This window comes from Microbacterium sp. Kw_RZR3, from assembly GCF_029222405.1.
In the GTDB taxonomy this organism is placed as follows: domain Bacteria; phylum Actinomycetota; class Actinomycetes; order Actinomycetales; family Microbacteriaceae; genus Microbacterium.
In genome coordinates, this window is sequence record NZ_JARHXC010000063.1 from 1 (window position 1) to 55,630 (window position 55,630).

A 55,630-nucleotide genomic window follows, 5' to 3' on the forward strand; every position below is an offset into this window, starting at 1 on the left:
CAGGCACCCTGCCGCTAAAGAGGTCGCACCCCGTTCAATGCCGGGGAGAGCGCCAATTCCGAGGTGGGGCGGCGACAAGACGGCTGTCCGGCCCTCTTCTGCCGTTGAGTGGGCAGATAGCCGCCCCGCGCTCGCGAGCGACGACGGACTCGATATGCGAACCATGCTCACGATCGCCGGCATCGCGACCGGGGTGGCACTCACCGTGACGGTGCAGCGTCACACCCCGCACGTCCTGTGGTGGCTGTTCTCGCGAGGGGATGACTGATGTACCTCGTACCGTGCCCCATCTGCGGCGAGCCCACGCTCGGGGTGTGTTGTGACGTTCTCATGGACGCTCTCGAGGATGACGGGGACACCATCGTCCGCGGAGGTGACTGATGGGAGATTTTCGACCTATGGGGGATGGGAAGACTTTCGCCGTATCGGGCATGCGACGCAGCGCCGTGACGGGCAGATATATCAGCGCGCGGGGTGACAGGACGCCCGATGAGTCGCCTGCCCCAGGACAGGTCGAGACGCGCGACTGGCACCCGGACGAGCAGCCCAATGACGAGGGTGAGCGGATCACACACTTCACCCCCGATGAGGGGGACGCAATCCAGCTCTACATCGACCAAATCAAAGACCTGCTCGGTCTCGGACAGTGGGACGCGTTCCTCTCGCTCGCCGCCGCAGAAGAGACAACGAACGCCAGCGTTCATCCGGTGTATGGCCGCCGCGTCGTGCCGATCTCGGTGAACAAAGACTGGTGGTCGTACACGCCTGACAAGCAGCGCAACACGATCGTTCACGAGTTGCTGCACGTGGTGCACAACTCGCAGACCGAAGTGATCCGTACCGCACCGACGTCGGTGTGGATGTGGCGCACATTCGAGCGCGAGACCGAACTCATGGTTGATCACCTCGCCGGGGTGCTCGACCAGTACATGCCTATGCCCATAACACCGGCCGAGGTAGCACAGATGCGTGCAGCCAAGACCGGACCATTCGCCGGTGAGTGACGACGTCCATGTCTCCCCGATAGGAGACCTGATAGAGCACGACACGAACGGTGGCGAATGCCCCTGCGGACCGACCGCCAAACCGGTTGAGCGCGCCGACGGGTCAATGGGCTGGATCATCCTGCATCATTCCCTCGATGGACGCGAGTACACCGAGCGCGACTACACCGGACCGGCGATGTTGCGGGAACGGTAATCACATGGTAGGGGCGTCAACGCGGCACGCTTCGCCATGGCGGGCCTCCACGCGAAGGACGCTCATGACGCCGATGTTTCCCGGCAAGGCGTACCTGCGCCCCTTCCCCTAACTCTCGGGAGGTCACCCGATGGACTGGTCTGGCTTTACTCCTGCTGAACGCAGGGGAGCCCTGCGCATGTTGCGCCGGCACCGAAGCATTCGGCGCCGTGCATGGTGGCGACAGCTGTGGCGAGACCTTCTCGGGGTGAAGGCGCGATGACCGGCAAGAACCCGGACACAACGTTCACCGTGACCGCGGACACGCTGGAAGAGGCGGCACAGTTCGCCATCGATCGACTCAAAGCCCTCGCCGTCACAGGCGGGCACCGTGGCTTCGAGATGCCCGAGCTCGTCTCAGAGTTCTACCTCGCCGGCCCGTGGCGCCGATGCTTCGAGTTCCGTGGGGTCTTCATCCCCGCCACCACCTGACAGGAGACCCGATGGATGACGTAACCGTCGACCGGGCACGGAAGCGCAGCCGAGCCGGGACTATCTTTGGCGGCATCATCGCCGCCATACTCGTGACCGCCGTCACTGCCCTCGTCGTCAGCGGCATCGTGTGGGCCATCGTGACCATGTGGCGTAGCATCCTCGGCTAAGCGTCGTACTGGTGTGACGGCTGGCCGCTGGGAACGCGGCGTAAGGCATGGCCGTCGAAGCATCAGCTTCATCCCCAGAGGGGGAGCAGGTTCGAATCCTGCGTGACGACGTAACCCCAGGGTCGGTTCCTCCAATCGGCAGAGTCCCCTCGCGGCCGCAGGGGAGGTTCCAGGTCCGAATCCTGGCCGGTCCACAAACACCCCCAGGGGTGCAACCAAACCCCAGGGGGTGCATCCGAACATGCCCAGGGCCCCCCGTCAATGCCCCACCCCAGGATGCCCCAACAGGATCACCAACACCCGCTACTGCGCAGACCACACGGTGCACCACTGGGAAGGCCGGTCACACTCCACCGGACCCGGCTACTCCCAATGGCGACGCACTGTCATGGCCCGAGCCAAGGGAATCTGCCAGATACGCGGACCCCACTGCACACGCAGGGCCACAGACGCCGACCACATCATCAACGTCAAAGCTGGCGGCGCACGGTACGACCCCGACAACGGTCAAGCCGCCTGCACCGCATGCCACAAGGCCAAGACCCAAGCCGAAGCCGCGAGGGCGCGGAACCCCCAGATAAGAGATCTACTAAACCGAAAGATCGTCAGGTCGTAACTGAAAAATTTTGCCGCCGGGGGCCGCCCACCCCCTCCCCGCCCCTCTCGTTCGTGCCGGGAAGATGCTGCGGATTTTCTTCTGTACGAGTCTGGGAGATTTGGGGCTGGGTGGCGCGAGGATGCGCCGAGGTGGTCGTGCTCGTCGCCGGGCAGTCCCGAGCGGGTCGTGCTGACGCAGGCCGCGTGTGTGGCGTGTGCGGGATTATCCGTTACAGGCCGATCGGTCGGCCGGTGACGGTGATGTATCGGCCGGCGCTGTAGCGTTCGACGCTGAGCCCGTTCTCGGTGCGTCGCGTGCCGGGTTGTTCGTCGGCGTCGTGCCAGATGTGGATGCCTTCCCCGGAGGGGGAGTATTCGACGTAGAAAGCGTTTGGGGTCCGGGCGAGTTCGAGCGCGCGGGGGTCGATGACTCCGTCCGAGACGCAGTGGTCCACGTCGATGCATCCGATGCCGTCGCCGAGTGTGAAACCGAGTCCCTCGCCGAGTGTGGATGCGGAGGCTGCGGCGAAGGTGGTCCAGGTGTCGGGGTTTGTGCTTGTTGCGCGGCGACCGTCTGCGGTGATCGGCGCTTTCGTGGGCTTGCCGTTGCGGAGTTCGTAGCGCCAACGCACCCACCGGTCGCGTGAGGTGAGGCGCTGGGGGATGGGTGAGCGTTTCGCGGCGCGGTGTGCGTAGATGCGATGCTTGCTCGAGCAGAAGCGAGCGTCTGCACGGGTCGTGACGATACCGATTCCGCACCAGTCGCAGACGCGTTTCATACGCCCCAGTGTAACGGATAAACCGCGTGATTACGCCCGACATGGGCGCAGATTCTTTCCCGACATGGGGGTTCATGATGCCTGGTAGGGGCCCGATTCCGAAAGATGCCGCCACGCGTGTGCGGCGGAACAAGAGTGGCGCTGCGCTGCGGGTCATCGAGGTTCGGCCGACGAAGCAGCCTGAGCTGCCGACGCGGTACAAGAGCGTCAGCAGCGAGGAGGGCACGTTCTCAGACATCGTGGATTGGCCGACCGCCACCGTCGAATGGTGGCGAATGTGGGCGTCGTCGCCGCTGTCGGCGGAGTTCACGGACTCGGACTGGGAAGAGCTCAAGATCGCGGCGTTGCTGCATGCTCAGTTCGTCGAGGGTGAGTACAAGCTCGCCGGTGAGTTGCGGTTGCGCACGGCGAAGTTCGGTGCGACTCCCGAGGACCGCGCTCGGCTCAAGATTCAGTTCGCTCTGGCGGATGAGGCGGAGGATCGCGGCGTGCGTCGTCGCGCAGCCGCGGCGCCGAAGGCGGTCGGCCCGGATCCCCGCTTGAAGATGGCGGAGTAGCCCCACCATGGCGGTTCTGAATGTTCCGCCTCTCGATCTGAGCTTCCCCACTCTCGGCCCCGGCATCGTCGAGTTCATCCAGGAACGCGCCGTTTTCGGCCCCGGGTCGCTGGCTGGGCAGCCGGCCAAGCTGGATGACGAGACGATCGCGTTCATCTACCGTCTGTACGAGGTGATGCCGAAAGGTCACCGCCTTGCCGGGCGCCGCCGGTTCTCCCGCGGGGCTCTGGAGCTTCGGAAGGGGCTCGCAAAGACCGAGAAGGCAGCGTGGATCGCCTACTGCGAACTGCACCCGGAAGCGCCAGTGCGGTGCGATGGATTCGACGCGAACGGTAACCCGGTGGGTCGGCCTGTCGCTTTCCCGTACATCCCGATGATGGCGGTGACGGAGGAGCAGGTCAGCGAGCTCGCGTACGGCGTGCTCAAGTACGTGGTGGAGGAGGGCCCCGACGCGGACCTGTTCGATTCGTCGCTCGAGCGCATCATGCGACTGAACGATCGTGGGCGCGGTGACGGTCAAGCGGTGCCGGTGTCGAACGCGCCGGGGTCTCGAGACGGTGCTCTCACGACGTTTCAGCACTTCGATGAGCCTCACCGGTTGTATCTGCCGTCTGCGAAGCACGCGCACGAAACGATGTCGGCGAACCTGACGAAGCGTGCTCTTGAGGATCCGTGGGCGTTGTACACGTCCACGGCGGGAGCGCCGGGGCAGAACTCCATCCAGGAGGACGTGCGAGCTGAGGCCGAAGCGATCGCCCGGAAGGAGATCGAAGAGCCGGCGCTGATGTTCTTTGCCCGATGGGCGGGGGATGAGCACAAGGATCTCTCGACGATCGAGCAGAGGGTCGCGGCGATCGCGGACGCGACGGGTCCGGCCGGTGAGTACGGGCCGGGGCAGTTCGAGTCGATCGCGAAGCAATGGGATCGCCCGAAAGCAGACAAGGCGTACCTCGAGCGAGTGTGGCTGAACCGGTGGCGCAAGTCGGATTCGACGTTCTTCGACAGGGTCAAGATCGGCGGCCTCGCGAGCCCGGGGGAGACGATCCCGGCGGGCGCGTTCGTGACGCTGGGGTTCGATGGTGCACGGTTCCGGGATGCGACGGCGATGGTCGCGACCGAGGTCGCGACCGGTCTGCAGGAGCTCATCGGGTTGTGGGAACGACCTGATGATGCCGATGAGTGGGAAGTGCCTGAGGATGAGGTCACGGCGACGTTCAAGGACGCGATGCGCCGCTACCGGGTGTGGAAGCTGTACGCGGATCCCCCGCACTGGACCGAGACGATCGGGTCTTGGTATGCGGACTACCCGGGGCATGTCGAGGAGTGGTACACGAAGCGGCACGGTCAGATGGCGTATGTGCTCCGGGAGTACCAGGAGGCGATCGACGCGGGCACGATCCGCTTCGGTGGGAGATCCAACCCTGACGCAGTGATCGGCAAGACGGTGTCGCCCCACGACGACCTGGTCCGTCATCTCGGCAATGCCGGGAAGAAGGAACTGCGGCTGCGGGATGACGCGGGTGAACCGTTGTACGTCATGCAGAAGCAGGACGGGCAGATGGGGTTGAAGTTCGATGCGGCGATGGCCGCGGTGTTGTCGTGGAAAGCGCGACTCGACGCCCTCAAGGGCAACGCGAAACCCGTGCTGAAGCGTCGGGCCGTGATCCGCCGTATCGGCGGGTGAGGGAGGGGTGTCGATGGCGATCGCAACCAGCGTCCCCCGGAGTGCCGGATGGTGGCTCGAGCGTGCATTCGAGAAACGCGCGGCACGTCTTCCTCGCCTGGTCGAATTGGCGGCGTGGCATGCGGGGGAGCCCCCGGCGCCGGCGGCTGTTCGCAACGCGCGCGACACGTTCCGCGAGTTCGAGGAAGAGTCGACGACGAACTTCGCTGAGCTGATCACCGGTTCACTGCGGGAGCGGATGTCTGTTCGCGATATCCGCACCGCCGTGTCCGAGGATGAGCTCGACGAGAAAGCCTGGGAGCACTGGCGAGATAACAATCTCGACGTGGAGCTCGCGTCCATCATCGAGACGATGCTGTGGGCTGGCGACTCGTACGCCATGGTCGGGAAAGACCAGGACACGGGAGCCATCACCGTCACTGCGGAGGATCCGCGTGACCTGGTCACGTTCCACGACCCGGCTCGACAGTCGCGCATCATCTGCGCGGTCAAGTTCCTTCGGGACGAGTTCGACGGGTACGACTACGCCGTCATCATGCTCCCGGGCGCCATGACCGGGGGAGAACCGGCGCGGACGTTCGTCGCTCGCCGCCCCACATCCGGGAACGCGGGGTTCGATAAGACCGAGTGGTCGTGGGATACCGACCAGGGTGGCAAGGATGGGCTCCCTCTTGAGCATCACCTCGTCCCCGTCGTGCGGTTCCGAAACCGTGCGGGCAAGGGTGAGTACGAACCGCACCTGCGGTTGCTGCGCCGGATCGACCGGCTCGTGTTCCAGATGACCGTCATCGTCATGTACCAGGCGTTCAAGCAACGCGCGGTCATGCTCGACGCGGACGCCGAAGAGCCGGACATTCAGGACGACTTCAAGCGCACGATCGGAGTTGACGAGCTCGATGACGTGCTGACGTCCGACCCGGGTCAGTGGTTCCTGTTGCCGTCTGGGGCGAAGGTGTGGGAGTCCACGCAGGCGGACGTGCAGGGCATCCTCTCGGCCATCAAGGACGAGGTCATGCGACTTGCGGCGGTCACTCGCCGGCCGATGTCGATCTTCGCGCCGGACAATCAGGCGGCCGAGGGGGCGAAGTTCACGCGCGAGGGTCTCACCTTCGCCGTCGAGGACAAGATCACCCGCGTCACGCAGGGAATCGTCGACATGTACCACCTCATCTTCCTCGCCGAGGGGGATCAGGAGCGGGCGAAGAAGTCGAAGATGACAGTCGGGTGGAAGCCCACGGAGCGGTACTCGCTCGCCGACATGGGGTCGGCTACCGCGCAGGTGGCGCAGACGCTGCCGCTCAAGACGATCCTGCGTCGCATCTGGCAGATGACGCCGGACGAGATCGCACAGGTCATGGCGGAGCAGGCCGACCAGGCGCTCATCCTCGCGTCAGTGATGGATACCGCCGGGACGGCGAACGCGTAACCGACGGGGAGGGTGGCATGGTCACTCGTCTCGACCGAGCATACGAGGTTGAAGTTCACCAGCTTCGGCTGCGGGTGACGAACTTCGCTCTGCGGTTCTGGAACAGCATGAACTCGTGGCGCGACTCCGACATTGAGCGTTTGCTCGCGGAGGTCGCGCCACGGGTACAGCAGGGCCAGCAGCGGGTCGCTGACCTCACGGACGCGTACCTTGCCCGGATCGTCACCGAACAAGGCCTGACCCCAAGGAGCAGCCCCTTGGCGGCGACCACGACCGAACTGCGTGGCGTGTCGGACGAGACACTGTACGCGCGGCCGATAGCGACGATGCACGACACTCTCGCGAAGGGTGGAACGGTGACCTCTGCGGTCGCTGCGGGCGGTCGACGTCTGGCGTCCATCGTCGAGACGAACATGCAGCTCGCGAAGACACACTCCGCGCGCCGGTCCATGTCTCGAGCCGGGGTGAACGCGTACGAGCGTGTGCTGACCGGGCGCGAGAACTGCGCCCTGTGTGTCATTGCATCGACACAGCGGTACTGGGTGGCGGACCTGAGCCCGATGCACCCTGCCTGCGACTGCGGCGTACGGCCGCTCAAAGGTGACCCGTCCGAGCAGGTCATTCACCCCGACCGGTTGGAAGCCATACATAACGCTGTCGAGGCGCAGTTCGGCGGTTCCGACCGCGGCGCACGTTACATCGACGGCAGCAACTCGGTAAGTGACTACCTGGACCTCATCTCCGTGCGGACGAACTCCGAACTCGGCCCCGTCCTGACCTGGCGAGACCAGCACTTCACCGGCGCGGACGACCTCCCGTCCTGACCCACCGCCACCCGGCGGCCCCCCAGACCACCGTGCACCAGCGCGGTCCACCCCCGGCATGGGGACCATTCACACGCCCGACATGGGAGATAGATCATGCTCACACGCACCCCGTACTATGCCCGCCGCGACCGCGACGGCCTTGCGCTCATCGGCCCTTCACGCTTCGACATCGCCGGCATCCGGTTCATGGCGGACAACGAAGGCGCCGACGGTGCAGGAGACGGTGGTTTCCCCGCGGACACGCCCGTCAAGGACATGACCGCGGAACAGCAGGCGGCGTACTGGAAGCACCAGTCCCGCAAGCACGAGAACCGGGCCACCGCCTACGGCGGTCTCACCCCGGATCAGGTGCAAGCCATCAAGGACGAGAACGAGCAGCTTCGGCAGGCCGGCCTCTCCGATCAGCAGCGCGCCATCGACGAAGCCAAGGCATCCGGACGCAACGAGGTCATCGGACTCCTCGCGACCGAACGTGTCACCACGGCCATCGAGCGCGCGTTGCAGGGCCGCGATGTCGACCCGGCGAAGCTGCTGACCCTCGACCGTTCCTCGTTCATCGATGGCGACAAGGCCGACACGGCAAAGATCACCGCCTGGGTGAACGAGAACACCACCGAGAAGAAGGCGGCACCGGGGGCGCACCTCCCGCGCTTCCAGGGGCAGCACGAGCAGATCGAAACCACAGGCCGGGCCACCGGCGAAGCCGAGGCGGAACGCCGCTTCGGAAAGAAGACCAAGTAGAGAGAAGAACCAGATGTCTGACATCACCGTTCGTCGCTCCACGTTCCAGTCGGAGAACCGTTCGTGGCTTCGTGGCCCCGACGGCACCATGCCGGGCGACAACCCGAGCATCGTCCTGGACGTGAGCGCATTCACCGCCGGCACGCACTACCCGAACGGTTTCATCCCGTCCGGCACCGTGCTCGGCAAGATCACCGCCTCGGGCCTGTACGGCCCCTACGACGGCGCCGCAACCAACGGCACCGAGACCGCGGCCGAGATCCTCTTCTCGTCCGTCACCGTCCGCCCGGGTTCCACCCGCGTCGGCGGCGCCGGTCTTCACAAGGGCGAGGTCATCCCCTCCAAGCTTCCGTTCCAGACCGGCAAGGGCGCCCTCGACGCCGACGCCCGCACGGACCTGAAGCTCGTCAACTTCTCCGAAGGAGCGTGAGCTAGATGGCCATCGTCTTCGACGCCCCCGTCAGCCCCGACGCGCTGTCCGCGTTCGTCCGCAACGTCCCGGTCCCCAGCAACCTGGGCCTGCTGAACGCGTTCCCCACGCGCAACAACCTGACCAACACGGTCAACTTCGCGGAGATCGTGAAGCGCAACCGAACGGCCCGTTACCGCACGTACGACGGACGCATCCACGTGTCCGACCGTGACACCGGATCCACCGGTTCCGTCGGCATGATCCCCCTGTCCGACTCGCGCAACAAGGGCGAGTACGAGCGCCTGCAGCTCGAGTTCGCGCGGGTCAACGGCACCAACACCGCCGCCCTCGCCGACGCGATCTACAACGACGCCGAGGACCTCACCGGAAACATCTACCGGCGCCTCGAGCTCGCCTGGGGTGACGTGCTCACCGACGGCAAGCTCACTGTGTCCGAGATCAACGGCGGCTTCGAGGCCGACTTCGGTGTGCCCGCCGGTCATCTCGTCACCGCCGGCACACTCTGGTCGAACGTCGCCACCGCGACCGTTCTCACCAACCTGATCACCTGGCACGACGTGTACGTCGCGACCAACGGTGCTCCGGCCGGCGCGATCCGCACGTCTTCGGCGGTTCTCCGTCTCGTGCAGCGCAACAAGGAGATCATCGACGCGGTCTACGGCGCCAATACCGGAAAGACCGTCGTGACGCTGGACGAGGTCAACGGTCTCCTGGCAGGGCACGGTCTTCCGCCGTTCGTTGCCCCGTACGACACCCAGGTTGAGTCGGTCGCACCCGATGCGAACAACGCGCTCGCACGCGTCATCCCCGCCAACCGCGTCCTCTTCACCCCCGCGGAGCTCGGCGACCTCGGCCGCACCGAGTGGGGCGTCACGGCGACCGCGCTCGAGCTGGTGAACAGCAACCTCGCGGAGATGTCGTTCCAGGAGGCACCCGGCATCGCCGGTGTCGTCGAGAAGGTCGGGCCGCCCTACCGCGAGTTCACGTTCGTCGACGCCGTCGCGTTCCCCGTCCTCTCGGACGCGAAGCGCCTGTTCGTCGCGACGGTGACCGCCTAATCATGGCCCGGATGGCGTGCAACGTGTACGTCCTCACCGAGGAGGGGGAGGCTCAGCTACTCATGGCTGGGTCGACCCCTCCGGAGTGGGCACTTCCGCAGCTCGGTGAACACACCTTGCAGCGCGAAGAGTCGGAGCCGGAAGGCGACGACGAGTCCGACGACGAGTCCGACGACGACGGCAAGGAGACCGTGACGATCCCGCCCGCGAAGGGTCCCGGATCGTCCGCCAAGGCGTGGGCCGACTACGCCAAGAGCCAGGGCTTCGATGTCCTGGAAGACGCGAAGGCCGCCGAGATCCGCGAGGCACTCGCGGAAGCCGGCATCCCCGTCGAGTGAGCAGGAAGGGTTGCCCCACATGGCTGATTACGCCACTGTTGAAGACGTAGCAGCCGCGTGGGGCGACCTGACCCTCACTGAAGAGAAGCTCGTCGCCGAGTGGATCAAGACCGCATCGAACAACCTCCGCATCATCGGACGGCAACGCGGCGTCAACGTCGATGAAGTCACGATGATGGATGAGTTCCTCGAGCGTGCCGCGAAAGACGCTGTCGTCGGTGCTGTTCGACGGCGGCTCATGAACCCTGACGGTGTACGGCAGCGTTCCCGAACCGTCACCGACGGACCCTTCAGTGACACGACGAACGACACGATCGATTCGTCCATCTCGTCCGGTTCCCTCAGCTTCACCGATGTGGAGCTCGCGTGGCTTCCGTTCCGTCGGCAGCGCACGTTCCGATCGTTCTCGGTCCGGTCGGGATTCCGGCCGTGAGCGCACGATACGAGCCGATCATCGTCCGGCGAGCCACGGAAGAGGTAAACGGGGACGGGGATCCGGTCCCGGGGGCATGGTCTGACCACGTCGTATTGAGCGGCAAATTCGCCCCCTCAAACCCGTCTGAGGCGCTCGATCCCGGAAGGAAAACCGTCATCACAGGTGGGACGGTGTACGTCCGCGACCTCGCAAACCGCCCCGACATCGAAGCAACCGACCGCGCCACGATTCGCGGCGTCGAGTACGCGATCGATGGTGAGATCGGCGCTTGGCTGCGGGCTGGCTCGTGGGCGGTGCAGTTCGCGGTGAAAGCGGTCAACTGATGCGCGTCCAAGTCGCTTTCCCGATGCTGGGTAACCCCTCCGGGCACCCGACCGAGGCGCGCCGCAACCACAAGACCATCCGCGAGACCCTGCTGCTGGACACCGAGAACAGCGGGGTTGAGAAGGCGCTCGTGACAGCGGCGCAACGCGCCGCGCGACCCGGGCAAGAAGTCTTCGTCACACGCACCTACTCCCGTGCCGGACGCCTCTCTGTGTGGATCGTTGATCGGTCCACCACGGGCAGCCTCCGCAACAGGAAACAAGAGCTGAGGGCGGCTCTCGCCAGCGTGCAGATCTAGGAGGTCGTCGTGGCCGAGTTCGCGAGTCGATGGCCCAACGTCCGACGCTGGGCCATCGGCCGCGTGCGCAACGTCACGACCGCGCGGGTCTCGGCGGAACGAGACGAGAAGCTCACGGAGCAGGTAGTTGTCAGCGTCGCCCCCGGGCGGCTTGAGACGCCCGTGTCGCGGCAGTTCCTTGTGACCGTCGAGTGCTGGAAACACACCGACCCCGTCGATGCGAAGGAGGACGCCTTCGACCTCTGCACGGATGCCGCATACGAGATCGAATCTTCGCCACGCGACGCCGCGCCGGTCATCCGCGCCGAACTCAACGTCGGCCCCACCGAGGCCCGCGACGAAGCGGGCAACTACTACTACACGGCGACCGTGCTAGTCGTCGCACACCGACTCCCGTAACCAGCGGGTGACCGAACGCCAGTTGCCGGGCGTGCCCCAATTCAAACGAAAGGCAGGGCTATGCCCGCTGCACTCATTGAGAACGGCCGCACCATCAACGCGGCCGACGTGCGCCTGGTGCAGGATGGTCGAATCCTGCTCGGCGCGTACGGCATCACCGCCCCCACCGGCCCCGACTGGAACCCCACCGCCGACCTCGCCGCCGGAATCCGCCACGACCTCGGCTACTACGGCGAGGACGGCTTCTCCCTCACCCCCGAGCCGGGCGACAACAAGCGCTTCGTCGCACACAACGAGGACGTCGTCATCGACCAGGACGGCCCCGGCACCTGGGCGGTCGCGTTCTCCGGCATCCAGCGATCCAAGACCCTCACCGAAGCGTACTTCGACACCACCGTTGACCCCGCGACGGGTTCGTTCGTGCTGACCAAGGCGTCCGTGAACACGTTCCGCGACCTCGTCACCGTTGGCATCTCCGGCGACGACGTGATCGTCACCCACTACCCGCGCGTGAAGGTCGCCGACCGCGAGGCGGTGCAGTTCGGCGCCAACGCGATCAACGCGCTCGGGATGACGCTCCGCGCCTTCCGTGACCCGATCCTCGGATACCAGGTGAAGCAGTGGGACACCACGCTCATCCAGACCGTGACCCCGGCCCCGACGATCACCTCCACCGTGCCCGACTCGGCGCAGGCGCCCGCCGGCAACGTCATCATCACCGGCACGGGATTCAGCGGCGTCACCTCCGTGAAGTTCGGGTCCGCTCAGGCGTCGTTCCAAATCAAGTCGCCCACGGAGATCCTCGCGATCATGCCCGGCGGAACCGCGGGAACGGCGAACCTCACCGTCACCAACTCGGGCGGCACGTCCACCGCGAAGACGTTCGCACGCTCATAACAAGACCCCGGGGGTGGGGTGAGGCGGCAACCTCCCCACCCCCGGCCCCCTCTCCTCGTTGCCGCACCCACGAAAGGTTGCCGCCGACATGGTCAACATCAAGCCCTCATCCGCCGCCGAAGCCCCCCTGATCGAGTTCAACATCGAAGGGTTCGGGAAGTTCAACCTGCCCGTACTCGGCCAGCCGGGCGTCCCGTTCGGCATCACGAACGCGTTCGGTGTGTTCCAGTCCGCGCAGGATGGCGGAAACGATCAGCAGAAGCTCGCCGCGTGGTCGCTCATGACGCAGACCCTCGCCGACACCTACCCCTCGGCGGTCCGGATTCTGTCCCGCCTCGACGGGGATGACGTCGCGGCGGTGTTCACCGCGTGGGGCAACGAGTCGAAAAAATACGTTCCGGGCGCGTCCTCTGAGTAGCCGTGAAGACGTGCAACGCGTGTGGCGAGAGTAAGAGCACATCAGCGTTCGGTCGTGACTCCAAGCGCAAGGACGGACTGCAGTCGCGCTGCCGACAGTGTCGACGCCGGGACTACAAAGCGAACCGAGCACAGGCGCGCCTCTACTACCAGCAGAACAAGGAGTCGATACTCACGCAGCAGCGGGACAGTCGCAGACCTGGATACGTCGCCCGGAGGGTGCCTGGCTCGTACGAGGAGCATCTCGAACGCACACGTAACCACGTTGCGAGACGGAGAGCGCTCAAAACATGCGGGGAAGCGGATCACATCGAGTCTGCTGCCGTCTTCGAGCGCGACGGATTCATATGCCAGCTGTGCGGCGTGGCAGTTGACTCATCAAAGCCGTATCCGGCGCCGCTGTACCCCACCATCGACCACATCATCCCGTTAGCGCGTGGAGGAAAGCACACATACGACAACGTGCAGACCGCTCACGCCCGCTGCAACAGCCGAAAGGGTGCCAGGTGAGAGTAGCTCTACCTGCACTTGGATCCGCAGAATGCCCCCGTGTAGCGACATCGGCGGTAGCCATCCTTGAGGGTGACTACGAATGGTCTGAAGATCGTCAGGATAGATGGTCGAACTTGTGGTTCGCGCTAACGACGGCCCCACCCACAGCATCCGTTGTTCGAATGATGGACGCCGAGCAGCTTGGACAGTTCGTGCTCGGTTGGGTAGAAGAATCGCCCGACTTTGATCCAGCATCGGCATGTATGCCAGCACTGATCCGCTGGCATCGGCGGCAACTGCGGCATGACCTCGCCCGCGTCGGCGTGAACCTCGCCGACATCGAGTCCGAGGAGATTTGCTGGAACGTGGCGTGGGACTTCGTCGCCGAGATCCTGCGAGACCCCTCGAGCCACACCGTGGCCGCAGTGCAGGGACACAAGTACGTCCCTTCGCCCGCGGAGATCGCGGCGTGGGACATCCACGAGCGGGAGATGAACGCTCAGCGCCAGAAGGGCGCGCTCTACCAGAGGTTCCCTCGCCCGTGGGCGGGGAAACCGCCGACGTACTCGCAGCCTGACCAGCAAATGACGCCGGAGCGTGAAGCGCGCCGCGCGAAGCTCGACCAGATGTTCTAGTGCCCCTGTTGCCGCGGGGACATTCCGAAAGGAGTAGTCCCCGTGGCCGAGGCTGTCCTCTTCGTCGAACTCGTCCCCACCACAACCGGGATCAAGCGGAACGTTGAGAAAGAACTCAACGGCACCTTCGACACCGTCGAGAAGCGCGGATCCTCTGTCTTCAGCAAGATCGGCGGCTTCGCCAAGGGCGCCGCCCTCGCCGCCGCGGGTGCTGCCGCCACCTTGACCGGTATCGCGGTCAAAGGCGGGTTCGACCGCATGCTCAAGATCGAGGACGCCACCGCAAAACTCGACGGCCTCGGGCACTCGGCGGAGTCCGTCGACCAGATCATGGGCTCCGCCCTCGCCGCTGTGCGAGGGACAGCCTTCGGGCTGGATGCCGCGGCCACCGTCGCAGCATCCGCCGTGGCCGCGGGTATCAAGCCGGGCGCGGAGCTCGAGAAGTACCTCCGCCTCACCGCGGACGCTGCGACCATCGCCGGCACATCTCTGGATGAGATGGGCGCGATCATCAACAAGGCCACCGCCGGGCAAACGGTGTACACCGACACCCTGAACCAACTGCAGGACCGGGGTATCCCCATTCTGCAGTGGCTGGCTGACGAGTACGGCGTGACCGCCGCCGCGATGTCGAAGATGGTCTCCGACGGCAAGGTCGACGCCGCCACGTTCCGCAACGTCATCGAAAAGAACATCGGCGGCGCCGCTCTCCGATCGGGTGAGACGACCCGCGGCGCGTGGGCGAACATGCTCGCCGCGCTCTCGCGCGTCGGTGTCGCGCTGCTCGAGAACGTGTTCCCGTACTTCAAGACCACGTTCCAGGGCATCACGCGACTCCTGGATGAGATGACGACCCGGATCGGGCCGTTCGCTGACAAGTTCTCCGCGCTCATCTCGCTTATGAGGTCGGGTGACTTCACGGCCCAGATGCGTGAGCTGACCGGTTGGGAAGAGGACGCGCCCGTCGTCCGCGCGGTCATGAACATCCGTGACGCACTCACGGGACTCTTCAACCTGCTGATCAAGGGTGACTACACCTCCGCCCTACGGAACGTATTCGCGATGGAGGAGGACTCTCCACTCACGGTCGCACTGCTCGCCGCCCGGGATGCGGCCGTGCAACTCGGTCCGACCGTCCTGGGGCTGGTGCAGCAGTTCTCCCCCCTCGTGGTGATCCTGGGGATCCTCGGCCCCTTGCTCCCCACCCTTCTTCCGCCCTTGGTGGATCTCGCGACGGTGGCGTTGAACCTGGCAAACGTGGTCCTCCCGGTGCTGGTGGAGTTCCTCACGCAGGTGGCGACCGTGGTCGCGGGGGTGGCGGTGTCGGCCGTTCCCCTCCTGGTGGGTGCGCTCAACGGGCTCGGTGTCATTCTCGGCGGCGTCGTCGGGTTCCTGGGGCAGTTCTCTGGTCTGTTGGGCCCGATCACGGTGGCGGTTCTTGCCGGTGTGGTCGCGTTTAAGACGTACGCGGCGGTGATGGCTGCATGGAAAGTTGTTGCGGCGGCGTACGCGGGGCTGCAATCCGTCATCATCGCCGCAACGTACGGGCAGATCGGTGCGACCTACGCGCAGGCCGGGGCGAGCCAGGCTGCTGCGATCGCGCAGCGACTTCTGAACGCGGCCATGACCGCGAACCCGATCGGGCTGATCATCACCGCGATCGCCGCGCTCGTCGCGGGGCTGGTGTGGTTCTTCACGCAGACCGAGCTCGGTCAGCAGATCTGGGCGAACGTCACGGCAGCGATCGCCGCGGCGGCGACATGGCTGTGGGAGAACGTCTTGCAACCCGTGTTCACGGCGATCGGTGAGATCTTCACCTGGGTCTACGAGAACATCATCATGCCGGTCGTCATCGGCATCATGCTGTACATCGGCCTGTGGGCCGCGGCGATACAAGCGCTGTGGGAGGGCGTGCTCTCACCGGTCTTCGGGCTCATCGGCGAGGTCTTCACGTGGATCTACGAGAACGTAATCCTTCCGATCGTGGGGCTGATTGTGGCGCAGATCAACGCGTGGGCCACCGTGATCACATGGCTGTACGAGTCGGTGATCGTCCCCGTCTTCGCAGCACTAGGAGCGGCGTTCACGTTCATCTACGAGAACATCATCGCGCCCATCGCCGCAGCGATCGGTCAGGCGATCCAGTTCGTCGGCGACACGATCCACAACGTCTTCACCGGCATTGCGGACTTCGTTGGGGCCGCTTTCCAGGCGACGCTGAGTGTCGTGCGGGGGCCGTTGAACGCGCTGATCGGGCTGATCAACTCGGTCATCGACGGGCTGAATTCCATCCAGGTGGACATCCCCGACTGGGTTCCTCTCGTCGGTGGTTCGACGTTCAGTCTCGGCATCCCGAACATCCCCCAGTTGGAGGACGGGGCGCTTGTCAAGGCTCGAGCGGGTGGGGTCATCGCGAACATCGGTGAAGGACGGTACGACGAGGTCGTCCTCCCGTTGTCGCCCAGTGTCCTGTCTCAGGTCGGCGGTGGTTCGGGTGGCGGGACGATCAACGTGTACCCGCAGCCGGGTCAGTCCGAGGAAGAGATCGGGCGGGCCGCCGGCCGGTATCAGGCGCGTCAGGCGAGGAGGAGTGTCGCGTGACAGATGCACTCCACGTCGTGTTCGACTCGATCCCGTTTCGCGGGTATGACGACCAGAAGGAGTTCGGATACTGGATCGGACAGCGCGGGTGGGAGGGATGGGATACCCCACCCGCGCAGCGCGCCGAGATCATCGATAGAGCGAACTCCCACGGCACGTACGACGCGCTGCAATGGTTCGACGCGCGTGAGGTGACGCAGAAGGGTTTCTTCCGCGGGTCGAGCGAGTACGACCTCGTGAAACGGTCGGACCAGTTGGCCGCGACACAGGACGGTAGCCTCCGCGCGATCTCCGTGAAGTTCGGCGGTGTGACTCGGTACGCGGAGACGCGTAGGGGGTTGTCGACGCCTTCGATAGAGCTGTCCAGCGATGGTCTGTTGCATGTCGGTGAGTACGAGATCGTGCACCGCATGTCGGACCCCCGCAAGTACGGCACCGAAGCGACCCTCCCGGCGACGGGGGCGGCGATCAGCATTGATGTGTTCCACCGGGGGAACTTCCCCGCCTCGCCGTTGATCGAGATCCCCTCTGCGCCATCGGCGTACACGGTGACCTGCCCGGGCGGAACGTTCACAGTGACCGGCGCCACACCAGGCGGAACTCACCGGGTCGATCTACGTCGAGCGCGCGTGTACCGCGACGGCGTCGAAATGCCCGGCGTGGGAACAGGTGACCTGTGGAACGTGCCCGCGAACACGATCTGGACTCACGTCCTGAGCGTTCCGGGGCGGGTGAGGATACGCGACACCTGGGTGTGAGAGGACGGTGGTGATGGTCTGGCAGGTCGTGATCTACGAGGCCATCACCGGGCGGCCCATCGAGGAAGTGTTCCCGGTGTCCGCGTCGTGGAACGCGTCCCTCTTCGGGGCAAGCGAATCAACATTCTCGTTCAAGATGGGCGATGCGGAGACGGGGCTCACTCGTGAAAAGGTGCGGTCGCTGTTCCGACCGAACGCGCGCCTCATGGCGTTGCAGTGGGGCGACTTCGTCATGCTGGCCGGGAAGATTGAGTCGTGGAAGTGGGATGAGTCCCGAACCGTCACCGTGACTGTTGTCGATTTCTTCCGTACAGAGACCGCGTGGCGGTTGACGGACGGTGTCGGCGGTAACCCTGTCGGCACACTCGATGTGACGAACCGGTCATTGTCGGGTGCAGCGCGCGCGGTGATGGCTCGGTTCATGCAGTGGGGGCCGGACTGGGCATACCCAATCGACCTGCCAGCGGACGGCCCGGGCACCTTCACCGAATCCTGGGTGTTCTGGAAGGGCTTCAAGATCCTCGACCTCATCGAGCAGATTGAGGCGCAAGGTGTCGAGGTGTACCTCCGTCCCTACCTGACGACGGAGAAGTGGTTGCGGTTCCAGATGCGAGTCGAGAATCGCATCACGATCGGAGCTTCCTCGTTTCACCTCGGCGCTGAGATAACCCCATTGTCGGGGATTGAGTACGAGTGCAATGGGTCGCAGCAGATCACTGGTGGGCAGGGGCTCGGCAACGGCAAGGGGGAGATGCAGCTCACAGCATCTGCATACGCGCCCACCCCGCTAGATAGGCCCATCCGCGACACCAAGAAGGACTTTCCTGACCTGGTAGGGGACAGGCTTCAGGAAGCTGTCAACTCCTGGGTAGCGGAGGAAAGTGAACCCGTGGAGCAACTCACTGTAGGGGCGTTTCAGATCGATGCTGAATGGTCCCCGGAAGAGTCCGCGCCAGGCAGGGCGTGGAACCTCGACGCCCGCAATCACGATGTCGTCCCAGACGGCCGAACCATCCACCGTGTCATCAGTGTTCGAGGAACGCTTGGTATGACGCTGAACCCGGAGGTGCAGCGTGGGTCGTGACCTGAGCGATGACGACCGCATCAGCAAGCTTGAACGCAAGCTTGAGCGGTTCATGTCTGCGGCGTGGCTTGAGAACTCATCCATCTCTGACGGGCAGTTGACTCTGATCCGCGCGACGCTGCTCATGATGGGCGGCTCACTGCTGAAAGGTGAGGGAACGTTCGACTGGACCGGGCCCGGGTCTATCGCGGGCGACTGGGAGGTTCTCGGCGGGGGAGTGATCCGCGTCGGCGGCGTCCTCATCAGCCCGGTAGGCGGCGGGCGCATCATGATCGGCGAGGGACCGGTCGCGATCATTCTCGATGGCGGCACCGGCACCCTCACGATGGGGAACATCAAGATGGAGGGTGGGAAGATCTACGTCGGAATCGGCGCTTCCCAGATTGTCATCGATGGCGCAACGGGGAAGATCGTCGCCGGCAACATGACGATGGATCCCACCACGTCCGGCGGTGCCCTGGTGTACGAGAACGGGGCGCAGGTATTCACTGACGAGGACACCATTCAGGTGTTCAAGGGCAACAGCGTCGCACAGGTCAGCAACGACTACGCCCGCATCCAGCACGGCGGCGATGTCATCCAGATCGACGGCGAGGGCGTTCGCATGTCACCCGGCGCTGTACCCACTGCGGAGTCCGTTGAGGGAGCGCACTGGCTCGCGATCGACACGACGACGGGGCGGCTGCGGCGCATCAATCCAGCGTTTGGCGGACCTGGCGGCGGGCAGTTCGAATACCCGTTCCCGGAGTCGACTATCACGTCAGGCTTCCGTCCTCCTGAGCGACCTACACATAACGGCCTCGATCAGGCGGGCCCTGGCGTCGACGGGGAGCTAATTCCGGCAGCAGCGGCCGGCGTCGTCACCTTCGCCGGGGGAGTCCCGGAGGACACCCCCACCAACGGCTACGGCTACCACGTGATCGTCAATCACGGCACGATCAACGGTCGGGTCGTGGAAACGCTCTACGCCCACATGGCGAACCCGCCGCTTGTCTCGACCGGTGACGTGGTGCAGAAGCGACAGCCTCTCGGTGTCGTCGGCGAGACAGGTCGCTCCCAGGGTGTGCACTTGCATTGGGAGATTCACGTCGACGGAGAGCCAGTCGACCCGACCATCTTCATGGCCGACTACAGCTAACGAACGGGGCAGTAGCCCTGCTCTACAAGCGACACGAAGTCGGCGTTGATCTGCTCGTGAACATCGCCCGTCAATGCGACGATCGCGTCCGGGTCTGCGCCGGCTTCGAGCTGGTCGCAGGCATAGTTCGCGGCGGACAGGATCTCGGTAGTAGTCATCTTCACGCCGTCGTTTGCCATCGCGAGCTGCAGCTTGATCAGGAACTGACCCGCGTCGTCGGGCGTCGCCGTGACGGGCGCAGAAGATACCTCGACAGGCGCCGCGGGCGCATCGATCGGCCGCGCGGCGCTCGGCTCGACCACCACGGTGCTGTCTCCGTCGCTGTACGTCCCTGACGAGCCAGGGGTGACCTCGACCTGCGACTCGCTGGTCTCGACGCTGACGCACCCGGCCAGCGCCAGCAGGAGTACGAGAACACCGGGGATGAGCGCGCGTTTCATGCGCTCACCCTACTCATCTGCACGGCCCGTGCATATGCCCGGGACTACTGGAAAGGACGTGACCCGCATGGGCTACATCACCCCCGCTGACGTCGGCATCTCCGACGATCGCGCTGCGCACATCGCGCGCGGCAGCAAGGAGCCCGGCACCGACTACATGACCGCGTACGGCACGGACCTCCGCGCACCTGGCGCCGGTCGTGTGATCGGCGTCGACCACTCGAATGACGGCGCTGAAGGTCGACGCCTGACGTTCCTGATGGACAACGGCGAGGTCATCGACTGGATCCACCTGTCCAGCATCAACGTCGGGGTCGGCGCGCGCGTCAGCCCCGGGCAGACGGGCATTGCCCGCTCCGGAGCATCCGGCTTCGGCCGCGACTGGTACTACGGCGCGCACCTGCACGTCACTCGTCGCGCTCGTCAGGGACTTCCTTACTCGCAGACCCTCGACTTCGAGGATGCGATCGGTGGTGAGGCGCCCGCCTCATCCACCCCTGGTACGACCCCCAATCAGTCCGAGGAGGACGAGAACATGCCCATCAACATTCGCCGCGAGTCGACCGGCGTCAGCTACACGCTGGTTCCCGGATACGGCATCACCGCCCACGCCAACGAGCACGGCGCTCGGCTGACGACCTACGTCAACACGGGCAAGTGGTTCCCCGCCGGCGCCAGCCCCTCTCAGCGCGAGGAGTTCGGAGAGCGCCAGCTCAACGATGACAACCTGCGCTGGGAGCTGGGCCTGATGGACCTCGGCTGGGTCTCGCAGGATCTCGACGCGCGCCTGCCCAAGCCGGGCGAGTACCGGTACTGCGAGAAGCTGCAGAAGATCCACGACGCCGCCGCCGGCATCGGCTGATGCGATCGCCCCGGCTGAACGGGGCGCGGGGGGCGGCGCTGCTGGTGGCCGGTGCTTACTGCGCCGCACGCGGCGTCGCCTACCTCCCCCTCGGCGCGCGCCCCGACGCCCTTCCGCGCGGGCTCGAGCTCATCGCGAACCCGCCCGTCACGCTCGAAGCGTGGGCGGTGCTCTGGCTCATTGCCGGCGTGGTCTGCGTCGTGATGGCATTCCGGCGGCAGGACGCCGTCGGCTGGGGCGCGCTGACCTTCATGATGACGGCGTGGGGCGCAGCGTACCTCTACGGGTGGATCGAGGCGCTCGTGCTCGGCATCGAGTCGCGGGAGTGGCTGACTGCCACGACCTACCTCGGCCCGGCCGCGATGATCGGCATCCTGTCGATCTGGCACACGCGGAGAAGTCGTGCCGTCTGAGGCGTGGGCGGCGCTGACCTCGTCCATGCCGACCATCGTCGTCGCGCTCATCGCGGGCATCGCGGGCATCGCCGTCGCGATCCTCAACCGCGGCGGAGCACGAGAGAACGCGCTCATCGACCAGCTCCAAGAGCAGGTCAACAGCCTCGAAACCCGTCTCAATGCGAGCCTGCGTCGCGAGCGCATCCGCGACGACTACATCCACACCCTCCGTGACCACATCGACCAGGGCAAGAAGCCCCCGTCGCCGCCGTGGCCCGACGGACTCACCAACTGACCCCGGCGACCTGTCGGGGTCTTTCTCGTCCCGGAAGGACACCCCGTGAAGCTATCGAACCTGACTAACCCGACATGGTGGGCGGACGCTGGCAAGCGCGCCGCGTACACCGCCCTCGCCGTCGCCCTGCCGTACCTCGGTGCGTCGCTGCTCGCCGACGTCCCGTGGGAGACGGTGCTGCTCACCGCGGCGCTCGCTTTCGTCGCGTCGATCGTCACCAGCCTCGCCGGACTCCCCGAGGTCGAGGGCGTGAACCTGCCGTGGTGGCTCGCCGCCGTCGAGCGCGTCGTGAAGACGTTCGCGCAGTCCCTCGCCGCCGGCTTCATCGGCGCGACGCTCATCACCGACGTCGACTGGGCATTCGTTCTGCAGGCCGCCGCCCTCGCCGCGCTCACGTCGCTCGTTCGCCTCATCCTCGCGACGCTCCCCGCCGATCCGACCGCGAAAAAGGTCACGCGCGATACGTGGCTCCAGAAGCTGGCTGAGTCGCAGGGTATTCGCATCGCAGACGCGAGCAGCATCGAGGTGAAGGGCGCCGCGAGCGTGCACGATCCGTCGCAGTTCCCCCACCCCGGCGCGCACAACCAGCCGTGATCCGGTTCCTGGTGGCGGCCCTCCTCGTGTGGGCCGCCGCTGCTCTCTACTCCCACATTCCCCGCCCGGTTGAGGGCTGAGAGGACACCTGATGCCCCTGGTACAGATCACCGGGAACGCGTGGACGCACCAAGGTCAGCCCATCGGGCCTGAGCGGCGACCCGAGCTGTTCTTCGCGCCGAAAGCGCACGGGTTCGGCGACGACTCTCTCCTCATCGGGGTGGAAGCGAAAGCCGACCTGCAGGCGTCGGGGTACTTCACCGTGATGGTGGAAGCCGCCCCGGGGTTGCTGTATCAGCCGCGGATGCGGTGGCTGCTGAACCCTGCGGAGCAGGACCCGGAGCAGTGGGCGTACGGGTACGCGGAATGGCCGTTCCTGATCGCCCCCGGAAACGGTGGCGTCATCGGCGACCTGATCGGGGTGTTCCCGCCGGGGACGATCCTTGTCGGTATCGGCGAGCCGCCCATCGGTGGTGTCGTGTGGATCGACATCACGGACGAGACAGAGAACGGTGTCGCCGTGTGGGCACCAGAGGGGACGTTCTGATGGCTGCTCGCATGGTGATCGTGGGTCGACTGCAGGTCGCGGGGGCGACGTCGATGGCTCTCGCGATCCGTCAGCCGACGGAGGTGCAGAGAGCTGTCGACGACCGTATCGTCCCGGTGGCTGCGCAGGTCATCGCGGAGGACTCGACGATTATCGCCGGCGCTTCGGCGGCGGTGAAGACGCAGCTCGCGGAGGAGGAGATCCCGACCGGCGCGCGTCAGGTGACGCCCCGGAACCGGAAGGCTGCGATCTTCGCGGCGAATGGTCGCGTGCTGTTGGCGTTCAACCGCTCCGATGGTCGCATCGACGACGAGAGCGCACGCGCGGTCGGCGCCCGCATCGGTGAGGTGGGTGCTGTGGGCGCGTCGCTGCGCGCCTGGTCGCCCCGCTTCCCGTGGTCGCACGTCTGGTCCCAGAACGGGCGCGTCACGCTGTACCTGGACAAGCACACGGGCGAGCTCATGCGCGGCGACGGCACCCCCGTCTCCTCCACTTCGACGGACACGCTCGAGCAGTTCAGCGCGGGCGGCGACTCGATGACGTGGGACGCGGACCTCCCCAATCCTTTGGACGGCTGGTCTGCACAGTTCACCGCGGAGACCGGGCACGCTTTCGTCCGCCGAGGCCGCCCTGGTCTGCGGATGGAGGAGATCGCGTGGACGCTCGGCGGCACCTCCGTGTCGACCGTCGTCACGGGTGGTGTGGCGTCGGCGACGTTCAACGTGACCACGTTCGCCCCGATCCAGCCGTTCCGTGCCGGGGCGATGGACCCGATCCCCGTCATCGGGATGACCGATGATCACCGCACGATCCGAGGCACCCTCATCCGGGTGAACACGGACGAAGCGACATTCATCCGCACCGACGGCGGCCCGTCGATCACGACGGCGAACCTCCGTATCCGCGCGGTCCGCCCTAACCGTGACTCGCTGCTGATCGTCGGCGGTGGGACGAACAACATCCCCCTCATCGAAGCCGGGACGCAGACGGTCGAGCAGGTGTTGCAGTCGTTCCGTGATGCGGTGAATGGTCACCGTGGCCCGCTGATGATCTGGGGTCCGTCGGATCGTGGACCGTCGGAGGGCCCGTCGACCGCGCGAGGTCAGGCGATCCGCGCGATCGAAACCGGCCTCGCGAACGAGTGGGGTGCCGCGTGGACTCCGGTCCGTTCGTACCTCGCGAGTCAGCAGGCGATCGACGACCTCCCGAAGGTGAGCAGCTACACCCCCACCTCCGAGGATCTCGCCGCGATCGCGGTGAACACGGTCCCGCCCGGGTTCCGCATCCTCAATGGCACCAACGGGTCCGTCCACTACAGCGAGGTCGGCATGGACCTGCAGACGTACCGGTTCGTCGGCGCCGCCTACGAGCGCGCTCTCCTGTGATCGAAAGGACTTCACCGTGAGCACTCCCAACTGGAACCTTCTCGAGTCGTCGGTGCCGCTCGACAACCCGCAGAGCCGCCCCCTCGTGCCGCCGCGCGCGAATCCCATCGTGTCGGACCTGTTCACCGGCGGTGACACGGCGGACATCAACGGTCGCACCCCGGACAACGGGTTCGGTGGGACGTCGGGCCTGGCGTGGGCGGCCAACGTCGCGAACTCCTTCGCGATCGCCAACGGCACCCTCGTCCGCGGGTCTGCCCTCACCTCGGGCCGTGCGACCCTCCCGGGTGCGAACGGGGACGTCGAGGCTGGGTTCACCATCACCGGTCTGCCACAGTCGGACGGGCACAGCCTGTTCCTCGACGTGCGGTCGAACCTCGCCGCCGGGGCCTCGGGCACGCGCAACGCGTACCGACTGCAGCTCACCCGCACCGCAGGCGTCCACATGGTGCAGCTCGTCCGCCGCGCCGGCGCTGGAACGAACGTAGGCAACCCGAAGCCGGTGAAGCTTGGCGACCGTGTCGCGATCCGCGCCGTCGGTGGCAGCCTTCTCCTGCTGGTCAACGACTACGACGTCGAGTCGTACACCGATCCGTCGCCGATCGCGGCCGGCGGGCACGTCGGGTTCGAGTCCGGCAGCAACGCGGTCTTCGGGGCCAAGGGCTTCTACGTCGAAGAGATCCTCGGCTGAGCCGGGAAGGGGGCGAGTTGTGACCCTGATCGGTATGGAGTCTCTGGTTCGGGAGATCGAGGCTGAGTTCCGTCACGTGAACGCGACGGTCAAGTTCCAGGCAGTCCAGGCGGGCGCCACCCTCATGGGCGGGAAGGTCGACCTCGTCAGCTACACCACCGTGGACGGGGAGAAGATCACTTTCTCTCCCGAGGTGGAGATGAAGCTGATCAACGGTGTCCTGACCGTGCCGGTGAACCTGGAACCCACGGATGGTTCGTGGGGGTGGTCGGTGAAGGTGTCGATCATCTCGGGTCGGCATCACAAGACGTGGTTGAAGGGTGTTCCGGTTCGACCCGATGGTGTTGTGGTGCCGTTCGGTGATCTGCCGAACCTGGACCCGGCGACGTTGCAGCCGACGGAGGATGTTCTCGACGCGTGGGCGACCGTGCGTGCGGAGACGTTCCAGGCGCGGGACGACACCGAGGGTCTCCGGGATGAGACGCTGACGCTTCGTGACGAGGCTCGGGAGGCTCTCGCAGAGGTCGAAGTGCGGACCCTGACGGCAACCCCGGACCCCGACGACCCGACGGTCCTGATTCTCACGTTCCCGTCGTTCATGCTCGACCCGGACGGGTCTTCGATTCTTCTGCCCTTGGAGGCCACCACATGAGCACCACCACAGGACGCGTCCCGCTGCTCGAACCGGAAACTGGCCGGTTCCCCGACAAGTACACCCCGCAGGGCGCGCTCGATGCCGCCGTCGCGGCGGAGGGTGCCCGAGATGACGCAGAGGGCTTCGCGCAGGATGCCCAGAACGCGGCTGCATCCATAGCCAAGGGTCAGCCGAATGGCGTCGGATCACTGGACGCGTCGGGGAAGCAACCCGAAGCGCAGGTGCCGGAACGGCTGTCCACATCGCAGCTTTCGAGCACGTTTGTGGCTGTCCGAACCTCGGACGGCAAGGCGCTCCCCGCGGGGACGATCGTCGTGATCACGCTCGACAAGACGCTCGCGCAGGTGACCGCCACCCCGGTCGCCGACATCGCCGACATCACCTTCCAGCAGACGGGAGCCTGACCCATGGCCTACATGAAGGACTCCACCGGTCGACGGCTCGACGGTTTCCAAGTTGCACCCATGGCTCCGTATGCAATCCGACCCGGCGTCAAAGCTGTCTTCCTCGGAGACTCGATCACGCACCGCTCGAACGCTGCGGCCGACCGGGGGTGGGTGGATCAACTCCCTCGCATCCTCGGCACGTCCGTCATAGCCGCGTCGTCGGTCGAAGCTGGGGTGCCCGGGGAGACGTCTGCGGCGATGCTTGCGCGGTATGGCTCCGCGGTGCGCGCCAATGGCGCGCAGGTGCTCTTCCTCCTTGCTGGCACGAACGATGCGGGCCAGGGTCGGACCCTCGCGCAGTTCGCCGCCTCGATCAAGGGCATCGCCGCCGAGGCGCGCCGAGATGGCGTTCCGCTCATCATTGGGACCACACCCCCGCTTGGTGCGTCTCGACCCGCGGCCGACAAGCTGCGCGTCCAGCAGTACATCGCGTGGCTCACGGCATGGGCTCCCACCGCGGGAGTCGTCGTTGCCGATGTGTATCGGGCGCTCGTGGCTAATGGCAGCGAGGCAATGGTGGGCGGCTACGATGACGACGGCATCCATCCCAACACCCTCGGACACCAGAAGATTGCCGAGGCATTCGCTGCCGCGTTCACCAGTCGCTTTACGGCAGAGACGTTGCACCCCGTGCAGGCTCCGTCGGCATTCAACCTCGTCGCGAACCCGCTGTTCGCGGCGGACTTCGCGTCAGGGTGGTTCAACCCCGGAGGCGGGTCGGGGGCAGCGCCGACCAACACGGTAGAAGCAGACAGCACCGGCAAGCTCATCGCGGGCCAGTGGGGCAAGATCGCACTGGACGCGACCGGCCAGGCCAGCTTCACGCGGCGCTCGTACTCGATCACCGGGCTCACCCCTGGGGACAAGCTCCTGGTCACAGCCCGCACTCACCTCACGGACGCGACCGGCGGCATCCTCGCCGCCATGCAGGGCGCGGCTCCCACGGCTGACGCGTCCCTTCGCGTCACGAGGCCGAACCTGACCACTGTGCAGAACCTCAACGGCCCCGCCGGCGTCCTCAACCCCGGGCCTATCATGCGTGTCGTGACGGTTCCGGCGGGCGAGACGAGCATCTACCTCACCGCTCAGTTCTCGCTACCCGCAGGCCAGAGTGGTGCTTTCCGTATCGGCGAGGTTGGCGTGTTCAACGTCACCAACCTACCCGACCTCGCCGCGCTCTACGCCTGACCCGCTTCACCTTCTGACGCCCTCAGTGTTCTCCTCCCTTGTGGGGGTGACACTGGGGGCGTCTCCACTTCCCGGCGCCATCGCCGGGTTGAGTAACACCGCGTCAACCACAGAAGGAGACATCATGACCGACGCAACCACCACCACTCCCGTCCCCACGCCCGGACGCATCGTGCTCTACACCCTCTCCGAGGACGACGCGAAGCGCATCAACAAGCGCCGAGACGACGCGATCGCTCGCGCTCACGAGCACAAGCAGCATCCCGAGGAGACCGGCTTCCAGGTCCACTTCGGCAACCGCGTCAACGCGGGCGACGTGCTCCCGGCTGTCGTCGTGCGCGCCTGGGGGACCACACCGGAGTCCTCCGCCAACCTGCAGGTCTTGCTCGACGGCAACGACACCTTCTGGGCCACCTCGGTCAGCGTGGGAGAGGGTCAGCGTCGTTTCGCCTGGCCCACCCGGAACGCCTGACCCACAACACCATGACGCCCCCGGCGCCTGCTCTCGAGCGGGCCGCTGGGGGCGTCATTTGTCGTTGGTGGGTGAAAGCGCGACTGGGGTTGAGTTGGAGGGTGGGGGTGACGTTCCAACCCGGGTTTCACGGACAGTGACAGCGTTTCTCCACACCACCACCGACACGACAGAACGCCCCCTCCCGCACCGCGTGGTTGCGGGGAGGGGCGTTCTCGTGCGTTACGCGGCGAAGTCGACCGTCACCGAATGGTGGTCAGCTCAGCGGTTCGGGCGGGTATGAAGAAAGCCCCCGCTCGGCGAGTCGGGGGCTGCTCTTCTGCTCATCATCACCCGTCCTTCGGGGTGAGGGGTTGGTGGTCAGATGTGTCCGGGGCGTACGTCCTCGGGGTGGAAGGCCTGGATGCCGGTGTCCGTGCGGATGCGGAGCGAGGTCTTGCTCACGGTGAGGAGTGTCCCGTGGATGTGGGTGTTCTCGAACATGCCGACGTAGGTGACGGCGCGGCCGCCGTTGGCCTTCCATGTCTTCCAGTCGGTGATGCTCATGTTCTTGATCCTTTGATGCGGGGGTGGGGTTGCTTTGTGCCGTTGGCGGGGACTCCGTCGTCCCCTGCTCATCTTCTGGCGCGCCGCGTTGCCGCGTTCACCGCCACCGGCCTGATGGTGTTGTCCATGTGGGATACGTTAGCCATGTTCCAAATGGGACGCAAGTCGGTTCAAGAGTCAATCTCGCCATACCCGAGCGACGCTGACAGGCGGCGCATGGCTGCGGTCTCTCGCTCCCTATTGCCGCCACTGCGGTAGGAGCGGGACATCTGCACGGTGGAGTGCCCAAATATGCGCATGATGTCGGCTTCATCGACGTGTGCGGCGTACATCATGTCGATTGCGGTGTGCCGGAGGTCGTGAAGCCGGACGGGGCGGTTGATGCCGACCGCCTCGCGAACGCGCGGCCATGCCGTTGACGCATCCTCCGGATCGATCGGCGTGCCGTTGTCGGTGAAAACCAAACCGAACGCGTTCGACGGCGCAAGTTCCCGCCAGCGCAGCAACCACGATCGCAGCGGCTCCACCAACGGGATGATGCGCCACCCCGCCTGCGACTTGGGCCGCGTCCAGTAGAGCGCCCTCGTGACGGGTCGATACTCGTAGTCAGCAGGGGCCACAATTCGGCGGTCAGGGCAAGACGCCGCACGCGAGAACCCGCACGCTGCCTTCTGGCGCGGAGCCGGACGTGCCCCGCACCCGTGACTCCACAAGATCCGTTGCAACTGCCACGACATGTCGATGTGACCGTCTCGGATTCGATCCCACTCGAGCCCTAGGACTTCTCCTCGACGGGCACCGGTGAGCATGTAGGTCGCCCACAGCAGAGCCTCGGGGGAATCGCCGAACACCTTCAGTAGTCGAATCACCTCGTCTTGCGTGAGAACCTCAAGCTCGACCCGACCTTTTCGAGGCGTGTCCATGAGATCGCATGGGTTGCGTCCGATGAGACCTTCGCGCTCGGCGACTCGGAATGCGGCCGACATCACGCTGAATGCGTTGCGCTGGTAGTTCTGCGCCGTGCCGTTATGCTCCATGAGCGTCAGCACCTTGCGCACGTCGCCCGGAGTCAGCTTCTCCATCCGGACGGAACCGATCGCGGGAATGACGTGGCGGTTGATGATCGACCTATACGAGGGGGATCGCAGACGGGCGCTTCGTCTTCGGCGCGATCTCGTCGATCCAGTGATCCAACCACTTGCCGACGGTACCCGATGCGGTGGGCATGTCCCCGCGGTCCTGCAGGTCGCTCCGCATCCGTGTGAGCTCGCGGATCAGGTCGGCTTTGTTCTTCCGACGGACCACCTTGCGCCGGCGGATGGGCTTGCCGTTCGCGTCGAACTCATGCGCGGGGAGCTCGATGCGAGCGACCCAGAGGCCCGTCTTTGCGTCCTGAGAGACGCTTCCCTCGCCCTTACCTCGCACTGTTCGCGCTCCGTCCGTGGTGTGCCCGATGGTGTACCCATCGTGTACACGGGTACACCCTTGCAGGGGGCTCCGACATCGACGTATTCGCGCGGAATAAGGGATCTTGAGCGTATCCCAAACGGAGCAGATATAAGTTTCCGGTACCAAAGGTCGCAGGTTCGATTCCTGTCGGGGGCACCAGTCGGGACAAGGGATCGCGGGTCATTCAGACCCGCGGTCCCTTACCTCATGGCAACACGGTGGCAACATTTCCTAGAAGCTTTAGGCTTCCGAAGTGATCGAGGCGCCACCGCCGGGGGTAAGAACGAAGCGATTCTCGAGAATCGGTTTCCACTCCTGCGGGTCAGGAGGAACGTCTCCCGCTTCGGGTTCCGTCTCATGTTGACGCGCATGGGAAACAAGGCAAGCGAGCGCGTCGAGACGCCAGTTGGCTCTCACGATCGACAGCACAGCGTCCACTAGCGCTTCTTCATCCACGGGTTTGCGGTGTCGGGGCGTGTGAAATTCGAGACTCTCGCGCGACCACTGACCCAGGTCTGTCTCATGGAGCAGGTCATGGACGTACCGGTTTCTCTCTTGATAGGCCGCGTAGATGTCGTCGAGAGCTGCTTTGGCTGCGTCCGCGAAATATTCGTCGGCCGGACCGAGTCTTCTCTTGATTTCCCGCACCAGCTCGGCAAAGTTCTGTGGTCCGTCTTTGAGATCTGCAGGATTCGGGCGGTCCTGTAGCCATCCGTGCACGTCTCGAGCGGTGCTTTCCATCGCCACTGCGAGCCTCGCCATGAGACCGATGCGGAACGTCGCCCTCTGATCCGCGGAAAGACTCGTAAGGTCGGGCAGGTAGCTCTCTGCGAGTGTCCCAGGCGGGGCTACGTGGTTCATCCTTGACTCCGTTCCGATTCTCGAGTTCGAGCGGTGTCCAAGGCGGCCGCGACCGCGTCTAGATCATCGTCGCTCGGCATCAACAAGGCTGGCCGCCTGCGGCGCGTTCCCGCCGCGTGATCGAAGAACGCATCCCGAATGCATTCGTGAAGCCGACTCAGCCGGGAGATCTCAGTCCGCGTGCTCGATAAGAATGCTCGCGCCGTTGTGCGGGTGATACGACCATGAGATCGAGTAGCCGTCCCATTCGTCAGTCTGGCGGCCGTCGAGCGCCCGGGTCTGACTGATCTCGGCCTCGATCGCAGCCGGCGCGTCGAGACTATTGAGGACGCACGTCATCTGCGAGTAGGTCGGGCCGTCGTACTTCGTGACCCGGTTCAACTGCACGGCCTCTCCGGAGTCAAGGATCTGTACGGTACTCGAGAACGTGACCCCGCATTTCGTGAGTCGGTCCCGAAACGTGTCCAGGCGCGCCGCCTCGGCGGCTTCCTGTTCCGCAGCGATACGTGCGGCTTCGTCAGCGGCAGCTTGTTGGGCAGCGTGCACGGATACCGGAATGGCGATCGCAACGGCGACGACGAGAACACCAACGCCACCCGCGATCCATGGCCACGCCCGTCGCCTCGGGCGTGGTGGTGACTCGCCGATTCGTGCCTGTGACTCGCTCATCACGCCCCCCATTCTTGAGTCGAGATTAGACCCTATGCTCCAGCTATGACCTGGCAGATATTCGTAGCGTTCGCCGTCCCCGTGCTCGGCCTGCTTGGCTCACTGCTTACGAGCAACCGGGACCCTGGGGAGTACCGTCGACTCAAGCACGCCGCAGAAGCCCTTTCGGCTGTGCCCGCCGAGTCGGCCGCGTTCGATGCCCTCGACAAACTCGTGGCAGTTCAGGCCGAGGGGCTACGAGGACGAGAGACCGTGAGGCTGGCCCGGAATCTCAACGTCTTCAACCTCGTCTTTGCGATCATCCTTGGGGCAGTCGGCGCGCTCACTGCGTTCTGGCTTTGGAACTGGTCCGCCAGCGTCTGGGGTACGCCCGCCTCCTGGCTCGTTGCCCCTGCGTGCGTCCTACTCGCCTTGGTAGTCGCACTCATTGTCGGTGCCGGCTTCTCAACGATTTTCAAGCCGCCCGCGCCGAAGAAACCGCGAACCTCGCCAAGTTGACCCCATCGAAGACCCCGGGGGAAGAGGGTAAGTCGAGGAGCGAAGCGCTGGGCATGGGAGGGGTGGGTGTCCCAGGGGCGGCCTCTTGTACTCCGATTGCGGCGCTACTTCTCGCACACGGTCGTCGCCGGGTGCAGAGGGACAGGCGAACTGGATGCCAGCGTGTTGTCGCATCCAAAGACGTTGCGAGAACGGTCCTCCCTCTCGTAGAAGCCCATCTCGGGAGGCTCGATGGCTCCCGTGAGGGTGATGGCGTTGTCCGCGAAGACGTTTCGGTACCCCCAATCGCGGGTACCGATTTGCGTGGTGGTCGTTCGCATCCCGAACCTCAGCCCGCTGGTGACTGTGTTTTTCATCACGAGATAGTCGTCGCCTTTGACCTGGAGAGCGGCGTAGATGCTTTGTTCGTGCTGGGCGGAGAAGACGATGGTGTTGTTGTAGATGAGGCCTCCGGTTGAGCTCTCTTTGGCTTCGATTCCCTCGGCGGTGACGTTGGTGATGGTGTTCCAGACGACGATGTTTCCGTCGCTGTTGTCCACATCGCACGGGCCGGTGCAGCTGTTGTTGCCTTGGGAGTTGCCGATGTAGATGCCCTCGCCATATCGGCCGTCTTGGAACCATGTCACGCCGTCGCCGGGTATCGTCCCGTCGAGGCCCGTGTCGGAGATCGTGTTTGCGGCGAAGAGGTTGTTACTGGAGTTCTTCTGCGCGTACATGCCGCCTTGTGCAGTGTTCTTGATTCGCAACCCGTAGAAGCGGGAGTCGTCCGTGTATCGCAACTCCACGCCCTTCTGAGCGTTGGTGATGGTGAAGCCATTTACGTGAATGAACGAGCTGTTGTAGACGCGCACTCCGATGTCGCCGTTCATGTTGACAGGGTTTGGGTAGGCCTGAACCACTGCATTGCGAGACCCACAAAGGGAGATCATCTGTGATGCGCTGCCGTGTTTGTGGCTGACGGTCAGTGGGCCATAGACCCCGTCCGAGAGGCGGATCGATGTACCGGGCGTAGCGGCTGCGATCGCAGCGTTCGCGTCCTCCGTGTTCGACACTACGACTGTGGGTGGTGGGCAAGTGGAGACGTCCGCCGAGCGAGGCTGGAGGTACGGCTGCTGGTGCACGACGGTTTGCGATCGCTGCGATTCGGTGCCGCCAAATGAGACGGCAGTCACGTCGTAGGTATAGGTCCGCCCGAACTCGAGTCCTGCGTCGAAGGCCTGGGTGTTTTCGTGCCCTTCGACGGTGAGGACGCGTTCGCGAGGCTGCCCGGACGATGACCTGTATATGTAGTACTTGTTCGCAGCTTCGACTTGCGGCCAGCTCAGCGTGAGCCCCGATCGTTTGGCGTACGGCTCTGAGGCGGACGGAGGGGTTGCCGTGATGGGCCTGCCCTCGATAGCAGAGAAATCGAGGATCTCGAACGAGTCGAGATGAATGCTCTTGGCTGATGCAGTCGACGCATTGGCGTCGGCAGTCCACTCGATACGAAGGGTGTGGGTGCCGAATCCGGTGGGGTCCGAAGCTGTGCTGAGCATCCCTTTTTTGAACTGATTCTCCGCGGCGTATCGGTCGACGCGTTCTGTCTCGACCCCGTCGAGCAAAACGCGCGCGACACCCGACGTAGGGCTCCTGCGCGCTATCCAATCGATCGCGGAACCCGTGAACTGGATCTCCGCCCAACCAGGCGTCGTGCGAAATCGGCTGTAGTCGAAGCGGTCTTCGCTGTTCGTGAGACCGTCCCACGGCGTCGGCCCATACGTGATTCGAGGATCGTCGACCTTCACGACACCGGCAGGCACGTCATCCTCCGCAGCCGCGGCCACACCAACCGGCATCCCGGCACCAGCGATCAGCGCGAATGTCGCCCCCAAGACGACCCAAGCTCGCATCTTCATTTAGCCCCCATTGCTACGCCAACCTCTCGCGCAGCTTATTGCCCAGCGACCCGCGGTGCGGGCGCCGGTTGTGACGGCTCGATGTCGAGCGAACCGAAGAGGACCGCATGAGTAATTTCCGCGGCGGACGTGTTGCAGAACGAGACACTCGAGCTCGTGCGGAGCAAGCTATAGATTTAGCGCACATAAGTTACCGAGCAAGCTAAGAGAACAAGGTACCTGATCTGCCGCGAAGGAGGATCGAGTCCCGTTGCCGGGTCGCTGCGCTGGGCTGTGGAGGTATCCCGCTGGTGGCAACACCGTGGCAACAGATGACGTGATTCAGCGCGATCCGAGGTCACTCACAGTGATTGAGACGCCCCGTAATCACGAGCTTTCGCGAGGTCGTCGCGCCAGGATGCGAGCCGTCCTGGGCTTCCGGTACCAAAGGTCGCAGGTTCGATTCCTGTCGGGGGCACCAGCCGAGAGGAGCGATCGCGGGGAATCGCGGTCCCTTGTCTTTTAGCCCGTGAAACAAACGGACGGCGTTTCGCGTCGTCGAGTGCGACTGCGGCGCGGTCCGGACGGCCGATATCCGCACAAGCAGTCGTGCGCGGTCTCGAACTGGCAACTAGCTCCTGACGGGCGGAAGCGCTGACCTCATCGCGAGACGGTCTCGATTCGCTCGAGCCTCGCTGGCGGTTGATCATGGGCGGGCGGTTTCGAACCTATTCGCGGAGTCTTGGCTCCGGCTTAGGTCGGCCGTGCGACGCGGGTACGGATGCTGGCGATCACCTGGCGGTAGTCGAACGAGACATTCAGTGGTGGCCTCGCCTCCCATCCGTCCGCGAATGGGTGCAGGATTCGTCCGACATCGCGTCGCGCCCCATGCGCTGGCGCTTCATCGAGCTGCCACCCGCCGATGTCCGCGAGCGGGTGCGACTCGACGATCCGAAACAGGTTGTGCAAGTCGATCCCGTCCTTCATCGCGCGGCGGTTTCTCCAGGCATACGCCTTGAGCATGATCGCGCCCTCGACGGAAGGGACGTTGGTCGCAAAGAGCAACTCCTCATCGTTGCTGAGCATGACTGACACTTCGAGCGAAAGCGGCCGCGCCAGAGCAACGCCGAGACCCGGCATGCTGTCGAACCTCCGGCCGCCGAGCGTCTCCTCACGCAGCCGGGTTTCCAGGTTCGGCACGAGCAGGTCCACCGTGAGGGTGGTGTCGCCCGAGCCCGGCCGTTCGTATCGATTGCTATTGGTGGGCGAGTAGCCGAGCGCGATCAGCCGATCGTGCGCGGTGCTCGTGCTGGCCAACGCACGCGGGATACCTCCATCTGCGTCTCCTGTGCGGCGCGTGACCGAGCCGGGGCTCGGGAAGTGAGCGCACAGCATCGACACCATCTGGCCGCCGATGATGCCAGACTCGTCTTCGCCGTCAAGGACCTGCGACAGGTCGGCGAGAGCCCGAAACGCAGCGTCGTCCGCCGCGGTGCGCGAGACGAGATGCGTGTCAGGCATCGGTGTGCTTCGCGTACCAGCGCACGACGTACTCGCGGAGCTTGTCGACGGCTTCGTCCTGGTCGCCCGTTGTGGCCGTACGCAACACGTCATACGCCGCGATCGCCGGGTCGACGACGCCTTCCTTCCCCCACGCTGCGGCGGTCGACCACAGAGTTGGATCACTCGGGATCGTGACGAGCATCGTGTAGTCCGACTCGTCTGCCAGGACGTAGCCCTCGGAAGCGAGGTCGATCGGCTCCTTCGCGTAGCCGACGACGCGCTCGGAAACTCGCCATGGTGCGATCGCGTCCGCTGCGAAGTCTCCGGAGAGCAGTGTGCCGCGGGCGGCAATTTGTTTCGCCTGCTCGTCCACAGGTCGATCGCTCCACCAGTAGAAGGACTGACCGCCGGGGCCAGGGTAGGTGGCCACGAGCTTGTCGAACAGCTTCGCCGCGTCCTCCTCGTCGGGCAGCTGGCGCAGGGCATTGGAGACAGAGCCCTGCGTCGTGCCGGCGAGCTCGGCAAGCCGGATCTGGTCGTTGCGCGGCGCGCCAGCGAGAAGAGCCCGCCACACTGCGTAGCGGGCATAGGCACGCGGCCCCCTCTTGACCGGCTGCGCCGAGGGCGTCTCCACAAGCACGTGGATCTCGCCGTCGTGAACAACTCGATCGTCGAGGACGAGCGTCATGTCTCGGACCGTTCGCGCCCACTCGATTGCATCCCTCGTCGCGCGCGGTGCGACGACGACGAGGTGTGTGTGATCCGAGAGTGACTCATGCGCCGAGTACGTCTTTTGAAGCCAGGCCCGCTCCGGAAGTCGCCTGGTGGTCTTGAACTCGAAGTGGGTGAGCTCACCGTCGATGAGGATGCCGAGATCGGACATCTCCACGCGCGCACCGCTGCTGCGAAGCTGCTTGACAACCCGACCGGCGTCCACATTAACCCCCGTATTAAAGAAAACGCGCTTCGCGTATATTCTAATATCACGATCGACAACACGCGTCAGGTTGCTGAGGTCGACCTGGCTGACGTGCTCGTACTCGTCAACATCCTCATGAACGTGAACATCGTCGTCTTCACGAAGAGCGTCGTCGTCCGCACCATCACGAGCACGTGCTCATGAACTTCTTGAGCGTCATCGTCGCGATGACGCTCGCGTACAGCGCGGCATCGTACGCGCGGGGACTCAGCCGGTGGCCTCCTTCGTTAGCGTTGCACCGCTTTCACGTGCGCGCAGGCCTGGTGCCCTTACGGCCGATCGGACCGGGCAAGAACCCGCTGGTCACATCTCACTGAGCATCCGGAAGCAGCTGGAACGGCGACACGTCTCGAGCATCACCAACGCACCCCCCCATTTGGGAGGCAGAAGCCCGACCTGATTCCGTCGCGTGACCTCTCCTACTGATTGACCTCGTAGCCGAGTGCCACCGCAATGACAAGCGCCGCGAATCCAAGGAGCAGAACCACACCCGCCACGACCTCAAGTCGCGGCAGCGCGGCGAACAACCACAGGAGCCAGCGCGGTGGTTCGCGGTCTCGTCCTCGCTCGTCCACCAGCCCAGCATGGCGTATCGGCACCGCAATGATTGCAGCCGGCACTGCTCGATCTTGGGCACCAGGCGTCGTCCTGTGACCATCACAACTCGCGGCGAGATCGGGCGGCACGGGCCCTGATATCGACTCCGGCGGAATTGCGGCGGCTCGCTGAGCAGCGCCGCTCGCTGACACCAGAAGCGCATTGTATCGTGATGCGATACACGATACGCTCGGTCCGTGATCGTGAGCTTCAGACACAAGGGGCTTCAAGCGCTCTACGAGTCGGGCTCTAAGAAGGGTGTGCAGCCCGCGCATGTGCCGAAGTTGACCCGCATCCTCGGTCTCCTCGACGTCGCGCAATCGCCGGCCGACCTCGCGATTCCTGGGTACCGTGCCCACGAGTTGAAGGGCGATCTCGCCGGACACTGGTCGCTTTGGGTGAACGGGAACTGGCGTGTCACACTCCGATTCATCGGGCAGGACGTCGAGCTCGTCGACTACCAGGACTATCACTGAAGGAGGACCGGAGGATGATGATGATGATGAAGCACCCGCCGCACCCCGGAGAGATCATCGGGGAGGACGTACTCGGCGAACTCGGCCTCACCGTCGCAGAGGCGGCTGCGCGCCTCGGTGTCGCCCGTGTCACCCTCAGTCGTGTCATCCATGGACATTCCGGGGTGAGCCCGAACCTTGCGATCCGCCTCGAGCGTGCGGGCGTCGGAACCGCGCGCGCCTGGATGGCCATGCAGACCACCTACGACCTGGCCCGCGAGCTCGACGGCAAGACCCACGACGTCCAGCCCCTCGTAGTCGCATAACGTCGCCCAGACGAGAGTCGATTCACCCGCCCGCAGACCCGTTCTCACCAACCCGATCGACTCAGGTCCGATACTCGATGAGTCCTTCGGCGCGAAGCTCGTCGAGGGTCGTCCGCACGGCGCTGCGCGCGTCTCCGTCGGCCGGGTTGCCGTGCGCGCGCACCGCGGCGGCCACCAGGTCGTCCAGCGTCACACCGCTCGCCAGCCGCCAGAGCGTGGGCCCGATGCCGTCGAGGACGTGGACGGAACTCCCGCCCTCTCCGCTGCGTCGCAGCACGGCGAGCCGGCCGTCGGCGAGGGTGATGGCATCCAGAGCCGGTGTCCGCGCGTACCCCTGGGCGGCAGACGCCGGGACGATCGCCGTGCGCTCGAGCGTCGAGATCGCGTCACGCGGGGGTGACGCGAGAAGGTCGCGGATCAGCGGCAGAGCGTCCTCCGCCTCACGGTAGCGGAGGCGGAGGGGCCCACCGACGCTCTCGATGTGGCCCAGCAGCGTCGCCAACGGTGCATCGAGCTCGGAGAGGTAGCTGCATTGCGGGGCGATCGCGGCGATGGCATCCGTCATGTCCAGCGGCTCGAGTCCGGCGACGGGGGCATCCTCGTCACGGTCGAGGACGACGATCGCGTGCAGGCGCAGTGGTGTCGACGGCAGGTCGCGGAGGCCGAGACTCCCCGGCGGGAGCTGGTGTTTGGCTCCGGCGCCGACGATGACCGAGAGAGGCTTCCGGTACGGCAGCACGGTTCCGTCGGCGGTCACGCCGACGCTCTCGTCGGTGACGTAGGCGAACTCTCGCGCGAGGCGCGACATGAGCGTGGTCTTGCCCATGCCCGAACGGCCGGAGAAGAGCACGACCCTCCCGCGCTCGTCGGCGACGGCGCCGGCGTGGACCATCCAGAGCTCGCCCCGGCGTGCCGAGAGGGCGGCGAGCGTCACTCGTGTCGTGAGATCGGCGGCGGCCGCGTCGAGGGGCAGGTCCGCGCGGCACCGTACGACGGACGCGGGCGCCGCGCCTCTGCTCGAGCGAGCGCCCGACCACCCTCCAGCGAGCAGATCGCGGTCGGTCGGCGAGAAGCTCGAGACGTCGATCCGGACGGTGACCCCGAGCGCGTCGACGTCGAACGTGGTCAGGGGGCTCGGCACGGGCGTCAGTCTGTCCGCACCGCCGAGGCGTCCGAATCGCGGCGCGACGAATCGCGCGAGGGTGAAAATGCGCGAGTGGGCGTTGTCAAGACCTTCCCGCGATTCGGTCGGGCCTTGGGATGCTGGGGATACTCTTGAAAGGAGCCTGCCATGAGCATCGGAGCCGGCATCGCGCTGTTCGTCATCGGCGCCATCCTCGCCTTCGCGGTGAACCTCCCGAACGACTTCGTGAACCTCAGCATGATCGGCTACATCATGATGGGGGCGGGCGTCGTCGTCTTCCTCATCGGGATCGTGCTCCTCGTTCGTCGTCGGCAGACCGACACGGTGACCCGCACCGAAGGAGTCGGGGGAGCGCAGGTCACGCGCTCGACGACGCGCTCCTCGAACGACGACCTCGTGTGAGACCCTCGGGGTCCCCGCCCCGAGAGAGCCAAGATGACCGAATCGATTCCCACCGCGCCGTACGACGCGTCCGCCGAGAACCTCTTCGACGGCCGCTATCGCCTGGGGCGCGTCCTCGGACAGGGTGGTTACGCGCGCGTCTATGAAGCGGTCGACACGTCCCTCGGCCGGACCGTCGCCCTCAAGGTGATCGACGGTGAGGGAGCAGACCCCTCGGATGCCGCGCGCGTGCGCTCCGAGATCCGCCTGCTCGCCTCGCTGTCGCACCCCTCGCTCGTGACGCTCTACGACGCGCGCCTGGCGACGACTCCCGCGTACCTGTCGATGGAGCTCATCGCGGGTCCCACCCTCACCGATCTCATCGCCCGCGGACGGATGTCGGCCGAAGACGTCGCTCGCACCGGCGTCGAGATCGGGGAGGCGTTCGCGGTGATCCACGCGCGCGGGATCGTGCACCGCGACGTCAAACCCTCGAACATCCTCATCCGTCCCGCCGCCCACCCCGGGGAGAAACCGCGAGCCACGCTCGCCGACTTCGGCATCGCGTCGCTCGTGGGAGCCACGCGCCTGACCCGGGCGGAGACGGTCGTCGGGACGGCTGCCTACCTGAGCCCCGAACAGGCACGCGGGATGCCGGCTGCTCCGGCGAGCGACGTCTACTCCCTCGGGCTCGTTCTGCTGGAAGCCCTGACCGGCGCGCGCCCCTTCGCGGGACGGACGCCGCACGAAGCGCTCGCCGCCCGTCTCGTCGCGGCGCCGGAGATCCCCGCGCGAATCCCCGACGCGTGGCGCGACGTCCTCGAACGGATGACGGCGGGGGATCCCGCCGAGCGCCCGGATGCCGCCGCCCTCATCGTCGCCCTCCGCTCCCTGTCCGAGGTGCCGGTGCCCAGCGCCGCGCGGACAGCGGTTTCCGGGGCGACGGGCGAGTCGCCCACCCGTGTCCTGCCGGAGGAGCCCCCGCCCACCCGTGTCTTCGACAAGCCGCGGCGGCGGATCTCGCGCCGCGCCGCGATCGTGGCATCCGTCATCGCCGTCCTCCTCGTCGGCGGTGGCACGGCCGCCGCCGTCGCGCTGAACGGTTCGCCCGCGAGCGCCACGCCCGACCTGCCCGCGCTGCCCGCTCCGCTCGACCAGCATCTCAGCGACCTCTGGACGGAGGTCGGGCCGTGAGGCGTCGTGTGCTCCCCGTGGTCGGGGTCCTTGTCGCGATCACCGTCGCGCTCGCCGGATGCACGCCGCCGGCCACCGAGCCGACCGCGTGGCAGAGCACCGTTCGCACCGTCGCCGATCAGGCCTCGGCCGGCGACTACGCATCCGCCCTCGCCACTCTCGACGCGCTCGAGGCGGAGGTGACGGCCCGTCGTGATGCCGGCGAGCTGTCTGCCGAGGAGGCAGCCGCGATCCTCGACAGGATCGCGACCGTCCGCGCCGATCTGACGTCCTTGGCGCCGACGCCTACGCCCGAGCCCACGCCCGAGCCCACGACGGAACCGACGCCCGAGGAGCAGCCGAGCATCTCGGACGACGGGTCGTCGGACGACCAGGCGCCCGCGAATCCGGGTGATCAAGGCCCGGGCGACAACGGCAAGGGCAAGGGCCCGGGCAAGGACGATCAGGGCCCGGGAAACGGGAGAGGCCCCGGCAAGAAGGACGGCTGACGACGTCTTCCCGCGCCGCGGACCGAACCACCCCCGCGGCGTGCGAGGATTGCTCGGTGCCGCGCCGGGTGACCGCTGAACTCGACCTCGATCTGGGGGCGTCCGTCGACCTCATCTTCCAGATCACCGCCGCGCAGGGCGTGCCCCTCGCGAGCGAGAACCTGACCTTCTCGCAGGGCGACCGCCTCTATACCCCCACCGAGATCGTCGACCAGTCCGGCAGCCGTCTGCACAGGCTCACCGCCGAGCAGGGGCCGCTCTCGGTGCGGTACGACGCGGTCGTGCAGGGGCCGTCGCAGACTCCGCGCACGAGCGACCTCGAGACGATCACCTACCTCCGCCCCAGTCGCTACTGCCAGTCCGACGAGGTGTTCGCGCAGGCGCGGCGGCAGTTCCGCGGACTCGCCGGGGCAGACCTCCTCGCCGCGGTCTCGAACTTCGTCGCGACGACGGTGACCTACACACCGGGGCTCAGCCTCGGTACCGACAGCGCGGTGACCACGCTCATGACCGGTCAGGGAGTGTGTCGCGACTACGCGCACGTCGTGATCGCCCTGCTGCGCGCGATGGACATGCCCGCGCGCTACGCGGCGTGCTTCGCCCCCGGCCTCGAGCCGATGGACTTCCACGCGGTCGCCGAGGCGTACCTCGACGGTGCGTGGTACGTCGTCGACGCGACCCGCCTCGCCGACCGCCGCTCGCTCGTCCGGATCGCAACGGGGCGTGACGCCGCCGACTGCGCCTTCCTCAGCTACCACGGCGGATACGTCGGTCTCGAGCGCATGCACGTCGATGCGGTCCTCGAGAACGAGATCCCGGATGCCACGGCCCCCGACGACCACGAAGCCCTGGTGCAGATCGCCTGAGGCAGGCCGCCCGATCGTGGCTCATCTGCAGGATCGGCGCGGCCGCGGCCGTCCCACCGGCCCCACGGAGCGACATCAGCCCCACGGGTCATGCAGATGGACCGGCATGCGGGACCGACCACGCCGCCTAGAATTGGGGGGCTATGGATCCCGCTGCCCTCTCCGCTGCCCTGCTCGCCGTCATCGTCCCGCTCGCGGAGGCGCGACGAGAGGGGTCCTCGGCCGGGCTCAGCGCCGCCGACCTGCCCCTCGAGCGCCCGAAGAACCGCGACCACGGCGATTGGGCCTCCAACGCCGCGATGAAGCTCGCGAAGGTGGTCGGCGCGAACCCGCGTGAGTTCGCGGCCGAGATCGCCGAGGGCCTCGCATCCGTCGACGGTGTCGCGAGCGTCGAGGTCGCGGGCCCCGGGTTCATCAACATTCGACTCGATGCGGCTGCCGCCGGCGCCCTCGCGAAGACGATCGTCGAGCAGGGCGCGGCGTTCGGAACGAACGACAGTCGCGCCGACGAGATCATCAACCTCGAGTTCGTCAGCGCCAACCCCACGGGGCCGATCCACCTCGGCGGAACGCGGTGGGCCGCGCTCGGCGATGCCCTCGCGCGCATCCTCTCGTCGCAGGGTGCGAGAGTCACCCGCGAGTACTACTTCAACGACCACGGTGCGCAGATCGACCGCTTCGCCCGCAGCCTCGTCGCCGCTCACCAGGGCGACCCGACCCCGGATGACGGCTACGGCGGTGCCTACATCGGCGACATCGCGAAGCGCGTCGCCGAGGCGTACGACGGCGACATCGACGCTCTCGACGCGGAGGCCAAGCAAGAGGCGTTCCGCGAGCTCGGCGTCAACTTCATGTTCGACGAGATCAAGCAGTCGCTGCACGAGTTCGGCGTCGACTTCGACGTCTACTTCCACGAGAACGATCTGCACAACTCCGGTGCGGTCGAGCGCGCCGTCGCGCGCCTGCGCGAGCTCGGGCACATCTTCGAGGCCGACGGCGCCACCTGGCTGCGCTCGACCGAGTTCGGCGACGATAAAGACCGCGTCATCATCAAGTCCGACGGACAGCCCGCGTACATCTCGGGTGACCTGGCGTACTACCTCGACAAGCGCGAGCGCGGCTTCAACCGCTGCATCATCATGCTCGGCGCCGACCACCACGGCTACGTGCAGCGGCTGATGGCGATGTGCGCCGCCTTCGGCGACGTGCCGAACGTGAACCTGCAGGTGCTCATCGGCCAGATGGTCAACCTCGTGCGCGACGGCCAGCCGATGCGCATGTCCAAGCGCGCCGGAACGGTCGTTACCCTCGAAGACCTCGTCGAGATCGTCGGAGTGGATGCCGCCCGCTACGCCCTCACGCGGAGCTCTGCCGATTCGAACCTCGACATCGACCTCGACGTGCTGCAGAAGCGCACGAACGACAACCCCGTGTTCTACGTGCAGTACGCGCACGCCCGCACGCACAACGTGGCGCGCAACGCCGCGGCATCCGGAGTCGACCGCTCCGAGTTCGCGCCCGAGCTCCTCGACCACGAGTCGGAGTCGGCCCTGCTCGGCGCCCTGCAGGAGTACCCGCGCGTCGTCGCCCACGCCGCGGATGTCCGCGAGCCGCACCGCATCGCCCGCTACCTCGAAGAGGTCGCCGGCCTCTACCACCGCTGGTACGACAACTGCCGCGTGATCCCGCTCGGCGACGCGCCGGTCGAGCCCGTGCACCGCACGCGCCTCTGGCTGAACGACGCGACCGGCCAGGTCCTGCGCAACGGACTGACCCTGCTCGGCGTCTCGGCTCCGGAGCGGATGTAACGGATGACGGATGCCACGGCTCGCACGCCGCGCAAGAACGGCCGGTGGATCGCGATTCTCATCGTGGTCGTCGTCGTGGTGGCGGGTGCCGCGGTGGCGGCCGAGTTCATCGCCCGGTCCGTCGTCTCGAACACCGTCCGTTCGCTCGTCGTGGAGAAGATCGGTCTCCCCGACGACCAGGACGTCGACGTGGAGCTGGGTGGGGTCATCCTGCCGCAGCTTCTCACCGGCCGCCTCGACGATGTGACGATCACCTCGGACGACGTCACCCTGGGCCCCATCACCGGTGACGTGCGCGCCGAGATGAAGGGCGTCCCGGTGTCGGGCGGCGGCGCCGCCGACGGGGGGACCGCGTCGATCCGCCTCGACGAGCAGCAGCTGCGCACGCTCCTCGCGCAGATCCCCGACTTCCCCTCCGGAACGGTCGCGATGGCCGCCCCCGATCTGACGTTCACGAACGAGCTGTCGGTGTTCGGAGTGGGCATCCCGGTCGGAGTGTCCGTGACGCCGGGTGCGTCGAACGGCGACCTCACGCTCACCCCGACGGGTTTCCAGCTCGGCGGGAACAGCATCGACGCCGACACGCTCCGGGCGCAGTTCGGGGGAGTGGCCGATGTGGTGCTTCGCTCGCAGAGCCTCTGCTTCGCTGACCGCCTCCCCGCGGCGCTCACCCTGACCTCGGCGACCGTCCAGGGTCAGAACCTCGTCGCGTCGTTCGACATCGACGGTGAGGTGCTGAACGATCCGGCACTCCAGCGCGACGGCTCCTGCGGATAGGGCGCGGGAAGGGAGCGGCATACGCCGTGCCCTAGACTGCTAGGGCTGCCCGCCGCGTGACTCTCCGCGGGGGCGGCAGCCGTGATCCGCGGCCGTCGCGTCGCCGCAAAACCCGATTGGTCCCTCTGTGTCCGCCTCGCACTCCGCGCTCGTGCCCGAGTGGCTCACCGCCCCGGCCGATGCGAACGAGCTCGTCGCTCCCGTCTGGCCCGCGTCCGCCCGTCGCCGCGACGATGGTTCCGTCGAGGTCGGCGGCGTGTCGGTGTTCGACCTCCGTGATCGTTTCGGCACCCCGCTCTACGTCCTCGATGAGGACGAGGTGCGCGCGCACGCCCGCCGCGCCCGCGCCGCGTTCGAATCCGCGGCGGCTCGTCATGGCATCCGCTCCCGCGTGTACTACGCGGGCAAGGCGTTCCTCTCGACCGAGGTCGTCCGCTGGGTCGTCGACGAGGGCCTCGCCGTCGACGTGTGCACCCGCGGCGAGCTCGAGGTCGCCCTCGCGGGCGGTGCGGATCCTGCGCGCCTCGGCTTCCACGGCAACAACAAGAGCGTCGCCGAGCTGGAGCGTGCCGTCGAGGTCGGCATCGGCTCCGTCGTCGTCGACAGCCCGATCGAGATCGAGCGTCTCGCCGCGATCGCCGACCGCCGCGGCGCTGTCCAGTCGGTGCTCGTCCGCGTGCGCACCGGCGTCCACGCCGAGACCCACGCGTTCCTCGCGACCGCGCACGAAGACCAGAAGTTCGGCTTCTCGCTCGAGGGCGCTGCCGAGGCGGTCGCTCGTATCCGGGAGCTGCCGAGCCTGCGCTTCGTCGGTCTGCACGCGCACATCGGCTCGCAGATCTTCGACTCCTCGGGCTTCCGCGAGTCGGCGGCGCGCCTCGTCGACCTCCACGCCGATCTGCTCGCCGGGGGAGAGATCCCCGTGCTCAACGTCGGCGGAGGCTTCGGCATCTCGTACACCTCGGTCGACGACCCGAAGCCGATCGAAGAGATCGCCGACGGCATCCTGGATGCCATCGCCGACGAGTGCGCGGTACGCGGCATCCCGATGCCCGACGTCGCCACCGAGCCCGGCCGCGTCATCGTCGGCCAGGCCGGTGTGACCCTGTACGAGGTCGGGACCGTCAAGACCGTCGCGGCGACCGAAGACCTCGAGCGCACCTACGTCAGCGTCGACGGCGGGATGAGCGACAACGCCCGCCCTGCCCTCTACGGCGCCGACTTCTCGGCGCGGATCGTCTCGCGGACGAGCTCCGAGACCCCCGCGCTGTCGCGCGTGGTCGGCCGGCACTGCGAGTCGGGCGACATCGTCGTGGATGCCGAGTACCTCCCCGCAGATGTGACTCCGGGCGATCTGCTCGCGGTGCCCGCCACCGGTGCGTACTGCTTCTCGCTCGCGAGCAACTACAACTACACCCCCCGTCCGCCGGTCGTCGCCGTCCGTGACGGTCAGGCCCGCGTCATCGTCCGCGGCGAGACCATCGACGATCTGCTCTCACGCGACGCCGGCATCCCGGCATCCGCCCCCACCGCAACACCCCACGGAGACACCGAATGACCGACTACCGCACGCTTCGCGTGGCGCTCCTCGGCGCCGGCGCCGTCGGCTCGCAGGTCGCCGACCTGCTTCTCAAGCACGGCGACGAACTCGCCGACCGCGCGGGCGCGAAGCTCGAGCTCGCCGGCATCGCCGTGCGCAACCTCGATTCCAAGCGCGACGCCGACCTGCCGCGCGAGCTCTTCACGACGGATGCCGAGACCCTCATCGTCGGCAGCGACATCGTGATCGAGCTGATGGGCGGCATCGAGCCCGCCCGCACGCAGGTCCTGCACGCGATCGCCTCGGGCGCCGACGTCGTCACGGCCAACAAGGCGCTCCTTGCCACCCACGGCTCCGAGGTGTTCGAAGCCGCCGACCAGGTCGGTGCGGAGGTCTACTACGAGGCCGCCGCGGCCGGCGCGATCCCGATCATCCGACCCCTGCGCGACTCGCTCGCCGGCGACCGCGTCGTGCGCATCATGGGCATCGTCAACGGCACGACGAACTACATCCTCGACCGCATGGACACCGAGGGCGCCGACTTCGCCGACGTCCTCGCGCAGGCGCAGGCGCTCGGCTACGCCGAGGCCGACCCGACGGCCGATGTGGAGGGATACGACGCCGCGCAGAAGGCCGCGATCCTCGCCAGCCTCGCGTTCCACACGACGGTTCCCCTGGATGCCGTGCACCGCGAGGGCATCACCTCGGTCGACGCCGCGATGATCGAGTCCGCGCGCCACGCCGGTTACGTCATCAAGCTGCTCGCGGTGTGCGAGCGCCTGACGGCCGCCGACGGCGCGGAGTCGATCTCGGTCCGCGTCTACCCGGCTCTCGTCGACCGGTCGCACCCCCTCGCGAGCGTCCACGGCGCGAACAACGCCGTGTTCGTGCAGGCAGAGGCGGCGGGTGACCTCATGTTCTACGGCGCCGGTGCCGGCGGAGTGCAGACCGCCTCGGCCGTGCTCGGCGATGTCGTGTCGGCCGCGCGCCGACACATCGCCGGGGGAGTGGGGGTCGGCGAATCGACCCGCGCCAACCTCCCCGCCGTGCCGATCGGGCACGTCATCACGCGCTACCAGATCACCCTCGAGGTCGACGACAAACCGGGCGTGCTGGCCACGGTCGCCGGCATCCTGAGCGAGGGGCGCGTGTCGATCGCGACCGTCGAGCAGACCGTCATCGAGGCGGACGAGAACACTCACACCGGCGGCTCCGCTCGCCTGGTCATCGGAACACACAAAGCCCGCGAGCAGGACCTGAGCGAGACCGTCGAGCGTCTCGCCGCGAGCGGCGTCGTCGAGCGCGTGGTCTCCGTGCTGCGCGTGGAAGGGAACTGAACATGGCACACCTCTGGCGCGGAGTCCTCCGCGAATACGCCGACCGGCTGGGCGTCACCGACGCCTCCACCGTCGTCACCCTCGGCGAGGGCGGTACGCCGCTGCTGCCCGCCCCCGCTCTCTCGCGCCGCACCGGTGCCGACGTGTGGGTCAAGTACGAGGGCATGAACCCCACCGGTTCGTTCAAGGACCGCGGCATGACCGTCGCGCTCTCGCGCGCCGTCGAGCACGGCGCCAAGGCCGTCATCTGCGCCTCGACGGGCAACACCTCGGCTTCGGCCGCGGCCTACGCCGCGCACGCCGGGATCACGGCCGCGGTGCTCGTCCCCGAGGGCAAGATCGCCATGGGCAAGCTCAGCCAGGCCGTCGCGCACAACGGCCGCCTCATCCAGATCCGCGGCAACTTCGACGACTGCCTCGAGATCGCGCGCGAGCTCGCCGATCACTACCCGGTGCACCTGGTCAACTCGGTGAACCCCGACCGCATCGAGGGGCAGAAGACCGCGGCGTACGAGGTCGTCGAGGTCCTGGGCGACGCTCCCGACTTCCACTTCATTCCGGTCGGCAACGCGGGCAACTACACCGCGTACTCGCGCGGCTACCGCGAAGAGGCCGCTCGCGGCGTCGCGACGCGCGTTCCCCGCATGTTCGGCCTCCAGGCCGCGGGTTCCGCCCCGCTCGTGCGCGGCGAGGTCGTCAAGCAGCCCGAGACGATCGCCAGCGCCATCCGCATCGGCAACCCCGCGTCGTGGGACCTCGCCCTCGAGGCGCGCGACGCGACCGACGGCTGGTTCGGCGCGATCGACGACGCCGGCATCCTCGAGGCGCAGAAGATCCTCGCCGGCGAGGTCGGCATCTTCGTCGAGCCCGCCTCGGCGATCAGCGTCGCGGGGCTCCTCGACCGCGCCGAGGCGGGGATCGTCCCCGCCGGCGCCAAGGTCGTGCTCACCGTCACCGGCCACGGCCTCAAGGACCCGCAGTGGGCCCTGCGCAAGGCCGACGGCACCGACGTGCAGCCCACCGTCGTCGACGCGGCCACCTCGGAGGTCGCCTCCGTGCTCGACCTGCAGCCGGTGACCGCGTGACCACAGGCCCCGGCCGTCGGGTCGCGGTCCGTGTTCCCGCGACGAGCGCGAACCTCGGGCCCGGCTTCGACACCCTCGGTCTCGCCCTGAGCGTCTACGACGAACTCGTCGTCGAGCAGCTCGACGACGGCCTCCTCGAGATCGACGTCGAGGGCGAGGGCACGGCCGACGTCCCCCGCGATGCGTCGCACCTCGTCGTCCGCGCGATGGCGCACACGTACGCGTCGGTCGGCCGCGCCCTTCCCGGGTTGCGGCTGACCGCGCACAATGTCATCCCGCACGGCCGCGGCATGGGCTCGTCCGGAGCCGCCGTGGTGGCCGGCATCCTCGCCGCCAAGGGCCTGCTCGAGGGCGAGGTGACCTTCAGCGACGTCGACCTTCTGCGCCTCGCGACCGAGATGGAGGGTCACCCCGACAACGTCGCGCCGGGCCTGTTCGGCGGTCTGACGATCGCGTGGATGGATGCCGAGGGCCCCCAGCACAAGCAGCTCATCGTGCACCGCGGTGTGTCGCCGCTGGTCTTCGTGCCGAGCTTCACGATGTCGACTGCCGTCGCGCGAAGCCTGCAGCCGCTGCAGGTGCCGCGCGAGGACGCCGTGTTCAACGTGTCGCGTTCGGCCCTGTTGATCGCCGCGATGACGCAGAGTCCCGAGCTGCTCATGGCCGCGACCGAAGACAAGCTGCACCAGAACTATCGCGCCCAGGCGATGCCCGAGACCGACCGGCTCGTGCGCGCCCTCCGCGCCGAGGGGTATGCAGCCGTCGTGTCGGGCGCGGGACCGAGCGTGCTGGTTCTCGCCGATGGGCCGGGGCAGCGACTTGCCGCGGCGGATCTTATGGCATCCGTGGTCGACACCCCGTGGCAGGCGCTCATGCTCGCCGTCGACGTCAAGGGTGGTACAGTGAAAATCGCAGAGGGTTCCGCGTAAGTCGCGAATCTGAGCCTCTGCACCACCTGCGAAATCCGCAACACATCGCGAACCCGGTCTCGGCTGCAGTCTCCCGAACCGCTGGTGTCTCTTCGTCTGCGTTCTGCATGGCGAAGCGCGATCTGATCACGTTTCATTTTCTGAGGAGCACTCGTGGAGTCCATCTCCGAGACCCAGCCCGTCGACGCGCCCGAGGGCGCTGAGATCCCCGCCGAGGAACAGCCTTCGGCCGAGGCGCAGGGCACCGACACCGACCAGGCCGACACGGCTGCCGAGACCCCGGATGCCGAGGGCGCAGACGCCTCGGCCGCCGAGGTCGCTGCTGACGACGCGACCACCGACGAGGCCGCCGCCGACGCGGCGCCCGCCGATGCCGCGGAGCCCGAGGCGCTGTTCACCGATGACGCGCTCGCCGCCGAGGCGCCCACCGCGGACGCTCCGGCCGAGGCCGTCGCTGAGCCCGCTGCTGAGGCGCCCGCCGCTGCCGAGCCCGCTGCTGCCGAGCCCGCCGCCGCGGCCGAGGAGCCGGCGGCTGCGGCCGCAGACGCCCCTGCCGAAGAGCCCGCTCCGGTGGAGAAGCCGGCAAAGGCTCCGCGCAAGCGGGCGCCGCGTCGCGCGACGACCGCCTCCGCGAAGGAGAAGGCGGCCGCCGAGGCCGCCGCCGCAGAAGCTGCCGCGGCCGAAACCGCCGCTGCGGAGGCCGCCGCGGCTGACACGGCTGCGACTGACACGGTCGCCGCAGAGGCGCCCGCCGCCGACGTCGCCCCCGAGGCGGAGGTCGACGCGGCAACCCCCGTGACCACCGCTGCCGATGTCGCCGACGACGCCGCCGCGGCCGAGCAGACCCCGACGGTCGACGAGGCCGGCGCAACCGACGCGCCGGTTGAGGGCGACGCCTCTTCGAGCGAGGCCGCCGACACCGCTTCTTCGGACGACGCCGCCGACCAGACGCCGGCGCGGGGTCGCGGTCGGAACCGCTCCCGCAACCGGAACCGCAACCGCGCAGAGACCACCGAGACCGCCGAGGCGCAGCCCGCCGCGGGCGACGAGTCCGAGACAGCTCCGCAGGGCGGCCAGCGCGACGGCGGCGCCCAGAACGGTCAGCAGGCTCAGCAGCAGCAGGGCGGCACCAGCAACCGCAGCCGTCAGCGCAACAAGCGCCGCGGCCAGAACGCGACGGGCGACGAGTTCGATTCCGAGATCGGCGAGGACGACGTCCTCGTGCCGATCGCCGGCATCCTCGACGTGCTCGACAACTACGCCTTCGTGCGCACCACCGGCTACCTGCCCGGGCCGAGCGACGTCTACGTCTCGCTGGGCCAGGTGAAGAAGTACAACCTGCGCAAGGGCGACGCCGTGGTGGGCTCGATCAAGCAGCCGCGTGAGAACGAGCAGTCCAGCCGCCAGAAGTACAACGCGCTGGTCAAGGTCGACTCGATCAACGGTCTGTCGGTCGACGACGCCGCCGCGCGCGTCGACTTCGGCAAGCTCACGCCCCTCTACCCGCAGGAGCGCCTGCGTCTCGAGACGGCACCCGAGAAGCTGACCCAGCGCATCATCGACCTCGTGGCGCCCGTCGGCAAGGGCCAGCGCGGCCTCATCGTCGCGCCCCCCAAGGCGGGCAAGACGATCGTGCTGCAGCAGATCGCCAACGCCATCGCGCACAACAACCCCGAGGTCCACCTCATGGTCGTGCTCGTCGACGAGCGCCCCGAAGAGGTCACCGACATGCAGCGCACCGTCAAGGGCGAGGTCATCGCCTCGACCTTCGACCGTCCTGCCGAAGACCACACCACGGTTGCCGAACTGGCCATCGAGCGTGCCAAGCGCCTGGTCGAGCTCGGCCGCGACGTGGTCGTGCTCCTCGACTCGATCACCCGCCTGGGCCGCGCCTACAACCTGTCGGCGCCCACCTCGGGTCGCGTGCTCACCGGTGGCGTCGACGCGTCGGCGCTGTACCCGCCCAAGCGCTTCTTCGGCGCCGCGCGCAACATCGAGAACGGCGGGTCGCTCACGATCCTCGCCACCGCACTGGTGGAGACCGGCTCGAAGATGGATGACGTGATTTTCGAGGAGTTCAAGGGCACGGGCAACAGCGAGCTGCGCCTGAGCCGCCAGCTCGCCGACAAGCGCATCTTCCCGGCCGTCGACGTGAACGCGTCGAGCACCCGCCGCGAAGAGATGCTGCTCTCGGCCGACGAGGTGAAGATCACGTGGAAGCTCCGCCGCGCCCTGGCCGGTCTCGAGCCCCAGCAGGCCCTCGAGGTCGTGCTCGGTAAGCTCAAGGAGACGCAGTCGAACGTCGAGTTCCTCGTGCAGATGCAGAAGTCCATCCCGGCGCCCTCGCGCGGCGGTGACGACAACAGCATCCGCTGATCCGGGCGGCAGACGCGATGTCGGTGCCCGCGATGTTCGAGTCGGTCCGTGGACTGATCGAGGAGCACAAGGCCGTCCAGGAGGAGCTCTCCGACCCGGCCGTGCACGCCGACGCGGCGCGCGCCAAGCGCGTCAATCGGCGATACGCGGAGCTGTCGCGGATCGTCACGGCTCACGAGGCCTGGGTCTCGGCATCCGATGACCTCGAAGCGGCACGCGAACTCGCGCGAGAAGACGAGGCGTTCGCGGCTGAGGTCCCGACGCTGGAGGAGCGGGTCGCCGAGACGCAGGAGCGTCTGCGGCGCCTGCTCATTCCGCGCGACCCCGATGACGCGCGCGACGTGATCATGGAGATCAAGGGCGGCGAGGGCGGGGCCGAGAGCGCGCTGTTCGCGGCCGATCTGCTGCGCATGTACCTGCAGTACGCCGCCTCGATGGGCTGGAAGACCGAGCTCCTCGAGCGCACGGAGTCCGACCTCGGCGGATACAAGGACGTCCAGGTCGCGATCAAGGGCTCCTCGAGCGACCCCGCTCAGGGGGTGTGGGCCCACCTGAAGTACGAGGGCGGCGTGCACCGTGTGCAGCGGGTGCCCGCGACCGAGTCGCAGGGGCGTATCCACACGTCCACGACGGGCGTGCTCGTCTTCCCCGAGGTCGACGAGCCCGAAGAGGTCGCGATCGACCCGAACGACCTCAAGATCGACGTGTTCCGCTCGTCCGGCCCCGGAGGCCAGTCGGTCAACACGACCGACTCCGCCGTGCGCATCACCCACGTTCCGACCGGGATCGTCGTGTCGATGCAGAACGAGAAGTCGCAGCTGCAGAACCGCGAGGCGGGCATGCGCGTGCTGCGCGCTCGCCTTCTGGCGAAACAGCAGGAAGAACGCGACGCGGTCGCCGCCGACGCGCGCCGGTCGCAGATCCGCGGCATGGACCGCTCGGAGCGCATCCGGACGTACAACTTCCCCGAGAACCGCATCGCCGATCACCGCACCGGTTACAAGGCGTACAACCTCGACCAGGTCATGGACGGCGCGCTCGGCCCGATCATCGAGTCGGCCATCGCCGCCGACGAAGAGGCGCGTCTGGCGGCTCTCGCCGGCGACTGACGTTCTCGCGGTCGCCCCGCCGCCGGGACACATCGTCGCCGAGGGATCGCCCGTCCTCAGTGAGACACGTCGGCGATCACGCGTCCCACACCGGGGGGTGGGGGAGCGGGCCGCGACGATCCTCGAGCTGCGCCGCCAGCGACAGCAGGGTCGCCTCTCCGCCGGGGCGGCCGATGAGCTGCACCGAGACCGGGTGGCCGCTCGCATCGGTCGTGACGGGCAGGGTCAAAGCGGGCAGTCCCGCCACGTTGACGAAGCTGGAGTACGGTGCGTACTCGACCTGCATCGCGAACGTGCGCTCCGGACTGTGCCCCGCATACGACCCCACGGGCTGCGGCCCCTGCGCCAGCGCGGGGGTCAGCACCGCGTCGAAGGCCGAGAAGTCGGCGATCGTCCGACGTTCGAAAGCGCGTGCCGAGGCCAGGCCGCCCAGCAGTTCGAGCGCCGACAGTCGTCGCCCCTCCTGCACGAGCCACGCGGTCAGCGGTTCGACGAGGGTCATGTCGTCGTCGCTCAACGGGATGCGGGCGGCGCTCGCGCGCCAGAGGACGTGGAAGAGTGAGGCATACCCGAACGGATGCCAGTCGGCATCCGTCACGTCATGGTCCGCATCCGCGAGCCAGGCGGTGGCCGTCTCGAACGCCGTGCGTGCGTCGGGATCGAGCACGATGTCCTCGTCGTCGTCCCACGGCGAAACGGTCGTGACGCCGATGCGGAGGGTTCCGGGTGAGCGCCGGGCCGCATCGACGAACGGGCCCGCACCGGGGGCCTGCGTGGCGTAAGCGAACGGAGCGAGGCCCACGAGCGCGTCGAGGAGGAGGCCGGCGTCCTCGGCTGACCGAGCGATCGGCCCGGTGACCGACAGGCCGTCGGGGGAGTCGAATCCCGAACCGATCGGCAGCCTGCCGCGCGACGGTTTCAGCCCGACGACGCCGACCGTGGCCGAGGGGATGCGGATGGAGCCGCCGCCGTCCGAGCCCACAGCCGCAGGCAGAAGGCCCGCCGCAACGGCGACGGCGGCACCACCGCTGGAGCCGCCGGCCCCGGCCGAGAGCCGCCACGGATCGCGTGCGGGAGCGTGGATGAGCGGTTCGGTGAATCCGGTGAGACCGAACTCCGAGGTGCTCGTCTTGCCGAGGTTCACGGCACCCGCGGCATCGAGAGCGAGGGCGAGAGGATCGGATGCCGTGGGCACGAGATGCGCGCGCGAGCGCGAGCCGTAGCGTGTCGGGACACCCGCACGGGCGACGAGGTCCTTGTCGGCAAGGGGGACGCCCCACAGGGAACCCCGCGCGGGTCGAGCGAGGTCCGCGGCCCGGCGGAGGGCGGCATCCGGGGTCACCTCTGCGAAGGCACCGAGATCGGCGAAGCGCTGGGCGCGATCGAGATAATGCCCCGCGATGTCTCGTGGCTCGAGCGTGCCGTGGCGGAGCGCCGCCACCTGCGCGACGAGCGGCAGGTCGTGCAGGCGCGTCATGCTCCGAGCCTACGGCGTGGATCGAGAGAGGCTGCCGAGCCGTGTCAGCTCGCGCGTTCCCACGCGGCCTCGGTGGCGTCCAGCTGGGCGAGCACCTCGCGAGGAGTCTGACCGAGGTGGTGGCGGAATGCCCGATGCAGGTGCGAGAGGTCGCTGAAGCCCCACTTGGCGGCCAGGTGCGTCAGGGTGACGCGTCCGCGTTCAGCGCGCAGATCGTCCGCGCAGGCGAGGACGCGCACGCGCATCACCGTCTGCCCGTACGTGAGCGGGGCGCTCTCGTACACCTGGTGGAGTTTGCGGACCGAGATGGCGAAGTGCCGCGCGATCGCGGCGGGGGAGGTGTCGACGAAGCGGATGTGGCGCTCGAGATGGTGCTCGATGCTCCGCCGCAACACCGCCTCGCCGCCGTCCTCGTCGGCGAGGGTCGTCGTCGGCGACGCAAGGCTCAGAGCCCTGGTCAGCGACGCGACGGCGATGCCCACGGCATCCGCTTCGCCCGCGCTCATGCGAGACGCCTGCATCCAGGAGGAGCGCACCGTGTCGGCGATGACCGCCCCCAGCCCGCCGGCGGCGGAGAACGTGCGTGCCGTGGCGTTCGCGCGCAGCCCGTCGGGGATGTCTCGCGCCGGCACGCGGAACGACACCGTGCGCCAGGGGTCGAGGTAGTCCAGGGAGAACGGTCGGGTGACGTCGACGATCGAGAAGGTTCCGGGGCCCGACATGCTGCGCCGGCCGTCCTGCGAGACGATGCAGCGCCCGTCGAGCATCAGGTTGACGAAGACGACCTCGTCGTCGACCCGGCGCACCTCGTCGGGGCCGTGGTGGATGACCTGGGAGCACGTGGCGATCTCGGCGCCGTTGACCTGGCCGAAGGGCTGACTCTCGACGTGACCCTCGAGTCCCGCGTGCGTCCAGTCGTCACGGGTGCCGCGCGCCGCTGGTCTGAGCGGGGTGAAGGCCGCGCACACCACCTCGCGCCAGTACGCGTACTGCTCAGACGGGCGCTTCTCGCGCGTGTCCCAGCGATGCATGTGCTTCTCCTCGACGGTGCACGGATGTCGACGGACTCAGCAGAGCAACGTCCTGTTTCCCGAGGCGACCTGCCGCATGTCAGCCCGGTAACGAACTGCTCACCGCGGCGGACCGTGCACGCTGGTCCTCGCCGGCGTGCACGGACGTCCAATCTGCCCCGATCACGGCGCTGCGACGCTACCTGGACCTTCACCCGAACGAACGAGGAGCACACCCGTGGCCATCGACTTCACCCTCTCCGACGAGCAGCTCGGTCTCCGCCTTCAGGCGCGCGAATTCGCTGACAACGTGCTGAGCCAGGTCCCCGACGTCATCGCGCCGATCCCCGATCCGCTCGACCGGTTCCGTGCCCTGAAGCCCTTCTATCAGCAGATGGTCGACGCCGGCTTCGTCAAGGGACTCATCCCCGCCGAGAACGGCGGACACCGCTTCAGCAACCTCCAGTTCGCCCTCGCCTGCGAGGAGCTCGCACGGGTCGAGATCAACACCCCGACCGCGATCCTCGGCACCGGGCTGGGGCTGTTCCCGATCATCACGGCAGGCACTCCTGAGCAGAAGGAACGCTTCCTCGCGCCTTTCACCGACGGCAGCCCGGCCCTC

Annotated in this window: 65 protein-coding genes (1 of these 65 cut by a window edge); 51 read left to right on the forward strand and 14 right to left on the reverse strand. The window is 66.9% G+C overall.

Going from position 1 to position 55,630, the window contains the following annotated elements; all coding sequences use genetic code 11:
- Nucleotides 1-431 precede the first annotated feature (431 nt).
- The 4 genes from P2P98_RS03090 (at nt 432) to P2P98_RS03105 (ending at nt 1,841) form a co-directional block, all read left to right on the forward strand.
- Nucleotides 432-1,004: a hypothetical protein gene (locus P2P98_RS03090; RefSeq protein WP_275797110.1), complete on the forward strand. Its 573-nt coding sequence runs from the start codon at nt 432-434 to the stop codon at nt 1,002-1,004.
- Nucleotides 997-1,200, forward strand: a complete 204-nt coding sequence (locus P2P98_RS03095; RefSeq protein WP_275797112.1) for a hypothetical protein — start codon at nt 997-999, stop codon at nt 1,198-1,200. Before P2P98_RS03090 ends, P2P98_RS03095 begins: the two co-directional genes overlap by 8 nt.
- 258 nt (nt 1,201-1,458) lie before the next feature.
- Nucleotides 1,459-1,671: a hypothetical protein gene (locus P2P98_RS03100; RefSeq protein WP_275797114.1), complete on the forward strand. Its 213-nt coding sequence runs from the start codon at nt 1,459-1,461 to the stop codon at nt 1,669-1,671.
- A gap of 11 nt (nt 1,672-1,682) precedes the next feature.
- Nucleotides 1,683-1,841 (forward strand): hypothetical protein, encoded by a 159-nt coding sequence (locus tag P2P98_RS03105; RefSeq protein ID WP_275797116.1) that lies wholly within the window; start codon nt 1,683-1,685, stop codon nt 1,839-1,841.
- Between the two features lie 827 nt (nt 1,842-2,668).
- On the opposite strand, the gene P2P98_RS03110 is transcribed toward P2P98_RS03105, so the two are convergent.
- On the reverse strand, nt 2,669-3,217 hold the full coding sequence (locus P2P98_RS03110) for a hypothetical protein (RefSeq protein ID WP_275797118.1): 549 nt from the start codon (nt 3,215-3,217) through the stop codon (nt 2,669-2,671).
- A 119-nt stretch (nt 3,218-3,336) separates the two neighbouring features.
- Here P2P98_RS03110 and P2P98_RS03115 point away from each other — a divergent pair, with 119 nt between their 5' ends.
- From P2P98_RS03115 to P2P98_RS03205, 19 genes are all read left to right on the forward strand, one after another.
- Nucleotides 3,337-3,774: a hypothetical protein gene (locus P2P98_RS03115; RefSeq protein ID WP_275797120.1), complete on the forward strand. Its 438-nt coding sequence runs from the start codon at nt 3,337-3,339 to the stop codon at nt 3,772-3,774.
- Between the two features lie 7 nt (nt 3,775-3,781).
- Nucleotides 3,782-5,458: a hypothetical protein gene (locus tag P2P98_RS03120; protein ID WP_275797122.1), complete on the forward strand. Its 1,677-nt coding sequence runs from the start codon at nt 3,782-3,784 to the stop codon at nt 5,456-5,458.
- Nucleotides 5,459-5,471: 13 nt separating this feature from the next.
- Entirely contained in the window at nt 5,472-6,884 is a 1,413-nt protein-coding gene (locus P2P98_RS03125; protein WP_275797124.1) for a phage portal protein, read from the forward strand.
- 107 nt (nt 6,885-6,991) lie between these two features.
- The gene (locus P2P98_RS03130; protein ID WP_275797126.1) at nt 6,992-7,708 is read left to right on the forward strand and encodes a hypothetical protein; all 717 of its coding nucleotides are present in this window, start codon (nt 6,992-6,994) and stop codon (nt 7,706-7,708) included.
- A gap of 96 nt (nt 7,709-7,804) precedes the next feature.
- Nucleotides 7,805-8,452, forward strand: coding sequence for a hypothetical protein (locus P2P98_RS03135; RefSeq protein ID WP_275797128.1), 648 nt, complete (start codon nt 7,805-7,807; stop codon nt 8,450-8,452).
- Nucleotides 8,453-8,465: 13 nt separating this feature from the next.
- Nucleotides 8,466-8,882: a head decoration protein gene (locus tag P2P98_RS03140; protein WP_275797130.1), complete on the forward strand. Its 417-nt coding sequence runs from the start codon at nt 8,466-8,468 to the stop codon at nt 8,880-8,882.
- A 5-nt stretch (nt 8,883-8,887) separates the two neighbouring features.
- Entirely contained in the window at nt 8,888-9,943 is a 1,056-nt protein-coding gene (locus tag P2P98_RS03145; protein ID WP_275797133.1) for a major capsid protein, read from the forward strand.
- Nucleotides 9,944-9,954: 11 nt separating this feature from the next.
- Entirely contained in the window at nt 9,955-10,281 is a 327-nt protein-coding gene (locus P2P98_RS03150) for a hypothetical protein (protein WP_275797135.1), read from the forward strand.
- Nucleotides 10,282-10,300: 19 nt separating this feature from the next.
- Nucleotides 10,301-10,714 (forward strand): Gp19/Gp15/Gp42 family protein, encoded by a 414-nt coding sequence (locus P2P98_RS03155; RefSeq protein ID WP_275797137.1) that lies wholly within the window; start codon nt 10,301-10,303, stop codon nt 10,712-10,714.
- On the forward strand, nt 10,711-11,040 hold the full coding sequence (locus P2P98_RS03160) for a head-tail adaptor protein (RefSeq protein WP_275797139.1): 330 nt from the start codon (nt 10,711-10,713) through the stop codon (nt 11,038-11,040). Before P2P98_RS03155 ends, P2P98_RS03160 begins: the two co-directional genes overlap by 4 nt.
- Nucleotides 11,040-11,339, forward strand: a complete 300-nt coding sequence (locus P2P98_RS03165) for a hypothetical protein (RefSeq protein ID WP_275797141.1) — start codon at nt 11,040-11,042, stop codon at nt 11,337-11,339. The genes P2P98_RS03160 and P2P98_RS03165 overlap by 1 nt, the downstream gene beginning before the upstream one ends.
- A 9-nt stretch (nt 11,340-11,348) precedes the next feature.
- Entirely contained in the window at nt 11,349-11,738 is a 390-nt protein-coding gene (locus P2P98_RS03170) for a hypothetical protein (RefSeq protein ID WP_275797143.1), read from the forward strand.
- A 60-nt stretch (nt 11,739-11,798) separates the two neighbouring features.
- Nucleotides 11,799-12,635, forward strand: a complete 837-nt coding sequence (locus P2P98_RS03175; RefSeq protein WP_275797145.1) for an IPT/TIG domain-containing protein — start codon at nt 11,799-11,801, stop codon at nt 12,633-12,635.
- An 88-nt stretch (nt 12,636-12,723) separates the two neighbouring features.
- Nucleotides 12,724-13,053, forward strand: coding sequence for a hypothetical protein (locus tag P2P98_RS03180; RefSeq protein ID WP_275797147.1), 330 nt, complete (start codon nt 12,724-12,726; stop codon nt 13,051-13,053).
- Between the two features lie 754 nt (nt 13,054-13,807).
- A complete protein-coding gene (locus P2P98_RS03185) occupies nt 13,808-14,179 on the forward strand; it encodes a hypothetical protein (RefSeq protein ID WP_275797149.1) in 372 nt (123 codons plus the stop codon).
- Nucleotides 14,180-14,221: 42 nt separating this feature from the next.
- Nucleotides 14,222-16,780, forward strand: a complete 2,559-nt coding sequence (locus tag P2P98_RS03190) for a tape measure protein (protein ID WP_275797151.1) — start codon at nt 14,222-14,224, stop codon at nt 16,778-16,780.
- Nucleotides 16,777-17,538: a hypothetical protein gene (locus P2P98_RS03195; RefSeq protein ID WP_275797153.1), complete on the forward strand. Its 762-nt coding sequence runs from the start codon at nt 16,777-16,779 to the stop codon at nt 17,536-17,538. The genes P2P98_RS03190 and P2P98_RS03195 overlap by 4 nt, the downstream gene beginning before the upstream one ends.
- A gap of 13 nt (nt 17,539-17,551) precedes the next feature.
- A complete protein-coding gene (locus tag P2P98_RS03200) occupies nt 17,552-18,622 on the forward strand; it encodes a hypothetical protein (protein WP_275797155.1) in 1,071 nt (356 codons plus the stop codon).
- Nucleotides 18,612-19,760, forward strand: a complete 1,149-nt coding sequence (locus P2P98_RS03205; RefSeq protein ID WP_275797157.1) for a M23 family metallopeptidase — start codon at nt 18,612-18,614, stop codon at nt 19,758-19,760. The genes P2P98_RS03200 and P2P98_RS03205 overlap by 11 nt, the downstream gene beginning before the upstream one ends.
- Here the strand turns inward: P2P98_RS03205 and P2P98_RS03210 are convergent.
- Complete coding sequence (locus P2P98_RS03210; RefSeq protein WP_275797159.1) at nt 19,757-20,200, reverse strand: DUF732 domain-containing protein; 444 nt, start codon at nt 20,198-20,200, stop codon at nt 19,757-19,759. The two genes, P2P98_RS03205 and P2P98_RS03210, sit on opposite strands and share 4 nt — an antisense overlap.
- A 67-nt stretch (nt 20,201-20,267) precedes the next feature.
- Here P2P98_RS03210 and P2P98_RS03215 point away from each other — a divergent pair, with 67 nt between their 5' ends.
- The 11 genes from P2P98_RS03215 to P2P98_RS03265 all read left to right on the forward strand — a co-directional run bounded on the left by P2P98_RS03215 (nt 20,268) and on the right by P2P98_RS03265 (nt 27,730).
- Complete coding sequence (locus tag P2P98_RS03215) at nt 20,268-21,062, forward strand: M23 family metallopeptidase (RefSeq protein WP_275797266.1); 795 nt, start codon at nt 20,268-20,270, stop codon at nt 21,060-21,062.
- On the forward strand, nt 21,062-21,475 hold the full coding sequence (locus P2P98_RS03220; RefSeq protein ID WP_275797161.1) for a hypothetical protein: 414 nt from the start codon (nt 21,062-21,064) through the stop codon (nt 21,473-21,475). The genes P2P98_RS03215 and P2P98_RS03220 overlap by 1 nt, the downstream gene beginning before the upstream one ends.
- Nucleotides 21,465-21,752 carry a hypothetical protein gene (locus P2P98_RS03225; protein WP_275797163.1) on the forward strand — a complete coding sequence of 96 codons (288 nt, stop codon included), beginning with the start codon at nt 21,465-21,467 and terminating at the stop codon, nt 21,750-21,752. Before P2P98_RS03220 ends, P2P98_RS03225 begins: the two co-directional genes overlap by 11 nt.
- A gap of 45 nt (nt 21,753-21,797) precedes the next feature.
- Nucleotides 21,798-22,346, forward strand: coding sequence for a holin (locus P2P98_RS03230; protein ID WP_275797165.1), 549 nt, complete (start codon nt 21,798-21,800; stop codon nt 22,344-22,346).
- A gap of 91 nt (nt 22,347-22,437) precedes the next feature.
- Complete coding sequence (locus P2P98_RS03235; protein ID WP_275797167.1) at nt 22,438-22,893, forward strand: hypothetical protein; 456 nt, start codon at nt 22,438-22,440, stop codon at nt 22,891-22,893.
- Nucleotides 22,893-24,278, forward strand: a complete 1,386-nt coding sequence (locus P2P98_RS03240; protein WP_275797169.1) for a hypothetical protein — start codon at nt 22,893-22,895, stop codon at nt 24,276-24,278. The genes P2P98_RS03235 and P2P98_RS03240 overlap by 1 nt, the downstream gene beginning before the upstream one ends.
- A gap of 16 nt (nt 24,279-24,294) precedes the next feature.
- Nucleotides 24,295-24,969, forward strand: coding sequence for a hypothetical protein (locus P2P98_RS03245; RefSeq protein ID WP_275797171.1), 675 nt, complete (start codon nt 24,295-24,297; stop codon nt 24,967-24,969).
- Between the two features lie 19 nt (nt 24,970-24,988).
- Nucleotides 24,989-25,621 carry a hypothetical protein gene (locus P2P98_RS03250; protein ID WP_275797173.1) on the forward strand — a complete coding sequence of 211 codons (633 nt, stop codon included), beginning with the start codon at nt 24,989-24,991 and terminating at the stop codon, nt 25,619-25,621.
- Complete coding sequence (locus P2P98_RS03255) at nt 25,618-26,028, forward strand: hypothetical protein (RefSeq protein ID WP_275797175.1); 411 nt, start codon at nt 25,618-25,620, stop codon at nt 26,026-26,028. Before P2P98_RS03250 ends, P2P98_RS03255 begins: the two co-directional genes overlap by 4 nt.
- Nucleotides 26,029-26,088: 60 nt before the next feature.
- Entirely contained in the window at nt 26,089-27,258 is a 1,170-nt protein-coding gene (locus P2P98_RS03260) for a GDSL-type esterase/lipase family protein (RefSeq protein WP_275797177.1), read from the forward strand.
- A gap of 124 nt (nt 27,259-27,382) precedes the next feature.
- Complete coding sequence (locus tag P2P98_RS03265; RefSeq protein ID WP_275797179.1) at nt 27,383-27,730, forward strand: hypothetical protein; 348 nt, start codon at nt 27,383-27,385, stop codon at nt 27,728-27,730.
- Nucleotides 27,731-28,090: 360 nt separating this feature from the next.
- Here the strand turns inward: P2P98_RS03265 and P2P98_RS03270 are convergent, their stop codons facing one another.
- The 5 genes from P2P98_RS03270 to P2P98_RS03290 form a co-directional block, all read right to left on the reverse strand.
- The gene (locus P2P98_RS03270; protein ID WP_275797180.1) at nt 28,091-28,276 is read right to left on the reverse strand and encodes a hypothetical protein; all 186 of its coding nucleotides are present in this window, start codon (nt 28,274-28,276) and stop codon (nt 28,091-28,093) included.
- Nucleotides 28,277-28,446: 170 nt separating this feature from the next.
- Complete coding sequence (locus tag P2P98_RS03275; RefSeq protein ID WP_275797182.1) at nt 28,447-29,358, reverse strand: tyrosine-type recombinase/integrase; 912 nt, start codon at nt 29,356-29,358, stop codon at nt 28,447-28,449.
- A 46-nt stretch (nt 29,359-29,404) separates the two neighbouring features.
- On the reverse strand, nt 29,405-29,701 hold the full coding sequence (locus P2P98_RS03280; RefSeq protein WP_275797184.1) for a hypothetical protein: 297 nt from the start codon (nt 29,699-29,701) through the stop codon (nt 29,405-29,407).
- A gap of 264 nt (nt 29,702-29,965) precedes the next feature.
- The gene (locus tag P2P98_RS03285) at nt 29,966-30,586 is read right to left on the reverse strand and encodes a hypothetical protein (RefSeq protein ID WP_275797186.1); all 621 of its coding nucleotides are present in this window, start codon (nt 30,584-30,586) and stop codon (nt 29,966-29,968) included.
- 171 nt (nt 30,587-30,757) lie between these two features.
- On the reverse strand, nt 30,758-31,255 hold the full coding sequence (locus tag P2P98_RS03290) for a hypothetical protein (RefSeq protein WP_275797188.1): 498 nt from the start codon (nt 31,253-31,255) through the stop codon (nt 30,758-30,760).
- 45 nt (nt 31,256-31,300) lie between these two features.
- On the opposite strand from P2P98_RS03290, the gene P2P98_RS03295 reads away from it, so the two are divergent.
- The gene (locus P2P98_RS03295; protein WP_275797190.1) at nt 31,301-31,753 is read left to right on the forward strand and encodes a hypothetical protein; all 453 of its coding nucleotides are present in this window, start codon (nt 31,301-31,303) and stop codon (nt 31,751-31,753) included.
- 104 nt (nt 31,754-31,857) lie between these two features.
- On the opposite strand, the gene P2P98_RS03300 is transcribed toward P2P98_RS03295, so the two are convergent.
- From P2P98_RS03300 to P2P98_RS03310, 3 genes are all read right to left on the reverse strand, one after another.
- Nucleotides 31,858-33,648 (reverse strand): right-handed parallel beta-helix repeat-containing protein, encoded by a 1,791-nt coding sequence (locus tag P2P98_RS03300; RefSeq protein ID WP_275797192.1) that lies wholly within the window; start codon nt 33,646-33,648, stop codon nt 31,858-31,860.
- Nucleotides 33,649-34,380: 732 nt separating this feature from the next.
- Nucleotides 34,381-35,148 carry a hypothetical protein gene (locus P2P98_RS03305; RefSeq protein WP_275797194.1) on the reverse strand — a complete coding sequence of 256 codons (768 nt, stop codon included), beginning with the start codon at nt 35,146-35,148 and terminating at the stop codon, nt 34,381-34,383.
- Entirely contained in the window at nt 35,141-35,818 is a 678-nt protein-coding gene (locus P2P98_RS03310; protein WP_275797197.1) for a hypothetical protein, read from the reverse strand. Before P2P98_RS03310 ends, P2P98_RS03305 begins: the two co-directional genes overlap by 8 nt.
- Nucleotides 35,819-35,971: 153 nt before the next feature.
- Between P2P98_RS03310 and P2P98_RS03315 the strand changes: the two genes are divergently transcribed.
- Entirely contained in the window at nt 35,972-36,253 is a 282-nt protein-coding gene (locus tag P2P98_RS03315) for a hypothetical protein (protein WP_275797199.1), read from the forward strand.
- 275 nt (nt 36,254-36,528) lie between these two features.
- Here the strand turns inward: P2P98_RS03315 and P2P98_RS03320 are convergent, their stop codons facing one another.
- Complete coding sequence (locus P2P98_RS03320) at nt 36,529-36,729, reverse strand: hypothetical protein (protein WP_275797201.1); 201 nt, start codon at nt 36,727-36,729, stop codon at nt 36,529-36,531.
- A gap of 180 nt (nt 36,730-36,909) precedes the next feature.
- Here P2P98_RS03320 and P2P98_RS03325 point away from each other — a divergent pair, with 180 nt between their 5' ends.
- Together P2P98_RS03325 and P2P98_RS03330 are read left to right on the forward strand one after the other, a co-directional pair.
- Entirely contained in the window at nt 36,910-37,182 is a 273-nt protein-coding gene (locus tag P2P98_RS03325) for a type II toxin-antitoxin system RelE/ParE family toxin (RefSeq protein ID WP_275797203.1), read from the forward strand.
- Nucleotides 37,183-37,196: 14 nt separating this feature from the next.
- The gene (locus P2P98_RS03330) at nt 37,197-37,487 is read left to right on the forward strand and encodes a HigA family addiction module antitoxin (protein WP_275797204.1); all 291 of its coding nucleotides are present in this window, start codon (nt 37,197-37,199) and stop codon (nt 37,485-37,487) included.
- A gap of 61 nt (nt 37,488-37,548) precedes the next feature.
- Here P2P98_RS03330 and P2P98_RS03335 read toward each other — a convergent pair whose 3' ends face one another.
- A complete protein-coding gene (locus tag P2P98_RS03335; RefSeq protein WP_275797206.1) occupies nt 37,549-38,628 on the reverse strand; it encodes a PqqD family peptide modification chaperone in 1,080 nt (359 codons plus the stop codon).
- 150 nt (nt 38,629-38,778) lie between these two features.
- On the opposite strand from P2P98_RS03335, the gene P2P98_RS03340 reads away from it, so the two are divergent.
- The 12 genes from P2P98_RS03340 (at nt 38,779) to prfA (ending at nt 52,521) form a co-directional block, all read left to right on the forward strand.
- Entirely contained in the window at nt 38,779-39,033 is a 255-nt protein-coding gene (locus P2P98_RS03340; protein ID WP_058597247.1) for a DUF6458 family protein, read from the forward strand.
- 33 nt (nt 39,034-39,066) lie between these two features.
- Complete coding sequence (locus P2P98_RS03345) at nt 39,067-40,206, forward strand: serine/threonine-protein kinase (protein ID WP_275797209.1); 1,140 nt, start codon at nt 39,067-39,069, stop codon at nt 40,204-40,206.
- Nucleotides 40,203-40,694 (forward strand): hypothetical protein, encoded by a 492-nt coding sequence (locus P2P98_RS03350; protein WP_275797211.1) that lies wholly within the window; start codon nt 40,203-40,205, stop codon nt 40,692-40,694. Before P2P98_RS03345 ends, P2P98_RS03350 begins: the two co-directional genes overlap by 4 nt.
- Before the next feature lie 56 nt (nt 40,695-40,750).
- Nucleotides 40,751-41,560: a transglutaminase family protein gene (locus P2P98_RS03355; RefSeq protein WP_058628459.1), complete on the forward strand. Its 810-nt coding sequence runs from the start codon at nt 40,751-40,753 to the stop codon at nt 41,558-41,560.
- A 143-nt stretch (nt 41,561-41,703) separates the two neighbouring features.
- Nucleotides 41,704-43,368 (forward strand): arginine--tRNA ligase, encoded by a 1,665-nt coding sequence (gene argS / locus P2P98_RS03360; protein WP_275797214.1) that lies wholly within the window; start codon nt 41,704-41,706, stop codon nt 43,366-43,368.
- A gap of 3 nt (nt 43,369-43,371) precedes the next feature.
- Nucleotides 43,372-44,145, forward strand: coding sequence for a DUF2993 domain-containing protein (locus P2P98_RS03365; RefSeq protein WP_275797216.1), 774 nt, complete (start codon nt 43,372-43,374; stop codon nt 44,143-44,145).
- A 127-nt stretch (nt 44,146-44,272) separates the two neighbouring features.
- Nucleotides 44,273-45,703 carry a diaminopimelate decarboxylase gene (gene lysA / locus P2P98_RS03370; RefSeq protein ID WP_275797218.1) on the forward strand — a complete coding sequence of 477 codons (1,431 nt, stop codon included), beginning with the start codon at nt 44,273-44,275 and terminating at the stop codon, nt 45,701-45,703.
- Nucleotides 45,700-47,022 carry a homoserine dehydrogenase gene (locus tag P2P98_RS03375; RefSeq protein WP_275797220.1) on the forward strand — a complete coding sequence of 441 codons (1,323 nt, stop codon included), beginning with the start codon at nt 45,700-45,702 and terminating at the stop codon, nt 47,020-47,022. Before lysA ends, P2P98_RS03375 begins: the two co-directional genes overlap by 4 nt.
- A gap of 2 nt (nt 47,023-47,024) precedes the next feature.
- Entirely contained in the window at nt 47,025-48,107 is a 1,083-nt protein-coding gene (gene thrC / locus P2P98_RS03380) for a threonine synthase (protein WP_275797222.1), read from the forward strand.
- Complete coding sequence (gene thrB, locus P2P98_RS03385; protein ID WP_058627825.1) at nt 48,104-49,036, forward strand: homoserine kinase; 933 nt, start codon at nt 48,104-48,106, stop codon at nt 49,034-49,036. The genes thrC and thrB overlap by 4 nt, the downstream gene beginning before the upstream one ends.
- A 153-nt stretch (nt 49,037-49,189) precedes the next feature.
- Complete coding sequence (rho, locus tag P2P98_RS03390; RefSeq protein WP_275797225.1) at nt 49,190-51,412, forward strand: transcription termination factor Rho; 2,223 nt, start codon at nt 49,190-49,192, stop codon at nt 51,410-51,412.
- Between the two features lie 32 nt (nt 51,413-51,444).
- Nucleotides 51,445-52,521 (forward strand): peptide chain release factor 1, encoded by a 1,077-nt coding sequence (gene prfA, locus P2P98_RS03395; RefSeq protein ID WP_275797227.1) that lies wholly within the window; start codon nt 51,445-51,447, stop codon nt 52,519-52,521.
- Nucleotides 52,522-52,597: 76 nt separating this feature from the next.
- Here prfA and P2P98_RS03400 read toward each other — a convergent pair whose 3' ends face one another.
- A complete protein-coding gene (locus P2P98_RS03400; RefSeq protein ID WP_275797229.1) occupies nt 52,598-53,998 on the reverse strand; it encodes an amidase in 1,401 nt (466 codons plus the stop codon).
- A 44-nt stretch (nt 53,999-54,042) separates the two neighbouring features.
- Nucleotides 54,043-55,029 carry a helix-turn-helix domain-containing protein gene (locus P2P98_RS03405; RefSeq protein WP_275797231.1) on the reverse strand — a complete coding sequence of 329 codons (987 nt, stop codon included), beginning with the start codon at nt 55,027-55,029 and terminating at the stop codon, nt 54,043-54,045.
- Between the two features lie 217 nt (nt 55,030-55,246).
- Here P2P98_RS03405 and P2P98_RS03410 point away from each other — a divergent pair, with 217 nt between their 5' ends.
- Nucleotides 55,247-55,630, forward strand: partial view of an acyl-CoA dehydrogenase family protein gene (locus tag P2P98_RS03410; protein ID WP_275797233.1) — the start only. 870 nt of this gene lie beyond the right edge of the window; only the first 384 of its 1,254 coding nucleotides appear in the window; its start codon is at nt 55,247-55,249; its stop codon lies beyond the right edge, outside the window.

Coding starts and splice junctions, on each gene's coding strand:
- P2P98_RS03090 (WP_275797110.1), top strand. CDS start 432: ATGCGACGCAGCGCCGTGACGGGCAGATATATCAGCGCGCGGGGTGAC.
- P2P98_RS03100 (WP_275797114.1), top strand. CDS start 1,459: ATGACCGGCAAGAACCCGGACACAACGTTCACCGTGACCGCGGACACG.
- P2P98_RS03105 (WP_275797116.1), top strand. CDS start 1,683: ATGGATGACGTAACCGTCGACCGGGCACGGAAGCGCAGCCGAGCCGGG.
- P2P98_RS03110 (WP_275797118.1), bottom strand. CDS start 3,217: ATGAAACGCGTCTGCGACTGGTGCGGAATCGGTATCGTCACGACCCGT.
- P2P98_RS03120 (WP_275797122.1), top strand. CDS start 3,782: ATGGCGGTTCTGAATGTTCCGCCTCTCGATCTGAGCTTCCCCACTCTC.
- P2P98_RS03125 (WP_275797124.1), top strand. CDS start 5,472: ATGGCGATCGCAACCAGCGTCCCCCGGAGTGCCGGATGGTGGCTCGAG.
- P2P98_RS03130 (WP_275797126.1), top strand. CDS start 6,992: ATGAACTCGTGGCGCGACTCCGACATTGAGCGTTTGCTCGCGGAGGTC.
- P2P98_RS03135 (WP_275797128.1), top strand. CDS start 7,805: ATGCTCACACGCACCCCGTACTATGCCCGCCGCGACCGCGACGGCCTT.
- P2P98_RS03140 (WP_275797130.1), top strand. CDS start 8,466: ATGTCTGACATCACCGTTCGTCGCTCCACGTTCCAGTCGGAGAACCGT.
- P2P98_RS03145 (WP_275797133.1), top strand. CDS start 8,888: ATGGCCATCGTCTTCGACGCCCCCGTCAGCCCCGACGCGCTGTCCGCG.
- P2P98_RS03150 (WP_275797135.1), top strand. CDS start 9,955: ATGGCGTGCAACGTGTACGTCCTCACCGAGGAGGGGGAGGCTCAGCTA.
- P2P98_RS03155 (WP_275797137.1), top strand. CDS start 10,301: ATGGCTGATTACGCCACTGTTGAAGACGTAGCAGCCGCGTGGGGCGAC.
- P2P98_RS03165 (WP_275797141.1), top strand. CDS start 11,040: ATGCGCGTCCAAGTCGCTTTCCCGATGCTGGGTAACCCCTCCGGGCAC.
- P2P98_RS03175 (WP_275797145.1), top strand. CDS start 11,799: ATGCCCGCTGCACTCATTGAGAACGGCCGCACCATCAACGCGGCCGAC.
- P2P98_RS03180 (WP_275797147.1), top strand. CDS start 12,724: ATGGTCAACATCAAGCCCTCATCCGCCGCCGAAGCCCCCCTGATCGAG.
- P2P98_RS03185 (WP_275797149.1), top strand. CDS start 13,808: ATGCCAGCACTGATCCGCTGGCATCGGCGGCAACTGCGGCATGACCTC.
- P2P98_RS03200 (WP_275797155.1), top strand. CDS start 17,552: ATGGTCTGGCAGGTCGTGATCTACGAGGCCATCACCGGGCGGCCCATC.
- P2P98_RS03210 (WP_275797159.1), bottom strand. CDS start 20,200: ATGAAACGCGCGCTCATCCCCGGTGTTCTCGTACTCCTGCTGGCGCTG.
- P2P98_RS03215 (WP_275797266.1), top strand. CDS start 20,268: ATGGGCTACATCACCCCCGCTGACGTCGGCATCTCCGACGATCGCGCT.
- P2P98_RS03220 (WP_275797161.1), top strand. CDS start 21,062: ATGCGATCGCCCCGGCTGAACGGGGCGCGGGGGGCGGCGCTGCTGGTG.
- P2P98_RS03235 (WP_275797167.1), top strand. CDS start 22,438: ATGCCCCTGGTACAGATCACCGGGAACGCGTGGACGCACCAAGGTCAG.
- P2P98_RS03240 (WP_275797169.1), top strand. CDS start 22,893: ATGGCTGCTCGCATGGTGATCGTGGGTCGACTGCAGGTCGCGGGGGCG.
- P2P98_RS03255 (WP_275797175.1), top strand. CDS start 25,618: ATGAGCACCACCACAGGACGCGTCCCGCTGCTCGAACCGGAAACTGGC.
- P2P98_RS03260 (WP_275797177.1), top strand. CDS start 26,089: ATGGCTCCGTATGCAATCCGACCCGGCGTCAAAGCTGTCTTCCTCGGA.
- P2P98_RS03265 (WP_275797179.1), top strand. CDS start 27,383: ATGACCGACGCAACCACCACCACTCCCGTCCCCACGCCCGGACGCATC.
- P2P98_RS03270 (WP_275797180.1), bottom strand. CDS start 28,276: ATGAGCATCACCGACTGGAAGACATGGAAGGCCAACGGCGGCCGCGCC.
- P2P98_RS03275 (WP_275797182.1), bottom strand. CDS start 29,358: ATGGAGAAGCTGACTCCGGGCGACGTGCGCAAGGTGCTGACGCTCATG.
- P2P98_RS03285 (WP_275797186.1), bottom strand. CDS start 30,586: ATGAACCACGTAGCCCCGCCTGGGACACTCGCAGAGAGCTACCTGCCC.
- P2P98_RS03290 (WP_275797188.1), bottom strand. CDS start 31,255: ATGAGCGAGTCACAGGCACGAATCGGCGAGTCACCACCACGCCCGAGG.
- P2P98_RS03295 (WP_275797190.1), top strand. CDS start 31,301: ATGACCTGGCAGATATTCGTAGCGTTCGCCGTCCCCGTGCTCGGCCTG.
- P2P98_RS03300 (WP_275797192.1), bottom strand. CDS start 33,648: ATGAAGATGCGAGCTTGGGTCGTCTTGGGGGCGACATTCGCGCTGATC.
- P2P98_RS03305 (WP_275797194.1), bottom strand. CDS start 35,148: ATGCCTGACACGCATCTCGTCTCGCGCACCGCGGCGGACGACGCTGCG.
- P2P98_RS03310 (WP_275797197.1), bottom strand. CDS start 35,818: ATGACGCTCGTCCTCGACGATCGAGTTGTTCACGACGGCGAGATCCAC.
- P2P98_RS03330 (WP_275797204.1), top strand. CDS start 37,197: ATGATGATGATGATGAAGCACCCGCCGCACCCCGGAGAGATCATCGGG.
- P2P98_RS03340 (WP_058597247.1), top strand. CDS start 38,779: ATGAGCATCGGAGCCGGCATCGCGCTGTTCGTCATCGGCGCCATCCTC.
- P2P98_RS03345 (WP_275797209.1), top strand. CDS start 39,067: ATGACCGAATCGATTCCCACCGCGCCGTACGACGCGTCCGCCGAGAAC.
- argS (WP_275797214.1), top strand. CDS start 41,704: ATGGATCCCGCTGCCCTCTCCGCTGCCCTGCTCGCCGTCATCGTCCCG.
- P2P98_RS03365 (WP_275797216.1), top strand. CDS start 43,372: ATGACGGATGCCACGGCTCGCACGCCGCGCAAGAACGGCCGGTGGATC.
- P2P98_RS03375 (WP_275797220.1), top strand. CDS start 45,700: ATGACCGACTACCGCACGCTTCGCGTGGCGCTCCTCGGCGCCGGCGCC.
- thrC (WP_275797222.1), top strand. CDS start 47,025: ATGGCACACCTCTGGCGCGGAGTCCTCCGCGAATACGCCGACCGGCTG.
- prfA (WP_275797227.1), top strand. CDS start 51,445: ATGTTCGAGTCGGTCCGTGGACTGATCGAGGAGCACAAGGCCGTCCAG.
- P2P98_RS03400 (WP_275797229.1), bottom strand. CDS start 53,998: ATGACGCGCCTGCACGACCTGCCGCTCGTCGCGCAGGTGGCGGCGCTC.
- P2P98_RS03405 (WP_275797231.1), bottom strand. CDS start 55,029: ATGCATCGCTGGGACACGCGCGAGAAGCGCCCGTCTGAGCAGTACGCG.